Genomic DNA, 55,554 nt, shown 5'->3' on the forward strand with positions numbered 1-55,554 from the left:
CGAGGAAGCCGCGCTCCACGTCGAGGACGAGGTCGACGCCGAGGCTGACGAGGACGCCGACGAGGACGCCGAGGACGAGGGCGACATCGAGGCCGAGGACGACGCCGACGTCGAGACCGAGGACGAGGCCGCCGAGGAGGCCGCCCCGGCCGAGCCCGCCGAGCCCGTCGACCCCATCCAGGCCCTGCGCGACGAGCTGCGCCTGCTGCCCGGCGAGTGGTACGTGATCCACACCTACGCGGGCTACGAGAAGCGCGTGAAGGCCAACCTGGAGCAGCGCGCCGTCTCGCTGAACGTCGAGGAGTTCATCTACCAGGCCGAGGTGCCCGAGGAAGAGATCGTCCAGATCAAGAACGGCGAGCGCAAGAACGTCCGGCAGAACAAGCTGCCCGGTTACGTTCTCGTCCGCATGGATCTGACGAACGAGTCCTGGGGCGTCGTCCGCAACACCCCGGGCGTCACCGGCTTCGTCGGCAACGCGTACGACCCGTACCCGCTGACCCTCGACGAGATCGTCAAGATGCTCGCCCCCGAGGCGCAGGAGAAGGCCGCCAAGCAGGCCGCGGAAGAGGCCGGCCTGCCCGCGCCCGCCGTCAAGCGCACCATCGAGGTCCTGGACTTCGAGGTCGGCGACTCGGTCACCGTCACCGACGGCCCGTTCGCCACGCTCCAGGCGACGATCAACGAGATCAACCCGGACTCGAAGAAGGTCAAGGGCCTCGTCGAGATCTTCGGCCGCGAGACCCCGGTCGAGCTGAGCTTCGACCAGATCCAGAAGAACTGATCTTCGGATTCAAAGCTTCCGAAACAGGTCAGACCAGCCCGTAAAGGGCGGTCTGACCTGCTCGGTTTTTAGCCCCGCACCCATACCCGTTATCGTGGTGCGGTATGCCTCCATCCGGATGACCGGACGGACGGCTGAAAACTCTCACTAGGACCCGGAGAGAAGAGCAATGCCTCCCAAGAAGAAGAAGGTCACGGGGCTTATCAAGCTCCAGATCAAGGCCGGTGCGGCCAACCCGGCTCCGCCGGTCGGCCCCGCGCTCGGTCAGCACGGCGTCAACATCATGGAGTTCTGCAAGGCCTACAACGCCGCGACCGAGTCGCAGCGTGGCATGGTCGTGCCGGTGGAGATCACGGTCTACGAGGACCGCTCCTTCACCTTCATCACCAAGACGCCGCCGGCCGCGCGCCTCATCCTGAAGAGCGCCGGCATCGAGAAGGGCTCTGGCGAGCCGCACAAGACCAAGGTCGCGAAGCTCACGCGTGACCAGGTCCGCGAGATCGCCACGATCAAGATGCCCGACCTCAACGCGAACGACATCGACGCCGCCGAGAAGATCATCGCCGGCACCGCCCGTTCGATGGGTATCACGATCGAGGGCTGATCCAGCCCCCGCAGTTCCCCAGTGGTAGGGCCAAGCGCTGGTCCGTACCACGACTCCATGCCTGAAGCACTTACACAGGAGCAGAAGTGAAGCGCAGCAAGACTCTCCGCGCTGCGGACGCCAAGGTCGACCGGGAGAAGCTGTACGCCCCGCTCGAGGCCGTCCGTCTCGCCAAGGAGACCTCCACCACCAAGTTCGACGCCACCGTCGAGGTTGCCTTCCGCCTGGGTGTCGACCCGCGCAAGGCCGACCAGATGGTCCGCGGCACCGTGAACCTCCCGCACGGCACCGGTAAGACCGCCCGGGTCCTGGTCTTCGCGACCGGTGACCGTGCTGCGGCCGCGGAAGCCGCCGGCGCCGACATCGTCGGCGACGACGAGCTGATCAGCGAGATCGCCAAGGGCAACCGCCTCAACGAGTTCGACGCCGTCGTGGCGACCCCGGACCTCATGGGCAAGGTCGGCCGCCTCGGCCGCGTGCTCGGTCCGCGTGGTCTCATGCCGAACCCGAAGACCGGCACCGTCACCATGGACGTGGCCAAGGCTGTCACCGAGATCAAGGGTGGCAAGATCGAGTTCCGCGTCGACAAGCACTCGAACCTGCACTTCATCGTCGGCAAGGTCTCCTTCACCGACGAGCAGCTGGTCGAGAACTACGCGGCGGCCCTGGACGAGATCATCCGTCTGAAGCCGTCCGCCGCCAAGGGCCGCTACATCAAGAAGGCCGCCCTGAGCACCACGATGGGCCCCGGCATCCAGCTGGACTCCAACCGCACCCGGAACCTCCTCGTCGAGGAAGACCCGGCTGCTGTCTGAGCCCCACGGCTCGCCTGAGTGGCTGAACGGGCCCCTCGCTCCCTCGGGAGCGGGGGGCCCGTCCGCGTTCCCCGGTCCCCGTGCCCTCTCCCGGCCGGTAACCCGTACGACTTTTGCGTGTATCTGCCATATGGTCGGACGGTTCGACGATCACATCAGGGGTGGGGACTCCATGTTCACGTACCGCAAGAAGACCGCAGGCGCGGCGCTGGCCGCCGTACTGCTCGTGGGCGCGGCCACGACGGCCTGCGAGGACGGGAAGAAGGCCGACGGCGCCACGGCGGCGCCCACGGCGTCCGCGCCGGCCTCTCCGGCCGCCTCCAAGGCGGCCGGGGGCGCCGCGGACGCCACACCGGCCGCGTTCCTCCAGAAGACCAAGAAGGCGTCGGAGGAGATCACCTCCGTCCGCTACACCCTGACCGGGACGGCCTCGGGCCGGCAGGTCTCCTCCGACGCCTCCATGCGGCTCAAGCCGTCCGTGGCGATGTCGATGAAGGCCACCGCGCAGGGCGCCGAGTCCGGCACCGTCGAGATCCGCGTGATCGACGGGGTCATGTACCTGGGCTCCGAGGGGACGTGGCTCAAGTTCGACATGAAGGCCCTCGACCCGGCGACGGCCAAGAAGATGGAGAGCGCCCAGGGCGGCGCGAGCAGCTCCGGCGAGCACCCGGGGGACCGGGCCGACCAGCTGATGGGGGCCAAGGACCTCAGGACGGTCGGCGAGGAGGACGTCGACGGCGTGAAGACCACGCACGTCTCGGGGACCATCACGACCGAGGAGATGCGCGCGGGCATCGCGACGACCGCCACTCCGGAGGCCCGGGAGCGCCGGGAGAAGAGCCTCAAGCAGCTGGAGGGCGAGGGGATCAAGTCCCTCGGCGTCGACATGTGGATCGACGAGTCCGGCCGCACCAAGCAGGTCCGCACCCGCGGTGAGGGCACGAAGGGCCCGATGGACACGACGATCAAGTTCCTGGACTACAACAAGCCCGTCGAGATCACGGCCCCGCCGGCCGACCAGGTCGTCGACCTCGCCGAGATGATGAAGCGCTCTCGCGCGGGCTCCGGCACCGACCAGGGCTGACCGGGCCGGCCGGGGCTGACCAGGCAAGATGCGGGGAGCGGATCCGCCGTACGGGCGGATTTGCTCTGCAACGGATGGTTCGCGTACTCTTCCCGAGAAGCCAAAGACCGCTGGTCGTTGCCGTGCCTGGAAGGGTGCGGTGGCCGAAGGATCCGCTGAGTGCGGACGACCCGCGCAGGTGACTGTGGAAGGTTCCCGGAATTTCGTTCCGGTTGAGCCGTGCCCTGGCGCCTGCGCCGGGGCGTTTCGTTTTTCAGCCCCTTCTGAGCGGTCCTCATCACCCGGAAGGAGGCGAACGCACCATGCCGACGCCCAACAAGGCTGCATCGGTAGCCGAGCTCAAGGACGCGTTCCAGAGCTCGAACGCCGCCGTGCTGACCGAGTACCGGGGTCTCACCGTCGCGCAGCTCAAGACGCTGCGTCGCTCCCTTGGTGAGAACGCCCAGTACGCCGTGGTGAAGAACACGCTGACCAAGATTGCGGCCAACCAGGCCGGGATCACCGCGCTGGACGAGCACTTCGCTGGTCCGACCGCGGTCGCCTTCATCACCGGTGACCCGGTGGAGTCGGCGAAGAGCCTGCGTGACTTCGCCAAGGACAACCCCAACCTGATCATCAAGGCGGGTGTCCTTGATGGTAAGGCGCTCTCCGCCGATGACATCAAGAAGCTTGCGGACCTCGAGTCCCGCGAGGTTCTGCTCAGCAAGCTGGCCGGCGCGTTCAAGGGCAAGCAGTCCCAGGCTGCCTCGCTCTTCCAGGCGCTGCCGTCGAAGTTCGTCCGCACCGCGGAAGCGCTTCGCGTCAAGCTCGCCGAGCAGGGCGGTGCCGAGTAATTCGGCTCGCGCAGTGATCCACGCCGCCTAGTGCGTGGGTCGTAGCGGGCCGTTACGCCCGCCTCTATAGACACATCGGCACCTGCCGAATTAGTGGAAGGATCGCCCATCATGGCGAAGCTCTCTCAGGACGACCTCCTCGCCCAGTTCGAGGAGATGACCCTCATCGAGCTCTCCGAGTTCGTGAAGGCCTTCGAGGAGAAGTTCGACGTCACCGCCGCCGCGGCCGTCGCCGTTGCCGCCCCGGGTGCCCCCGGCGCCGTTGCCGAGGCCGAGGAGGAGAAGGACGAGTTCGACGTCATCCTCACCGGTGCCGGCGACAAGAAGATCCAGGTCATCAAGGTCGTGCGCGAGCTGACCTCCCTGGGTCTGAAGGAGGCCAAGGACCTCGTCGACGGCACCCCGAAGCCGGTCCTCGAGAAGGTCAACAAGGAGGCCGCTGACAAGGCCGCCGAGGCCCTCAAGGCCGCCGGTGCGGGCGTCGAGGTCAAGTAACACCTCTGAGGCCGCCTGACGGCCTCTGCGAAGGGCGATCACCCGTAAGGGTGGTCGCCCTTTGGCGTACCCGCAGTGCCTGACTTGCCCTCCTCTCGTTGGGGAGTAGGGTGATCTTCGTTGTCCCGAAGCAGGGTCCGGAGATGATCCGCTCGGAGCACGGGGCCTTGACGAACGGCCAGCGGCGCGCAATTCTCAGTCCCGTCGTGAGGTCGGCCGGTTCGATCCGGGATCCGAGGTATGGATCGAGGCATGGATCGACTACGAAGAGGGCAGTACTGATACGCGCTCTGTGTTCGAGAGCCGCAGCGTGTTGGTTGAACAACGGCAGGGAAGGGCCTGTTGCCGGTTTCCGGAAACCTGGTCTGGACATCAGTGAGCCAAGTGGCTACACTGACCCTTTGCGCTGCCTGTTAGCTGCCCCCTGCCCGTCGCCAGGGGCATGCCCACGCTCGAGCACATCTGACTGACCGCCTCTGACCTGGTCTTTTCGCCAGATCGGGAGCACCTTGTCTTCTGTGTCGGCTGGGACCGGTACGCGCGTAGTGAGTCCGAGCCCTCGGAAGGACCCCCTCTTGGCCGCCTCGCGCAACGCCTCGACCAATACGAACAACGGTGCCAGCACCGCCCCGCTGCGCATCTCCTTTGCAAAGATCAAGGAGCCCCTCGAGGTTCCGAACCTCCTGGCGCTGCAGACCGAGAGCTTTGACTGGCTGCTCGGCAACGCTGCCTGGAAGTCCCGCGTCGAGTCGGCGCTTGAGAGTGGACAGGACGTCCCCACCAAGTCCGGTCTGGAAGAGATCTTCGAGGAGATCTCGCCGATCGAGGACTTCTCCGGGTCGATGTCGCTGACGTTCCGCGACCACCGGTTCGAGCCGGCGAAGAACTCCGTCGACGAGTGCAAGGAGCGCGACTTCACGTACGCGGCGCCGCTCTTCGTCACGGCCGAGTTCACGAACAACGAGACCGGTGAGATCAAGTCTCAGACGGTCTTCATGGGCGACTTCCCGCTCATGACCAACAAGGGCACCTTCGTCATCAACGGCACCGAGCGCGTCGTCGTGTCGCAGCTCGTCCGTTCCCCGGGTGTCTACTTCGACTCCTCCATCGACAAGACGTCCGACAAGGACATCTTCTCCGCCAAGATCATCCCGTCCCGGGGTGCCTGGCTGGAGATGGAGGTCGACAAGCGCGACATGGTCGGCGTCCGCATCGACCGCAAGCGCAAGCAGTCCGTCACCGTCCTCCTCAAGGCCCTCGGCTGGACCACCGAGCAGATCCTCGAGGAGTTCGGCGAGTACGAGTCCATGCGCGCCACCCTGGAGAAGGACCACACCCAGGGCCAGGACGACGCGCTGCTCGACATCTACCGCAAGCTGCGCCCGGGCGAGCCGCCGACCCGCGAGGCCGCTCAGACGCTGCTCGAGAACCTCTACTTCAACCCGAAGCGCTACGACCTCGCCAAGGTCGGCCGCTACAAGGTGAACAAGAAGCTCGGCGCCGACGAGCCGCTCGACGCCGGTGTGCTCACCACCGACGACATCATCGCGACCATCAAGTACCTCGTGAAGCTCCACGCGGGCGAGACCGAGACCATCGGTGAGTCGGGCCGTTCGATCGTCGTCGAGACCGACGACATCGACCACTTCGGCAACCGTCGTCTGCGCAACGTCGGCGAGCTCATCCAGAACCAGGTCCGCACGGGTCTGGCTCGTATGGAGCGCGTCGTGCGCGAGCGCATGACCACCCAGGACGTCGAGGCGATCACGCCGCAGACCCTGATCAACATCCGGCCGGTCGTCGCCTCCATCAAGGAGTTCTTCGGCACCAGCCAGCTGTCGCAGTTCATGGACCAGAACAACCCGCTGTCGGGTCTGACGCACAAGCGTCGCCTCTCGGCGCTGGGTCCCGGCGGTCTCTCCCGTGAGCGGGCCGGCTTCGAGGTCCGCGACGTGCACCCGTCGCACTACGGCCGCATGTGTCCGATCGAGACCCCCGAAGGCCCGAACATCGGTCTGATCGGCTCGCTCGCGTCCTACGGCCGCGTCAACGCGTTCGGTTTCATCGAGACCCCGTACCGCAAGGTCGTCGACGGCGCCGTCACCGACGAGGTCGACTACGTCACCGCCGACGAGGAAGACCGCTTCGTCATCGCCCAGGCGAACGCCCGCCTGGACGACGAGCTGCGCTTCACCGAGAACCGCGTCCTGGTCCGCAAGCGCGGCGGCGAGGTCGACTACGTCGAGCCGTCGGACGTGGACTACATGGACGTCTCGCCGCGCCAGATGGTGTCCGTCGCCACCGCGATGATCCCCTTCCTCGAGCACGACGACGCCAACCGCGCCCTCATGGGCGCGAACATGATGCGCCAGGCCGTTCCGCTCATCAAGGCGGAGGCCCCGCTCGTCGGCACCGGCATGGAGTACCGCTGCGCGGTCGACGCCGGCGACTCGATCAAGGCGGAGAAGGACGGTGTCGTCCAGGAGGTCTCGGCCGACTACATCACCGTCGCCAACGACGACGGCACGTACACCACGTACCGCGTCGCCAAGTTCTCCCGCTCGAACCAGGGCACCTCGGTCAACCAGAAGGTGATCGTCAACGAGGGCGACCGCATCGTCGAGTCGCAGGTCCTCGCCGACGGCCCGGCGACCGAAGAGGGCGAGATGGCCCTCGGCAAGAACCTGCTCGTCGCGTTCATGCCGTGGGAAGGCCACAACTACGAGGACGCGATCATCCTGTCGCAGCGCCTCGTGCAGGACGACGTCCTCTCCTCGATCCACATCGAGGAGCACGAGGTCGACGCCCGTGACACCAAGCTGGGCCCCGAGGAGATCACCCGGGACATCCCGAACGTCTCCGAGGAGGTCCTCGCCGACCTCGACGAGCGCGGCATCATCCGCATCGGTGCGGACGTCGTCGCCGGCGACATCCTCGTCGGCAAGGTCACGCCCAAGGGTGAGACCGAGCTGACCCCCGAGGAGCGCCTGCTCCGCGCGATCTTCGGTGAGAAGGCCCGCGAGGTGCGTGACACCTCGCTCAAGGTTCCTCACGGTGAGATCGGCAAGGTCATCGGCGTCCGCGTCTTCGACCGCGAGGAGGGCGACGAGCTTCCCCCGGGCGTGAACCAGCTGGTCCGCGTCTACGTCGCCCAGAAGCGCAAGATCACCGACGGTGACAAGCTCGCCGGCCGTCACGGCAACAAGGGTGTTATCTCGAAGATCCTTCCGATCGAGGACATGCCGTTCCTCGAGGACGGAACTCCGGTCGACATCATCCTGAACCCGCTGGGTGTCCCGTCCCGAATGAACCCGGGACAGGTCCTGGAGATCCACCTCGGCTGGCTCGCCAGCCGCGGCTGGGACGTCTCCGGCCTCGCGGACGAGTGGGCGCAGCGCCTCCAGGCGATCGGCGCCGACCAGGTCGCCCCCGGCACCAACGTCGCCACCCCCGTCTTCGACGGTGCGCGTGAGGACGAGCTGGCCGGCCTGCTCCAGCACACGATCCCGAACCGCGACGGCGAGCGCATGGTGCTCCCGACCGGTAAGGCGCGTCTGTTCGACGGCCGCTCCGGCGAGCCGTTCCCGGACCCGATCTCGGTCGGGTACATGTACATCCTCAAGCTGCACCACCTGGTCGACGACAAGCTCCACGCCCGTTCGACCGGTCCGTACTCGATGATCACGCAGCAGCCGCTGGGTGGTAAGGCGCAGTTCGGTGGTCAGCGCTTCGGTGAGATGGAGGTGTGGGCGCTCGAGGCATACGGCGCCGCCTACGCGCTCCAGGAACTCCTGACGATCAAGTCCGACGACGTGACCGGCCGCGTGAAGGTCTACGAGGCCATCGTCAAGGGCGAGAACATCCCCGAGCCGGGCATTCCCGAGTCCTTCAAGGTGCTCATCAAGGAAATGCAGTCGCTCTGCCTCAACGTGGAGGTGCTGTCCTCGGACGGCATGTCCATCGAGATGCGCGACACCGACGAGGACGTCTTCCGCGCGGCGGAGGAGCTCGGTATCGACCTGTCCCGGCGCGAGCCGAGCAGCGTCGAAGAGGTCTGACGGGCCTGGCCGGGGGATCCCAGTGATCCCCCGGCCGTCCCCGGGACCGTTCAGACCATGATTGAGACTCGACCCCGAAAGAGGGATTGACGCACAGTGCTCGACGTCAACTTCTTCGACGAGCTGCGGATCGGCCTTGCCACCGCGGACGACATCCGAACCTGGTCGCACGGCGAGGTCAAGAAGCCGGAGACCATCAACTACCGCACCCTCAAGCCCGAGAAGGACGGACTCTTCTGCGAGAAGATCTTCGGTCCTACCCGGGACTGGGAGTGCTACTGCGGCAAGTACAAGCGTGTCCGCTTCAAGGGCATCATCTGTGAGCGCTGTGGCGTCGAGGTCACGCGCGCCAAGGTGCGCCGTGAGCGGATGGGCCACATCGAGCTCGCCGCTCCCGTCACCCACATCTGGTACTTCAAGGGCGTCCCGTCGCGCCTGGGCTACCTGCTGGACCTCGCGCCGAAGGACCTCGAGAAGGTCATCTACTTCGCCGCGTACATGATCACGTTCGTCGACGACGAGCGCCGTCAGCGCGACCTGCCGTCGCTGGAGGCCCACGTCTCCGTCGAGCGCCAGCAGATCGAGAACCGCCGTGACGCGGACCTCGAAGGCCGTGCCAAGAAGCTCGAGAGCGACCTGGCCGAGCTGGAGGCCGAGGGCGCCAAGGCCGACGTGCGCCGCAAGGTGCGCGAAGGCGCCGAGCGCGAGATGAAGCAGCTCCGCGACCGCGCCCAGCGCGAGATCGACCGCCTCGACGAGGTGTGGAACCGCTTCAAGAACCTCAAGGTCCAGGACCTGGAGGGCGACGAGCTCCTCTACCGCGAGCTGCGTGACCGCTTCGGCACGTACTTCGACGGCTCGATGGGTGCCGCGGCGCTGCAGAAGCGCCTGGAGTCCTTCGACCTGGAGGAGGAGGCCGAGCGCCTCCGCGAGATCATCCGTACCGGCAAGGGCCAGAAGAAGACCCGTGCGCTCAAGCGCCTCAAGGTCGTCTCCGCGTTCCTGCAGACCAGCAACAGCCCCAAGGGCATGGTCCTGGACTGCGTCCCGGTCATCCCGCCGGACCTGCGTCCGATGGTGCAGCTGGACGGTGGCCGCTTCGCGACCTCCGACCTGAACGACCTGTACCGCCGCGTGATCAACCGCAACAACCGCCTGAAGCGCCTTCTCGACCTCGGTGCCCCCGAGATCATCGTGAACAACGAGAAGCGCATGCTCCAGGAGGCCGTGGACGCGCTCTTCGACAACGGTCGTCGCGGCCGCCCGGTGACGGGCCCCGGCAACCGCCCGCTGAAGTCCCTCAGCGACATGCTGAAGGGCAAGCAGGGTCGATTCCGTCAGAACCTTCTCGGCAAGCGCGTGGACTACTCCGCGCGTTCCGTGATCGTCGTCGGTCCGCAGCTGAAGCTGCACCAGTGTGGTCTGCCCAAGGCCATGGCGCTGGAGCTCTTCAAGCCGTTCGTGATGAAGCGCCTGGTCGACCTGAACCACGCGCAGAACATCAAGAGCGCGAAGCGCATGGTCGAGCGCGGCCGCACGGTCGTGTACGACGTGCTCGAAGAGGTCATCGCCGAGCACCCGGTGCTGCTGAACCGTGCGCCCACGCTGCACCGCCTCGGCATCCAGGCCTTCGAGCCCCAGCTGGTCGAAGGCAAGGCCATCCAGATCCACCCGCTCGTCTGCACCGCGTTCAACGCGGACTTCGACGGTGACCAGATGGCCGTCCACCTGCCGCTCTCCGCGGAGGCGCAGGCCGAGGCCCGCATCCTGATGCTGTCCTCGAACAACATCCTCAAGCCGGCCGACGGCCGTCCGGTCACGATGCCGACGCAGGACATGGTCCTGGGTCTGTTCTTCCTGACCACCGACGGTGAGCTCCGTGACGTCAAGGGCGAGGGCCGCGCGTTCGGCTCGACCGCCGAGGCGATCATGGCGTTCGACGCCGGCGAGCTCGCGCTGCAGTCGTCCGTCGACATCCGCTTCCCGGTGGGCACCATCCCGCCGCGCGGCTGGGTGCCGCCGGTCGCCGAAGAGGGCGAGCAGGAGTTCCAGCCGGGCGACAGCTTCCGTCTGAAGACGACCCTGGGTCGCGCGCTCTTCAACGAGCTGCTGCCCGAGGACTACCCGTTCGTCGACTACTCGGTGGGCAAGAAGCAGCTCTCCGAGATCGTCAACGACCTGGCGGAGCGCTACCCCAAGGTCATCGTGGCGGCGACGCTCGACAACCTGAAGGCGGCCGGCTTCCACTGGGCGACCCGTTCGGGCGTCACCGTGGCCATCTCCGACGTCGTCGTGCCCGAGGCCAAGAAGGCCATCGTCGCGGGTTACGAGGCTCAGGACGAGAAGGTCCAGAAGCAGTACGAGCGCGGTCTGATCACCAAGGACGAGCGCACGCAGGAGCTCATCGCGATCTGGACCAAGGCGACCAACGAGGTTGCCGAGGCGATGAACGCGAACTTCCCCAAGACGAACCCCATCTTCATGATGGTTGACTCGGGTGCCCGAGGAAACATGATGCAGATGCGACAGATCGCCGGTATGCGTGGTCTGGTGTCGAACGCGAAGAACGAGACCATCCCGCGTCCGATCAAGGCGTCCTTCCGTGAGGGCCTCACCGTTCTGGAGTACTTCATCTCCACGCACGGTGCCCGTAAGGGTCTGGCGGACACCGCCCTGCGTACCGCCGACTCGGGTTACCTCACCCGTCGTCTGGTGGACGTCTCGCAGGACGTCATCATCCGCGAGGAGGACTGCGGCACCGAGCGCGGCCTCAAGCTCAAGATCGGTGTCAAGGACGAGACCGGTGTCCTGCGCAAGGCGGACGACGTCGAGACCTCCGTGTACGCCCGCATGCTGGCCGAGGACGTCGTCATCGACGGCAAGGTCATCGCGCCGGCGAACGTGGACCTCGGCGACGTGCTCATCGACGCCCTCATCGCGAACGGCGTCGAGGAGGTCAAGACCCGCTCGGTCCTGACCTGCGAGTCCGCGGTCGGCACCTGTGCCTTCTGCTACGGCCGCTCGCTGGCCACCGGCAAGCTCGTCGACATCGGCGAGGCGGTCGGCATCATCGCCGCCCAGTCCATCGGTGAGCCCGGTACCCAGCTGACGATGCGTACCTTCCACACCGGTGGTGTGGCCGGTGACGACATCACGCAGGGTCTGCCGCGTGTCGTCGAGCTCTTCGAGGCCCGTACCCCGAAGGGTGTCGCCCCGATCTCCGAGGCCGCCGGCCGCGTGCGGATCGAGGAGACCGAGAAGACGAAGAAGATCGTCATCACGCCCGACGACGGCAGCGAGGAGACGGCCTTCCCGATCTCCAAGCGCGCCAAGGTCATCGTGCACGAGGGCGACCACGTCGAGGTGGGCCAGAAGCTCACCATGGGTGCCACCAACCCGCACGACGTGCTGCGCATCCTCGGCCAGCGTGCCGTCCAGGTCCACCTGGTCGGCGAAGTCCAGAAGGTCTACAACTCGCAGGGCGTGTCGATCCACGACAAGCACATCGAGATCATCATCCGGCAGATGCTGCGCCGCGTGACGATCATCGAGTCCGGCGACGCGGAGCTCCTGCCGGGCGAGCTCGTCGAGCGCTCGAAGTTCGAGACCGAGAACCGTCGCGTGGTCACCGAGGGCGGTCACCCCGCCTCCGGCCGTCCGCAGCTGATGGGTATCACCAAGGCCTCGCTGGCGACGGAATCCTGGCTGTCGGCCGCCTCCTTCCAGGAGACGACCCGAGTCCTGACGGACGCGGCGATCAACGCCAAGTCCGACAGCCTCATCGGCCTCAAGGAGAACGTCATCATCGGTAAGCTCATCCCGGCCGGTACGGGCCTGTCCCGCTACCGCAACATCCGGGTCGAGCCGACCGAGGAGGCCAAGGCCGCGATGTACTCGGCCGTCGGCTACGACGACATCGACTACTCGCCCTTCGGCACCGGCTCCGGCCAGGCCGTCCCGCTGGAGGACTACGACTACGGCCCGTACAACGGCTGAGTCGGACACGAGCAGTAACCGCAGGGCGGTCACCCGAGAGGGTGGCCGCCCTGCGGCGTTCCTAGCCCTGGAGCTCCAGGTGGCGCTGGAGGTGGTGGAGGCGGGTGCGGTGGTCGGGATGGGTCGAGAGCAGCCGCGACAGGACGCCGCCGTCGTCGGAGGCGGGTGTCTCCTCGGCCAGGACGTCGTGCAGCATCCGGGAGAGCATCGGGGCGAAGCCCAGCGCGGCCGCGTGCCGGTCGGCTCGGAGTTCGGCGCGGCGTCCCACGGCGGCGGACAGGTAGGGCAGCGCGAGCAGGAGCAGCGGCAGGCCGTAGGTCAGGGTCAGGGTGGCGAAGGTGATCCACCCGAAGAGGACGATCAAGATGCCCGCGGCCACGTACGAGAATCCGCTCGCGATGCGTATCAGCTTCACCGTGCCCGCGGCCAGGCCGAGCCAGGCCAGCCGGCCGGGGAGCGCGTACCACCAGCTGAGGAGCCCTGTCCACGCGTGCCCGGCGGTGTGATGGCCCAGCTCGTGGGCGAGTACCGCGGCCAGCTGGGCTTCGGGCAGACGCTCCAGGGCGCGCCGGGTGACGGCGACGATGTGGCCGGCGGCGGCGAGGGCGTTCAGGTCGTCGCTGTCCTCGATCCACAGCTCGTAGCGGTTGCCGTCCACCCCGGCGCGGGCGGTGACCTCACGCCACACGGGGGCGAGCACCGCCAGCTCGGAGGGGAGCGGGTGCTGGAGCCGGAGCAGGTGGCGGGCGAGGAACCGCTCGCTGGGGCGGTGGAACGTGAGGGACCCGGAAACGAGCCACAGCGAGGTCGGAACCCAGGCGGGCAGCCCGAGCCAGGCCTCCAGCAGGGTGGTCGTTCCCAGGACGACGAGCAGGCTCGTCAGGAATCCGGGCAGGTGCAGAGCGAGCCGGCCGAGGGCGGTGGCGTCCGCGGTGCGCTGCCGGGCGCGGTAGTGGACGCGGGTGCCCGGTGGGTGGCGGTAGCCGAGGTCGTCGTGTTCGGGCCGGGGCTGGGAGGGGACGTACGCGGGCGCGGGGGCTTCCGGGTACCGCGGGTACTCGGGCGGGGGACCGGGCGACTCGGCGGGCTTGGTCACGGCGCCTGCTCCGGGTCGACGGGCGGGTGGGGGAGGCGTCCGTAGCCGGGCGGCAGCTCGGGGAGCTCCGGCGTGGGCAGCGTGGCCGGGAGGTGGGGGGCGAGGGCTTCGTTGATCTGCTCGATCATGAGCTGCCGGGTGCGGTCCAGCTCGTGGGCCTCACCGCCGTCCGGGCCCAGCAGTGTCTTGACCTGGTCGATCTGTGAGTGGAGGAGCGCGAGCTGGTGCTTCTCCATGCTGTCCAGCGCGAGCCGGGTGTCCTCGGGGTGGCGGGCCAGATGCAGGGCCCAGGCCTGAACGCCGCCCCGGGCGAAGTGCTGCTGGTAGAAGGCGATCTTCTGGGCCTCGTACCGCTGGAGCTCCAGCTCGTGGCGGGCCGCCTGGAGCCGCCGCTGGTGCTCGATGTTGTCGGCGTCGCGGCGCAGGCGCACCGTCCAGTCGACGCGTAGTCCCGCGCCTTCGCCCAGCGGCTTGCCCGCGCCCACCGTGGCGAGCAGCTCCTCTTCGGCAGCCGCGCTGTCGGCGATGGGGAAGCCGCGCGTCACCGGCCTGCAGGACTGTTCCAGCTCGCCGAGCAGGAGCCGGGGCACGTCACGGCAGCCGCTCTGGACGTACACGGCAGGGTGTGCGACCTGCCAGGTGAGCTCGACCGTCGCCGTGAACTCGTGGGCGTCGTTGTCGCTGGGCAGTGCGATCTCCGCTCGGACGGGATGCGCGCCCATGTCCACTTCGTACACGGCCGTGTAGAGGCGCGCGGTCCTGGGGCGCGGCCGGTTCGGCGGCAGGTACGGCACGTACGTGCCCTTCGGCGTCGCGTAGACCAGGGCGTGGTCGATGCGGGTCGTCCCCTTGCCGCCGAAGTCGAATCGCCCGATCTGGCGGACCGTGACGACGGGGTCGGTCAGCTTGCTGTGCCGCTGGGCGTGTTGGTCGTAGTCGTACATCGTGCGGGCCTTCCCTTCAGGCGGACGTGGGGCGGGTGAGCGCGACGCGCAGGCGGGTGGCGACCTCCGGATACGGGCCGCCGTCCACGCCCTGCGGGTTGCGCAGCAGGTAGTCCAGGCGGGAGGTCTCGCGGGGGGTCGCGGCCAGCCTGGTCAGCAGCGAGGCCAGTGCCCATTCCGTCTTCTCGTCCTGGTCGGCGGCCCGGATCCAGCCGCGCAGCACCTGCTCCGCGTCCTCCGTATAGGCGCGGTCGTCGAGGGCGTCGCGCAGGAGCCGCACGATCGCGGGCGCCGTCGGAGTGTCGTCCTGGTCGGCGCGTGCGTACCAGTCGAGGACCAGCGGGCGGCCGTGTCCGGCCTCCTCGTCCCGTCGGCCGCAGGCGGTGAGGAAGCCGCGCACGGCGAGCTCATGGGTCGAACGGTGGTCGGGGAGGGTCCGCAGCAGCTCGGCGAGGACGCTGTCCGCCCGGGGCGAGAGCAGGAGGAGGGCGACGGACTTCGGGAGTTCGTCGCGCACCTGCGGGTCCGGCTTCTTCTTGCCGTGCTGCCGGTGTGCCTGCGCACGCAGGGCGGCCAGGGCGGCCTCCGGGCGCTCGGTCCCGATCAGCCCCTGGGCCCGCACCGCGACCCAGCAGGGGCGGGGATCGTCGGCGTCCGCGCTCCAGGCGTCGACGATGCGGGGGATGTTCGGCGCGTCGATCTGGTGGGCGAGGGTGAGGGCGCTGACTGCCGTCGTCCGCCTCCGAGCCCTGTCCGAGCGGGCCCAGGGCTCGATGATCAGGGCCATCGCGGACGGCAGGTCCGTGCGCGCGAGTACGGCCGCGGTGGCCGCGGCACGGGTACGCACCAGGGGCCGGCCGTCGTCCGCCAGCTCGTTCAGCCACTTCACCAGGGCGGGCCGGGCGGCGGGATGGCCGGTCCACACCTCCGGCAGCAGGACGAGCGCGGTCCGGTCGTCGCGGAAGGCTGCTTTGAGCTGGGTGACCTCGCCCCACTCGGTGTCCTCGCGCTCCGGGTACGTTCCCGCCCGGGCGAGCTGGAGCCGTTTGCCGATGTGGGTGCTGAAGACGGGGATGGCCTCGTATCGCTTGGGGTCGCCGACCCGCTGGAGCTGGGAGTACAGCAGGTCGCTGAGCTCTGCCGTCAGGGCGTACGGGCCGCCGTCGAAGGCGGCCAAGGCGATGAGGAAGGCCTTCTCCCGCAAATGGACGATCTCCTCGGGCTCCGCGAACCACTCGCGCACCTGGTCCTTCAGCGCGCGCAGGGAGTAGTCGGCCAGCTCGCTCTCGTCGCGCAGGCCCACCGCGTACTGGCGCAACTCGGTCGCGTACCCGACGACCTCGCGGAGTTGGTGGTCGCGAGCGAGGAACTCGTCGACGGCCGGAAGGGCGAGCAAACGGGAGGCGGCCTCGGCTCCGACGTCCACGGTGAGCCGGGCGGCCAGGACCGCCTTCTGGCCCGGAGGTTTCCACTCCTCCGGACGGATGGCGTCCTCCAGGTACGACCCCACACCCGTGGTGATCACCAGGTGGGTCTCCCGTTCGTGCAGGAGGTCGCGGAGGCGATTGAACTGCGCTTCGCGCAGGGGGTCGTCCCGGCTGGTGTTCAGGTCGCACAGCAGGTAGCCGCCGGCTTTGCCGGGCGGGCTCAACAGGCCTGCGAGGTTCCCCGGGGTCGTGGTGCCGTCCAGGGCGTGCACCGGGGTGGCGCCCACCGAGCGGAGGAGCATCAAGGCGGCAGCCCGGCGTCCGGTGAAGGGCGTGCCCGTGAGGACGAGGACCTGCTCCTTCAGGAGCCGGTCGCGGAGCTGCGCGAAGCGGGTCCCCTCGTCGACGAAGACGTCGGACAGCCGGTCCAGGTACGCGGGCGGGATCTCCCCCGATGCCGGGGCGTCGCTGCCCAGGCCGCCGAAGCTGTAGTGGATCTCCGTGGTGACGTTGCCGAAGATCCGGTCGGCCACGACGCCGTGGTTGGTGCCGTCGAACGCCATCGACTTGGGTGCGTGCGCGTGCAGCTCACGACGGGTGGCCCAGGGCTGCTGGGCCTCTTCCTCCGTCTTCTTCTCCTGTTCGGGCGCTTCCCCGTCCTCCCCCGCTGCCTGCTCAGGCTCTCCGGCAGGGTCCGCGGGCTGGTCCGGCTGGTCGCTCACCGGCGGTCACCGAAGATGATGTCGCCGTGGACCACGCCGGCACGGACGGCGTTGCCCTCGATGTGACCGGCGAGGATCCCGTCGTTGACGCCCTGGAAGCGGATTCCGGCGACGTCCGGTCGGCCCTCTCCGACGGTTTCCACCCCCTCTCCCGCTCCTCCGGGTCCCCGAGGGGCCTCCGGAGCCGGGGCCGCCGCGGGCTCGGCGCCCGATCCCGCGGGCAGGGGCCCGTGCAGCCAGGCCCGGAGCGGGCCGTTCTTGCTGGGCACCGTGACCTCGTGGAACTCCTCCGCGGGGATCCCCGGATGGTTGTGACGCACGATCCCGGTGTGAACCGAGGGGGATACGCAGAGGGCGTAGTCATCCGTCCGCTCGCGCAGCGCCGCCCGCAGCGGTTCGCCGTCCAGCAGCCGACAGGCTTCGTTGAGGTCGGTACCCACCCAGCCGTCGTGTTCGTCGATCATGACCATGCCGCTCGCGAGCACCACCCGAAGCCGGAGCTGGGCCGAGCTGGCCGCCAGCCGGTTCATCGCGCGGAGCTGGGCGGGGACCTCCGTCAGCAGGGTGCGGAGCAGGACGTTCAGGGGGACGTGCGGGTCGATCAGCTCCATGACCGAGTCACCCCGGTCGGCGCGCAGCCGTAACGTCCCGTCGACCCCAGCGGCGAGCAGGGTCCGGTCCACGACGTCGTACAGCATCCGGCGAAGGTAGGTCTGCTGGACGTCGTCACGGTCACTGAACCGCTCCGTGTCGACGAGGAGGAAACTCCGGGGCAGCGGGTTGGTCATGATCGCCTCTCGTGGTGGATTCCCGTGGTGACGGCTCGTGAGAAGAGGTTGGCGCAGGCGGGCGCGCCGCCGAGAGGGCGGATGACACACCCGGAGTGTGACGGCCTGCACTGAAGGGGACGGGTCAGCTCTCGCCCTGCGCCCGCGCGATCCGGCGCAGTACGTCCGGGCGCGCGATCACCGTGGTGCGGCGGCCCGTGATGACGACCCCGCGGTCGCGCAGGTGCTTGAGCTCGCGCTGGACCATCTCGCGGGACGCCCCGATGGCCCCGCCTATCTCCTGCTTGCTGAGGGGGACGGTGATCTCGATCCCTCCCTCGGTGCGCCGGCCGTGGGTCCGTGCCAGGTCCTGCAGGAGCACGGCGAGCCGCTCGCGGACGCTCAGCGAGGCGAACTCCAGCCGCCTCCGATCGCCGGCACGTGCGCGGTCCGACGTGAGGGCCAGGAGTTCGAAGGCTGCAGCGGGGACGCGGGCGAGGAAGGAGCGGAAGCGCTCGGGGGCGACAGCCACGGCGCGCACGGGTTCGAGCGCGGTCACGGTGGCGGAGCGGGCGCGCCCCGTCAGGGCGGCGGATTCGCCGACGATGTCGCCCGGGCCGCGCAGGGCGAGCAGGGCCTCTTTGCCGTTGGCGGCGGAGGTGGTGACCTTCGTCCAGCCCTGCAGGATCAGCAGGACGTGGGCGGCGGGCTCGTTCTGGTGGATGAGGTGTGTGCGGGGCGCGAACGTCAGCTCGCGGCCCAGCGCCCGTAACGCTGCGCCGTCCTCGTCCTCCAGGCGGGCCAGGAAGGGGACTCGGTCGTCCAGCCCTCCGTCATCCGCCACGTGCTCCACTGCCATGCGCGCCCCCCGTCGTCAGGGCGGTCAATGTACTGGCCACCGGGAAGGCGCGGCGGGGGATCAGCGGATTTGGCGGCGGCGCCTCAGGTGACCGGCCGTCGTGACCGAGGTCAGGGTGAGGAGGGCCAGGGCGGCGGCTGCGAGGCCCGGGGGGAGGCCCTTGGGGGTGAAGGTGCAGGAGAGGGTGCGGGTGGTCGGGGTGACCGGGAGGGAGAGGAGGCCGTGGAAGTCGCGGATCGGGGCCGAGCACTGCCAGCCGGGGATGTTCGTCACCGCGAGGACGGCGGTGCCGGTGGTGTTCGGGGGGAGGGTGGCCTCCAGGGTGTGGCCGCCGGTGCGGACCGAGGTGGCGCCGGTCGAATTCAGGGTGCTGACGGCGGTCTCCAGGGCGGTGCGGTCCAGGCAGCCGATGGGGGTCGGGCCGGCGGTGGCGTTCTCCGTGCGGGTCTCCACCGTCGCGGTGACCTCGCCCGAGGCGGGGACCGGGCCCAGGGGGACGACGCCCGTCATGCGGTCCTCCAGGGGGCGGGTGGAGTCCGGCGTGCGGAGGGTGCCGTACAGGGCGGGGGAGTACCAGTAGGCCTGGGAGCCGGGGGTGCACCGGGCGGCGTACGTCTGGGTGGTGGGGGTGCCCGTGCGGGTGGTCCGCGGGACCTCGTACACCGTCGCGCCCAGGACGTTCTCCTGGTGGGCGTAGACCGAGTCCGAGGGGTTGGGCGAGGTGTAGGGGGTGGTGCGGAGGGTGACCAGGGGCGGGGCCGGCTGCTTCGTCGCCGTCCAGGTGTTCGGCTCCGTGCCCGGGCGGACGCGGGCGCCGATGGAGAAGATCGCGTCGAGCACCGGGTTGTCGGCGCCGAAGAAGGTCCGGCCGTCGTTCTTGAAGCCGTAGCCCAGCGGTTCCAGGGCCTTGTAGGTGGCTTCCGGGAGGTAGCTGCTGTAGTACTGCGGGCCCTCCGCCCGCAGGGCGAGGGCGTCGTTGTACGAGGTCTGCGGCGCGCCCGAGTCCGTCCGGTAGGCGGGCCAGCCGTCCACGCTGCGGACCGCTTCGTAGTGGTTCGTGATGGAGCGGTTCGAGGTCGGGACGGGGGCCGCCCAGCGCTCGCGGGAGCGGCGGGCGTCCGCGTTGGCCGCGGCGACGGTCGATTCGGCGAAGACCACGCCGGTCATGAGGAGGGCGGCCAGGGGGAGGAGGGCCCGGTGCCGGTCCGCCTGGGTGAGCAGGAGCAGGGCCAGCAGGGACGCGGCGCCGCCCGCGAGCACGGCCGGCCAGGTCCAGCCGCCGAAGTCGTTCGTGTGGCGCAGGAGGAAGGTGGCCAGCAGGAGCAGGCCGGCCGACAGGGCCAGGTGGAGGGGGCGCGGGCGGTTGGCCAGGGCGAGCCAGGCCAGGACGACGACCATCCCGCTGAACACGAACGCCTCGCGGTACGGGTTGCCGTTCGGCACCGCCAGGCCGTGCCACACGTACTGCGTCGGGGGGAACTGGAAGGAGACCAGGACGAGGAGGGTGGCCGCCGCCCACGTCAGGCGGGTGCGGGCCGCGATGCGGGTGTTGAGCAGGAAGCCGCCCGCCAGGATCAGGCCCAGCGAGGCCACGTACAGGCGCGGGCGGCCGCCCCACAGGTGCGTGGCCGGGAGCATGCCGGACAGGAAGATCTCGATGCGGACCGGGTCGAAGGCTCCGGCCTTGGTGGGCTGGGCCGCCCCGCTGGACAGGAACGACGGCAGCAGGAGGGGGAGGGTCAGCAGGATGCCGGTGGCGGCGGCGGTCGCCGCGCGCCACAGGGCGCGCAGGCGCTGGGCGCCGGTCAGGTCCAGGGTGACCAGGCGGACGGCCAGCAGGACGCAGGCGGCCATCGTGGCCATCATGGCGGTGTAGAAGTTCCCGAACCAGGCGAGGGCGACCAGCAGCGCCACCCCTGGCCAGCGGCGCCCCTCCAGGCACCACTCGACGGCGATGCCGAGCAGCGGGAGGGCCACCAGGCCCCAGAGCCACATCGGGATGTACGAGGCGTCGCTGAGGGCCCAGCCGCACAGGCCGTAGCAGGCGCCGAGGACCCCGCGCTGCCACCACGGGCCGGGGTGCAGCTTGCCCAGGTAGACCGTCATCACCGCGGCCGCGGTGCCCATGGTGACCGGGGTGATCACGAAGACGGCCAGGTCGACGTGGTCGCGGGGCACGAGGACGGCCAGCCAGGAGAAGGGGTTGCCCAGGTAGGTGTAGTAGTCGGACAGGAACTGTTGTCCGAAGCCTCCCCGCCAGGTGAACAGCACGTCGCCGGCGGCCTGGCCGTGGACCAGGTCCCACAGGGCGCGGTGGAACGGGACGTACTGGTTGGCCTGGTCGTTGATGGCCCGGCCCTTGTTCCCGAAGGGGAAGGTGCCCCGGGCCGCCCAGGCCGCGCAGAAGGCGCCCGAGGTGACGAGGAAGGCGAGCAGGGGCCCGTACAGCCGGGAGAGGGCGGCGCGCCGCCGTGACGTGGGGGTTCGGCCGCCGTCGGGGGGCGGGTTCTCCGCCGTCGTCGGCTGCGGTGTGACCGTCCCCAATGTCCTGCTCCTGGCGCTCGTACGTTTTGGACTGACTCGCTGGGATTCGCTGGGCAGTGTAGTTCGCCCTCCCTACCACGCCGGTGCGCGGTCCGCGCGCCCGGCCCTTCCCGGGCCGTCCCGCCCGTGCGGCGCCTGAGCTGTGCGGTCGTCGCGGCGGTGGCGGGGCGGCTTATGTTTTGACCGGAGTGGATGCGGTGGGTACGCTCAGACCTTGTGCCTGGGGTGTGCCTGGGCTCCCGTGCGTGTCCATCAACCGCACGCGAGCGTCAACGGCCACCGCGATCCACGCGTCTTTCCGCATGTGCGGGGAGGTCCGCCGGATCCGACACACCCGACCGCGTGGGTCGGCAAAGTTCCAGGTTAGCTTCACTACACGGCACACAGAAACCGGAGAAGTAGTGCCTACGATCCAGCAGCTGGTCCGCAAGGGCCGGCAGGACAAGGTCGAGAAGACAAAGACCCCCGCGCTCGAGGCCTCGCCCCAGCGTCGCGGCGTCTGCACGCGTGTGTTCACGACCACCCCGAAGAAGCCGAACTCGGCGCTCCGTAAGGTCGCGCGTGTGCGTCTGACCTCCGGCATCGAGGTCACCGCTTACATTCCGGGTGAGGGACACAACCTGCAGGAGCACTCGATCGTGCTCGTGCGTGGTGGCCGTGTGAAGGACCTGCCGGGTGTTCGTTACAAGATCATCCGCGGTGCGCTTGACACCCAGGCTGTCAAGAACCGCAAGCAGGCCCGCAGCCGCTACGGCGCCAAGAAGGAGAAGTAAGAATGCCTCGTAAGGGCCCCGCCCCGAAGCGCCCGGTCATCATCGACCCGGTCTACGCATCTCCTCTGGTGACCTCGCTCATCAACAAGATCCTGCTGAACGGCAAGCGCTCCACCGCCGAGCGCATCGTCTACGGCGCCATGGAAGGCCTCCGCGAGAAGACCGGCAACGACCCGGTCATCACGCTGAAGCGCGCGCTGGAGAACGTGAAGCCGTCCCTCGAGGTCAAGTCCCGCCGTGTCGGTGGCGCGACCTACCAGGTCCCCGTCGAGGTCAAGCCGGGTCGCCAGTCGACCCTGGCCCTCCGCTGGCTCGTGGGTTACTCCCGCGCCCGTCGTGAGAAGACCATGACCGAGCGCCTCATGAACGAGCTGCTCGACGCCTCCAACGGTCTTGGCGCTGCCGTCAAGAAGCGCGAGGACACGCACAAGATGGCCGAGTCCAACAAGGCCTTCGCGCACTACCGCTGGTAGTCCCACCCCACATCGAGACCGAGAGAAGACCGAAGCCTTATGGCTACCACTTCGCTTGACCTGGCCAAGGTGCGCAACATCGGCATCATGGCCCACATCGACGCGGGCAAGACGACCACCACCGAGCGCATCCTGTTCTACACCGGTGTGTCTTACAAGATCGGTGAGGTCCACGACGGCGCTGCCACGATGGACTGGATGGAGCAGGAGCAGGAGCGCGGCATCACGATCACGTCGGCCGCGACGACCTGTCACTGGCCGCTCGAGGACGTCGACCACACCATCAACATCATCGACACCCCGGGTCACGTTGACTTCACGGTCGAGGTGGAGCGTTCGCTCCGCGTCCTCGACGGTGCCGTCACCGTGTTCGACGGTGTCGCCGGTGTGGAGCCGCAGTCCGAGACCGTTTGGCGTCAGGCGGACCGCTACGGCGTCCCGCGCATCTGCTTCGTCAACAAGCTCGACCGTACCGGCGCCGAGTTCATGCGCTGCGTCGACATGATCAAGGACCGCCTCGGTGCGGTTCCGATCGTCATGCAGCTCCCGATCGGTGCCGAGGCCGACTTCCAGGGCGTCGTCGACCTGGTCCGCATGAAGGCCCTCGTGTGGTCCGCCGAGGCCACCAAGGGCGAGATGTACGACGTCGTCGACATCCCGGCCACGCACACCGAGCTGGCCGAGGAATGGCGCGGCAAGCTCGTCGAGACCGTCGCCGAGAACGACGACGAGATGATGGAGCTGTACCTCGGTGGCGAAGAGCCGACCGAAGAGCAGCTGCACGCGGCCGTGCGCCGCATCATCCTCGGCTCCGGCAAGGGCAAGGGCGAAGCCACGATCACCGCGGTGTTCTGCGGTACGGCGTTCAAGAACAAGGGCGTCCAGCCCCTGCTCGACGCCGTCGTGCGCTACCTCCCGTCGCCGCTCGACATCGAGGCCATCGAGGGCCACGACGTCAAGGACGCCGAGGTCGTCGTCAAGCGCAAGCCGTCGGACGAGGAGCCCCTCGCCGCGCTCGCGTTCAAGATCATGAGCGACCCGCACCTCGGCAAGCTCACCTTCGTCCGGGTTTACTCGGGCCGCCTGGAGGCCGGCACCGCGGTGCTGAACTCCGTCAAGGGCAAGAAGGAGCGCATCGGCAAGATCTACCGCATGCACGCGAACAAGCGTGAGGAGATCGACGCGGTGGGCGCCGGCGACATCGTCGCCGTCATGGGCCTGAAGCAGACCACCACCGGTGAGACGCTTTGCGACGACAAGGCCCCCGTGATCCTGGAGTCCATGGACTTCCCGGCTCCGGTCATCCAGGTCGCCATCGAGCCCGCCTCGAAGGGTGACCAGGAGAAGCTGGGTGTCGCCATCCAGCGCCTCGCGGAAGAGGACCCGTCGTTCCACGTCCACTCGGACGAGGAGACCGGCCAGACCATCCTCGGCGGTATGGGCGAGCTGCACCTCGAGGTGCTGGTCGACCGTATGAAGCGCGAGTTCAAGGTCGTCGCCAACGTCGGCAAGCCGCAGGTCGCGTACCGCGAGACGATCCGCAAGGCCGTCGAGCGTCACGACTACACCCACAAGAAGCAGACCGGTGGTACCGGTCAGTTCGCCAAGGTGCAGATCGCGATCGAGCCGATCACGGACGCCGATGGTCCGGCGTACGAGTTCGTCAACAAGGTCACCGGTGGCCGCGTGCCGAAGGAGTACATCCCTTCGGTCGACGCCGGTGCGCAGGAAGCCATGCAGTTCGGCATCCTGGCCGGCTACGAGATGACTGGCGTCCGCGTCACGCTTCTCGACGGTGGCTACCACGAGGTCGACTCCTCCGAGCTCGCCTTCAAGATCGCCGGTTCGCAGGCCTTCAAGGAGGCCGCGCGCAAGGCTTCTCCCGTGCTCCTCGAGCCGATGATGGCCGTCGAGGTCACCACGCCGGAGGAGTCCATGGGTGACGTCATCGGCGACATCAACTCCCGCCGTGGCCAGATCCAGGCCATGGAGGACCGTCACGGAGCCAAGATCGTCAAGGGCCTCGTGCCCCTGTCGGAGATGTTCGGCTACGTCGGCGACCTCCGCAGCAAGACCTCGGGTCGCGCCAGCTACTCGATGCAGTTCGACTCCTACGCCGAGGTTCCCCGGAACGTCGCCGAGGAGATCATCGCGAAGGCCAAGGGCGAGTAACTCTTCCGAGTACACGCTTTAGGCTTGTCACCGGAGCCTCTGGGGCAACAGGAGCAACCCTCCCGTTGCCCCGGGGAACCCGGCTTTCCAGCAAAGATCACCTGGCGCCGATCTGTAAGGCGTACAGAACCACTCTCCAGGAGGACCCCCGTGGCGAAGGCGAAGTTCGAGCGGACTAAGCCGCACGTCAACATCGGCACCATCGGTCACATTGACCACGGTAAGACGACCCTCACGGCCGCCATTACCAAGGTGCTGCACGACGCGTACCCGGACCTGAACGAGGCCTCGGCCTTCGACCAGATCGACAAGGCTCCTGAGGAGCGCCAGCGCGGTATCACCATCTCCATCGCGCACGTCGAGTACCAGACCGAGGCGCGTCACTACGCCCACGTCGACTGCCCGGGTCACGCGGACTACATCAAGAACATGATCACCGGTGCCGCGCAGATGGACGGCGCCATCCTCGTGGTCGCCGCCACCGACGGCCCGATGCCGCAGACCAAGGAGCACGTGCTCCTGGCCCGCCAGGTCGGCGTTCCGTACATCGTCGTCGCCCTGAACAAGGCCGACATGGTGGACGACGAGGAGATCCTGGAGCTCGTCGAGCTCGAGGTCCGTGAGCTGCTCTCCGAGTACGACTTCCCGGGCGACGACCTCCCGGTCGTCCAGGTCTCCGCGCTCAAGGCGCTCGAGGGCGACAAGGAGTGGGGCGAGAAGCTCCTCGGCCTCATGAAGGCCGTCGACGAGTCGATCCCGACCCCGCCGCGTGACACCGACAAGCCGTTCCTCATGCCCGTCGAGGACGTCTTCACGATCACCGGTCGTGGCACCGTCGTCACCGGTCGTATCGAGCGTGGTGTCCTCAAGGTCAACGAGACCGTCGACATCATCGGCATCAAGACCGAGAAGACCACCACCACGGTCACCGGCATCGAGATGTTCCGCAAGCTGCTCGACGAGGGCCAGGCCGGCGAGAACGTCGGTCTGCTCCTCCGTGGCATCAAGCGCGAGGACGTCGAGCGCGGCCAGGTCATCATCAAGCCCGGTTCGGTCACGCCGCACACCGAGTTCGAGGCCGCCGCGTACATCCTGTCGAAGGACGAGGGTGGCCGTCACACCCCGTTCTTCAACAACTACCGCCCGCAGTTCTACTTCCGTACCACGGACGTGACCGGCGTCGTGACCCTCCCCGAGGGCACCGAGATGGTCATGCCGGGCGACAACACCGACATGTCCGTCCAGCTGATCCAGCCGGTCGCCATGGAGGAGGGCCTGAAGTTCGCCATCCGTGAGGGTGGTCGCACCGTCGGCGCCGGCCAGGTCACCAAGATCACGAAGTAATTCGTGTTCTGACCTGGTAGCTCGCACCAGCGGGCACCATGTTTGAGGCGAGGGCCCCTTTCCCACCGCTCCGGCGGTGGGGGAGGGGCCTTTGTCGTACTCCCCGGTAACGACGGGGCGACGGGGCCGTGAGAGGCTCCGGCGCGGATCGACGTACGGACGTTCGGGGTGGGGACATGGGGCGGCAGGACGCCGGGGGATCGGGGATCTCCGAAGAGGAGTGGCAGCGGTTCGGCGAGGAGATCGCGCGGGAGAGCGCGCAGGCGCCGAAGGAGCCGTCGGCGCGGGCGCGGATGGTCACCGAGCGGCTGCGGCGCGAGGAGCAGGAGCGGGCCCGCGCGGCCGGGCGGCGCGGGGCCCTCGGGCGCCGGGGGCGCCGGACGCCGGGCGACCCGCCGGGCTGGCGCACGGGGCCGTCCTGGCAGGAGGCGGAGGACCGCCGACGGCGCCGGCGCGGCCTCAGGGCCACCGCCGCGATCGTGGGCATCGCGGCCCTGGCGCTGGTCGTCGTACGGCCGGAGCTGCTCATCGACCGGCTGACCGGCAAGACGGAAGCCCGCGAGGCGGGCGCTGGGGCCCCGCCGCTGCCCGGGGAGTCCGTACGCCCGACCGCGGCCCCGGACGCCGCCCACCCGGACCGTCCGACCCCGGAGGAGCCCTTCCGCGGTTCGCCGGCCGCCCGGTGGGCCGACGGCGCCGCCGGCATCGAGGTCCCGGAGGCGGCCGCCACCGGCGGCTGGTCCCGCGAGGCGGTGGCGGACGCCCTGTCGAAGGCCAAGCGGTTCCTGGTCGCGGCCAACCTGGACCCGCGGACCGTGCGGGGGGAGCGTCCGGAGGCCGCGATGGCGCTCCTCGATCCCCGGCAGCCCGAGGTTCCCGAGCGCCTGGAGCGCTCGCTGACGCAGCCCGGCGGCGGCGAGAACAGCCCCGCCATCCTGTTCACCCGCTTCGACCCGGCCGAGGTCCAGCCGGTGGGGCACGTGGTCAAGGTGCGCGGCAGCATGCGCGCGGAGGCGGGTGACCCCGGTGAGCTGCTGGTGGTGACCGACTACACCTTCGTGCACCCGATGGCGAGGGCGGACCGGAGCGTGCAGCGGACGATCGTGCGCCGGCAGATCACCTTCTCGGTGCTGGACCCGGCGCGCTGGCGGGCCACGGCGGGGCGGCTGCAGCTGCACACGTACAAGGCGGAGTGGTCGAACGTGCGGTGCGAGCCGACCGGCGGGTTCCTGCACCCGGACTTCCCGCAGGACCGACCCGGCGGAACCCAGCCCTCCGGGCCGGCCACGGATCCGTACGACCGCAGCGGGGACATTCAGGGCGATGGGTGCGGGACCGTGACGAGGTCCTGACCAGGGATCCCCGTCGCGTGGCGCGGTTTGACGTGTCCGCGCGGCGGGGTATTCTCTTCGGCCCGATTGGCCAGGTACGTGTCTCGTATGGCAGACTACTCAAGTTGCTCGGTTGAGTGCCGATGCTGTGCGCCTCCCGCCGGGAGGACCGGAAGCGAGTCCCACAGTACTCGTCGTCCTTAATCTGCCTTTCGGGGCAGCAATGAGGGCGGACGTACGGGAATCTTCTGGGAAGTGTCAGCACGGTGCCCACCAGGCACCCGGTGGGTGTTTCTCCCCCGATACGCGGTCAGGACCGCATCCCCTTGGACGAGGGAATTTCCGTATGGGAATTTTCTGTAGAGGGTGTGCGACACGCCCGACCGCGTGGGTCGGAGAGAAGCCGCGGAACCCGTTCCGCAGCCTCCCGGGAGCCAGAGCGTTCCACACACAGACAGGACTACGGAGTAGCCATGGCGGGACAGAAGATCCGCATCCGGCTCAAGGCCTACGACCACGAGGTCATCGACTCCTCGGCGAAGAAGATCGTCGAGACGGTGACGCGCACTGGTGCGTCGGTCGCGGGCCCGGTGCCGCTGCCCACTGAGAAGAACGTGTACTGCGTCATCAAGTCGCCGCACAAGTACAAGGACTCGCGCGAGCACTTCGAGATGCGCACGCACAAGCGCCTGATCGACATCCTCGACCCGACGCCCAAGACCGTTGACTCGCTGATGCGCCTGGACCTTCCGGCCGGCGTTGACATCGAGATCAAGCTCTGAGAGGCGTCGAGAAGATGGCAAAGCAGATCAAGGGCGTCCTGGGCGAGAAGCTCGGCATGACCCAGGTCTGGGACGAGAACAACCGTGTCGTCCCGGTGACCGTCGTCAAGGCCGGACCCTGCGTCGTGACCCAGGTCCGTACCAACGACACCGACGGCTACGAGTCGGTCCAGATCGCCTTCGGCGAGATCGACCCGCGCAAGGTGAACAAGCCCCTCAAGGGCCACTTCGCCAAGGCCGACGTGACCCCCCGCCGCCACCTGGTGGAGCTCCGCACCTCCGACGCCAGCGAGTACACGCTCGGCCAGGAGATCACCGCTGAGATCTTCGAGTCCGGCGTCAAGGTTGACGTCACGGGCAACAGCAAGGGCAAGGGCTTCGCCGGTGTCATGAAGCGGCACAACTTCCGGGGCCTCGGCGCCGGTCACGGTGTGCAGCGCAAGCACCGCTCCCCCGGTTCGATCGGTGGCTGCGCCACCCCTGGGCGTGTCTTCAAGGGCATGCGCATGGCCGGTCGCATGGGTAACGAGCGCGTCACCACCCAGAACCTGACCATCCACGCGGTTGACGCGGAGAAGGGTCTGCTCCTCATCAAGGGCGCGGTCCCCGGTCCGAACGGCGGCCTCGTCCTGGTCCGTACCGCGGCCAAGGGGGCTTGAGGTAATGAGCACCATTGACATCCTTTCGCCGGCAGGCGACAAGGCCGGTACCGTCGAGCTCCCCGCGGAGATCTTCGACGCGAAGACCAGCGTTCCGCTGATCCACCAGGTCGTCGTCGCCCAGCTGGCAGCTGCCCGTCAGGGCACGCACAAGACCAAGACCCGTGGCGAAGTCCGTGGTGGTGGCAAGAAGCCTTACCGCCAGAAGGGCACCGGCCGCGCCCGTCAGGGTTCGACCCGCGCTCCGCAGTTCGCCGGCGGTGGCGTCGTCCACGGCCCGCAGCCGCGTGACTACTCGCAGCGGACCCCCAAGAAGATGAAGGCCGCCGCCCTCCGCGGTGCCCTCTCGGACCGTGCGCGTCACTCCCGCATCCACGTCGTCACCGGCGTGGTCGAGGGTGCCGCCTCCACGAAGGCCGCCAAGACGCTGTTCGGCAAGATCTCGGAGCGCAAGAACCTGCTCCTGGTCGCCGAGCGCTCTGACGAGCTGGCGTGGCTGTCCGCCCGCAACCTGCCCCAGGTTCACATCCTGGAGCCGGGCCAGCTGAACACGTACGACGTGATCGTCTCTGACGACGTGGTCTTCACCCAGGCCGCGCTCGAGTCCTTCGTGTCTGGCCCCAAGGCCGATGAGACCGAAGGGAACGAGGCCTGATGTCTGAGGCGACCGTTACCAGCAAGACCTTCACCGACCCGCGCGACCTGCTGATCAAGCCGGTCGTCTCGGAGAAGAGCTACGCGCTGCTGGACGAGAACAAGTACACGTTCATCGTCGCGCCCGGCGCCAACAAGACCCAGATCAAGCAGGCCGTCGAGGCGGTCTTCTCGGTCAAGGTCACCGGGGTCAACACGATCAACCGTCAGGGTAAGCGCAAGCGCACCAAGACCGGTTTCGGCAAGCGCGCCAACACCAAGCGCGCCATCGTGACCCTTGCCGAGGGCAACCGTATCGACATCTTCGGCGGCCAGGCCTCCTAACGGAGGTCTAGTCGTCCGGAATCGGACGAGGACTGAGAAATGGGTATCCGCAAGTACAAGCCGACGACCCCGGGCCGTCGTGGCTCCAGCGTCGCCGACTTTGTCGAGATCACGCGGTCCACGCCGGAGAAGTCGCTGGTTCGCCCTCTGCACAGCAAGGGCGGCCGTAACAACACCGGCCGGATCACCGTTCGCCACCAGGGTGGCGGACACAAGCGCGCCTACCGAGTGATCGACTTCCGTCGTCACGACAAGGACGGCGTGCCGGCCAAGGTCGCGCACATCGAGTACGACCCCAACCGCACCGCGCGCATCGCGCTGCTGCACTACGCCGACGGCGAGAAGCGCTACATCATCGCGCCGCGCGGTCTGCAGCAGGGTGACCGGATCGAGAACGGCCCCACGGCCGACATCAAGCCGGGCAACAACCTCGCGCTCCGCAACATCCCGGTCGGTACCACGATCCACGCGATCGAGCTCCGTCCCGGTGGCGGCGCGAAGTTCGCCCGCTCCGCTGGTGCCTCCGTGCAGCTGCTCGCGAAGGAGGGCGTGATGGCCCACCTCCGCATGCCGTCCGGTGAGATCCGTCTCGTCGACGCGCGCTGCCGCGCCACCGTCGGCGAGGTCGGCAACGCCGAGCAGTCGAACATCAACTGGGGCAAGGCCGGCCGCATGCGCTGGAAGGGCGTTCGCCCGACCGTCCGCGGTGTCGCGATGAACCCGGTTGACCACCCGCACGGTGGTGGTGAGGGCAAGACCAGCGGTGGTCGCCACCCGGTCTCCCCGTGGGGTCAGAAGGAGGGTCGTACTCGCTCGCCGAAGAAGGCTTCGAGCAAGTACATCGTCCGCCGCCGCAAGACGAACAAGAAGCGCTAGGAGCGGGTTTAGATGCCGCGCAGTCTCAAGAAGGGGCCCTTCGTCGACGACCACCTCGTAAAGAAGGTGGACGCCCAGAACGAAGCCGGCACCAAGAACGTCATCAAGACCTGGTCCCGTCGCTCGATGATCATCCCCAGCATGCTGGGTCACACGATCGCGGTGCACAACGGCAAGACCCACGTCCCGGTGTTCGTCACCGAGTCGATGGTCGGCCACAAGCTCGGCGAGTTCTCGCCGACTCGCACCTTCCGCGGCCACGTCAAGGACGACCGGAAGTCGAAGCGCCGCTAATCGCGGGGTGGTTACGACTATGACTAACACCGAAGGGACAACCATGGAAGCCAGGGCCCAGGCGCGGTACATCCGCGTCACGCCCATGAAGGCCCGCCGAGTGGTGGACCTCATCCGTGGCATGGATGCCACGGAGGCTCAGGCGGTCCTGCGTTTCGCCCCGCAGGCCGCGAGCGTGCCGGTCGGCAAGGTGCTGGACAGCGCCATTGCCAACGCCGCGCACAACTACAACCACCCGGACGCCTCCACGCTGGTCATCAGCGAGGCGTACGTGGACGAGGGCCCGACCCTGAAGCGGTTCCGTCCGCGTGCCCAGGGCCGTGCCTACCGGATCCGCAAGCGGACCAGCCACATCACCGTGGTCGTCAGCAGCAAGGAAGGTTCCCGGTAATGGGCCAGAAGGTAAACCCGCACGGGTTCCGACTCGGCATCACCACGGACTTCAAGTCCCGCTGGTACGCCGACAAGCTGTACAAGGACTACGTCAAGGAAGACGTCGCCATCCGTCGGATGATGACGTCCGGCATGGAGCGCGCCGGCATCTCGAAGGTTGAGATCGAGCGCACCCGTGACCGCGTGCGTGTGGACATCCACACCGCCCGTCCCGGCATCGTCATCGGCCGCCGTGGCGCCGAGGCCGACCGCATCCGCGGTGACCTCGAGAAGCTCACGGGCAAGCAGGTCCAGCTGAACATCCTCGAGGTCAAGAACCCCGAGCTCGACGCTCAGCTCGTTGCCCAGGCCGTTGCCGAGCAGCTCTCCTCCCGCGTCTCCTTCCGTCGTGCCATGCGCAAGAGCATGCAGGGCACCATGAAGGCCGGCGCCAAGGGCATCAAGATCCAGTGCGGTGGCCGTCTCGGCGGCGCCGAGATGTCCCGCTCCGAGTTCTACCGCGAGGGTCGTGTGCCGCTGCACACGCTGCGCGCGAACGTGGACTACGGCTTCTTCGAGGCCAAGACCACCTTCGGCCGTATCGGCGTGAAGGTCTGGATCTACAAGGGCGACGTCAAGAACATCGCCGAGGTTCGCGCCGAGAACGCCGCGGCCCGTGCGGGTAACCGCCCGGCCCGTGGTGCCGGCGCTGGCGACCGTCCCGCCGGCCGTGGTGGCCGTGGTGGCGAGCGCGGCGGCCGTGGTGGCCGCAAGCCGCAGCAGGCTGCTGGTGCCGAGGCCCCCAAGGCCGACGCCCCCGCCGCCGCTCCGGCTGAGAGCACCGGAACGGAGGCCTGACCGACATGCTGATCCCTCGTAGGGTCAAGCACCGCAAGCAGCACCACCCGAAGCGCAGCGGTATGGCCAAGGGCGGTACTGAGGTCTCGTTCGGCGAGTACGGCATCCAGGCGCTCACCCCCGCCTACGTGACGAACCGCCAGATCGAGGCGGCTCGTATCGCGATGACCCGCCACATCAAGCGTGGCGGCAAGGTCTGGATCAACATCTACCCGGACCGCCCGCTGACGAAGAAGCCTGCCGAGACCCGCATGGGTTCCGGTAAGGGTTCCCCGGAGTGGTGGATCGCGAACGTGCACCCGGGCCGGGTCATGTTCGAGCTGTCCTACCCGAACGAAAAGATTGCGCGTGAGGCTCTCACTCGTGCGGCCCACAAGCTGCCGATGAAGTGCCGCATCGTCAAGCGCGAGGCAGGTGAGTCGTGATGGCGACGGGAACCAAGGCGTCCGAGCTCCGCGAGCTCGGCAACGAGGAGCTCGTTGCCAAGCTGCGCGAGGCCAAGGAGGAGCTGTTCAAGCTCCGTTTCCAGGCGGCCACCGGCCAGCTGGAGAACAACGGCCGGCTCAAGTCCGTCCGTAAGGACATCGCTCGCATCTACACCCTGATGCACGAGCGTGAGCTCGGTATCGAGACGGTGGAGAACGCCTGATGAGCGAGAACAACGTGACTGAGAAGACCGAGCGCGGTTTCCGCAAGACCCGTGAGGGTCTGGTCGTCAGCGACAAGATGGACAAGACCGTCGTCGTCGCCGTCGAGGACCGTGTGAAGCACGCGCTGTACGGCAAGGTCATCCGCCGTACGAACAAGCTCAAGGCGCACGACGAGCAGAACGCTGCCGGCGTCGGCGACCGCGTCCTCATCATGGAGACGCGTCCGCTGTCGGCGACCAAGCGCTGGCGCATCGTCGAGATCCTCGAGAAGGCCAAGTAATCACTTGAAGGGGTAACCCTTCAGGTTCGTTCCGCCAGGCTCGGCCGGGGCTTCTGTGAAGCCCCGGCCGGGAACCGGCAGACAAACAGGAGATAGACGTGATCCAGCAGGAGTCGCGACTGCGTGTCGCCGACAACACTGGTGCCAAGGAGATCCTTTGCATCCGTGTTCTCGGTGGCTCCGGTCGCCGCTACGCGGGCATCGGTGACGTCATCGTCGCCACCGTCAAGGATGCGATCCCCGGTGGCAACGTGAAGAAGGGTGACGTCGTCAAGGCGGTCATCGTTCGCACCGTCAAGGAGCGCCGCCGCCAGGACGGCTCGTACATCCGCTTCGACGAGAACGCCGCCGTCATTCTGAAGAACGACGGCGACCCTCGCGGCACCCGTATCTTCGGCCCCGTGGGCCGTGAGCTGCGCGAGAAGAAGTTCATGAAGATCATCTCGCTCGCGCCGGAGGTGCTGTAAGCATGAAGATCAAGAAGGGCGACCTGGTCCAGGTCATCACCGGTAAGGACAAGGGCAAGCAGGGCAAGGTCATCGCGGCCTTCCCGACCGAGTCCCGCGTCCTCGTCGAGGGTGTCAACCGGGTCAAGAAGCACACCAAGGCTGGCCAGAACCAGGCCGGTGGCATCGTGATCACCGAGGCCCCGGTCCACGTCAGCAACGTTCAGCTGGTTGTGGAGAAGGACGGCAAGAAGGTCGTCACCCGCGTCGGTTTCCGCTTCGACGACGAGGGCAACAAGATCCGCGTTGCCAAGCGCACGGGTGAGGACATCTGATGGCTACCACTCCGCGTCTGAAGACGAAGTACCGCGAGGACATCGCGGGCAAGCTGCGTGAGGAGTTCTCCTACGAGAACGTCATGCAGATCCCCGGCCTCGTCAAGATCGTCGTGAACATGGGTGTCGGCGACGCCGCCCGTGACTCGAAGCTGATCGACGGTGCCATCCGCGACCTGACGACGATCACCGGCCAGAAGCCGGCCGTCACGAAGGCCCGCAAGTCCATCGCGCAGTTCAAGCTGCGCGAGGGTCAGCCGATCGGCTGCCACGTCACCCTCCGTGGTGACCGCATGTGGGAGTTCCTGGACCGTACGCTGTCGCTCGCGCTGCCGCGTATCCGTGACTTCCGCGGTCTGTCGCCGAAGCAGTTCGACGGCCGTGGCAACTACACCTTCGGTCTCACGGAGCAGGTCATGTTCCACGAGATCGACCAGGACAAGATCGACCGTACCCGGGGTATGGACATCACCGTGGTCACCACGGCGACCAACGACGACGAGGGCCGCGCGCTCCTTCGTCACCTCGGCTTCCCCTTCAAGGAGGCGTAAGCGAGATGGCGAAGAAGGCTCTCATCGCGAAGGCTGCCCGCAAGCCCAAGTTCGGTGTGCGTGCGTACACCCGCTGCCAGCGCTGCGGTCGCCCCCACTCCGTGTACCGCAAGTTCGGCCTGTGCCGCGTGTGCCTTCGTGAGATGGCTCACCGTGGCGAGCTGCCGGGCGTGACCAAGAGCTCCTGGTAACTCCTCCCGGTCCGTAAGGACTTGGGGAAGTTCCAGAGACTCTCGGTAAGCATCTGGTCGGCGGATGCCCGGCCGCGCATGCCTTAGGCTTGTGTGGTTGGGCGTCCGCCGCCCATAACGACTTACTACGCCGTAGGTCCCCGCACCGCACCCGTCCCGCCTCTGAGCGGGGAGAGGGATGGCGCATACAGGAAACCCCGGCGAGAGAGGCCGAAGGCCACTTCATGACCATGACTGACCCGATCGCAGACATGCTCACGCGTCTGCGTAACGCTAACTCGGCGTACCACGACACCGTCGTGATGCCGCACAGCAAGATCAAGTCGCACATCGCGGAGATCCTCAAGCAGGAGGGTTTCATCACCGGCTGGAAGGTCGAGGACGCCGAGGTCGGCAAGAACCTCGTCCTCGAGCTGAAGTTCGGGCCGAACCGTGAGCGCTCCATCGCGGGCATCAAGCGGATCTCGAAGCCCGGTCTGCGCGTGTACGCGAAGTCCACCAACCTGCCGAAGGTCCTCGGTGGCCTGGGCGTGGCGATCATCTCCACGTCGCACGGTCTCCTGACCGGCCAGCAGGCAGGCAAGAAGGGCGTAGGTGGGGAAGTCCTCGCCTACGTCTGGTAGTCGGGAACGGAGGAAAAGCAATGTCGCGAATCGGCAAGCTCCCCATCCAGGTTCCCGCCGGTGTGGACGTCACCATCGATGGCCGCACGGTTGCGGTGAAGGGCCCCAAGGGTCTGCTCACCCACACCGTCGCCGCGCCGATCGAGATCGTCAAGGGTGAGGACGGCGTTCTGAACGTCACCCGCCCGAACGACGAGCGTCAGAACAAGGCCCTGCACGGCCTGTCCCGCACGCTGGTGGCGAACATGATCACCGGCGTGACCCAGGGATACGCCAAGGCCCTCGAGATCAGCGGTGTCGGTTACCGCGTGGCCGCGAAGGGCTCCGACCTGGAGTTCCAGCTCGGCTACAGCCACCCGATCCTGGTCACGGCGCCCGACGGCATCTCGTTCAAGGTCGAGTCCCCGACCAAGTTCTCGGTCGAGGGCATCGACAAGCAGAAGGTCGGCGAGGTCGCCGCCAACATCCGCAAGCTGCGGAAGCCCGACCCGTACAAGGCCAAGGGTGTCAAGTACGCCGGCGAGGTCATCCGCCGCAAGGTCGGAAAGGCTGGTAAGTAGCCATGGCATACGGTGTGAAGATCGCCAAGGGCGACGCGTACAAGCGCGCTGCCAAGGCTCGCCGCCACATCCGCATCCGCAAGAACGTCTCGGGTACGGCGGAGCGTCCGCGCCTCGTCGTGACGCGTTCGAACCGCAACATCGTTGCTCAGGTCATCGACGACCTCAAGGGTCACACCCTTGCGTCGGCGTCGACCCTGGACGCTTCGATCCGCGGTGGCGAGGGCGACAAGAGCTCCCAGGCCCAGGCCGTCGGCGCGCTCGTCGCCGAGCGTGCCAAGGCCGCGGGTGTCGAGACCGTCGTCTTTGACCGCGGTGGCAACCGATACGCCGGGCGCATTGCCGCTCTGGCTGACGCCGCCCGCGAAGCCGGGCTGAAGTTCTAAGCCCCGGTTCCGGGACTCACGGACGTAACAGAGAGAGGTAATCCAATGGCTGGACCCCAGCGCCGCGGCAGCGGTGCCGGTGGCGGCGAGCGGCGGGACCGGAAGGGTCGCGACGGTGGCGCTGCCGCCGAGAAGACCGCTTACGTTGAGCGCGTTGTCGCGATCAACCGTGTCGCCAAGGTTGTCAAGGGTGGTCGTCGCTTCAGCTTCACCGCGCTCGTCGTGGTGGGTGACGGTGACGGCACCGTAGGTGTCGGTTACGGCAAGGCCAAGGAAGTTCCCGCGGCCATCGCCAAGGGCGTCGAGGAAGCCAAGAAGAACTTCTTCAAGGTTCCCCGCATCCAGGGCACCATCCCGCACCCGATCCAGGGCGAGAAGGCGGCCGGCGTTGTCCTGCTGAAGCCTGCTTCCCCCGGTACCGGTGTTATCGCCGGTGGCCCGGTGCGCGCCGTTCTGGAGTGCGCCGGCGTTCACGACATCCTGTCGAAGTCGCTCGGCTCCGACAACGCGATCAACATCGTGCACGCGACCGTGGAGGCCCTGAAGGGCCTGCAGCGTCCCGAGGAGATCGCGGCTCGCCGTGGTCTGCCGCTCGAGGACGTCGCCCCCGCGGCCCTGCTTCGTGCGCGCGCTGGGGCGGGTGTCTGATGGCCCGCCTCAAGATCACGCAGACGAAGTCGTACATCGGCAGCAAGCAGAACCACCGCGACACCCTCCGTTCGCTCGGGCTCAAGCGCCTGAACGACGTGGTCGTCAAGGAGGACCGCCCCGAGTTCCGCGGCATGGTGCACACCGTCCGCCACCTCGTGACGGTTGAGGAGGTTGACTAATCATGGCTGAGAACAGCCCGCTGAAGGCTCACAACCTCCGTCCGGCCCCCGGTGCCAAGACCGCGAAGACCCGTGTGGGTCGCGGTGAGGCGTCGAAGGGTAAGACGGCTGGTCGTGGTACCAAGGGTACGAAGGCCCGCTACCAGGTTCCGCAGCGCTTCGAGGGTGGGCAGATGCCCCTCCACATGCGCCTGCCGAAGCTGAAGGGCTTCAAGAACCCGTTCCGCACCGAGTTCCAGGTCGTCAACCTGGACAAGCTCGGTGCCCTCTACCCCGAGGGTGGAGAGGTCACGGTGGCCGACCTGGTCGCCAAGGGCGCGGTTCGCAAGAACAGCCTCGTCAAGGTCCTGGGCCAGGGCGAGATCTCCGTGGCGCTGACGGTTGCGGTTGACGCCGTCTCCGCCTCCGCCAAGGAGAAGATTGCCGCCGCCGGCGGCACCGTCACCGAGCTCGTCTAAGACGAAACTCTTGTGACAAATAGCTAGAAACCCGACCGGGGATGCCTCACATATGGGGCATCCCCGGTTGGTCGTTCCACGGGGGGTGCACTCGCCGGTAAGGTGGCGTGCACCTTTGCTTGTACGTATTCGTCGATCCTTCAGACCGTCACCTCTGACGCAGTAGCGCGGGGGTCGCAGGAGGCACCGTGCTCACCGCGTTCGCCCGGGCGTTCAAGACGCCCGACCTGCGCAAGAAGCTGCTCTTCACACTCGGCATCATCGTGCTGTATCGGCTCGGGTCCCACATCCCGGTACCCGGCGTGAGCTACAAGAACGTCCAGATCTGCGTGGACCAGATGGGGAGCAGCAACAGCCTCTTCGGTCTGGTCAACATGTTCAGCGGCGGTGCGCTGCTGCAGATCACGATCTTCGCGCTCGGCATCATGCCCTACATCACGGCGAGCATCATCCTGCAGCTGCTGACCGTGGTCATCCCGAAGCTGGAGAACCTCAAGAAAGAGGGCCAGTCCGGCACGGCGAAGATCACTCAGTACACGCGCTATCTGACGGTCGCGCTCGCGATCCTCCAGGGCACCGGCCTGGTCGCCACCGCGCGTACCGGCGCCCTCTTCGGCACCTGCCCGGTCGCTCGCGAGATCGTCCCGAACCACTCGATCTTCACCACCATCACGATGGTGATCACCATGACCGCCGGTACCTGTGTCGTCATGTGGCTCGGTGAGCTGATCACCGACCGCGGCATCGGCAACGGCATGTCCATCCTGATGTTCATCTCGATCGCGGCCGGCTTCGTCGGCGCCCTGTGGACCATCAAGCTCCAGGGCAAGATCGCTGATGGCTGGGTGGAGTTCGCGGTCGTCATCCTCGTGGGTCTCGCGATGGTGGCCCTGGTGGTCTTCGTCGAACAGGCGCAGCGCCGGATCCCGGTCCAGTACGCGAAGCGCATGATCGGCCGCCGGGCCTACGGCGGTACGTCCACCTACATCCCGCTCAAGGTGAACCAGGCCGGTGTCATCCCGGTCATCTTCGCCTCGTCGCTGCTGTACATCCCCGCGCTGATCGTGCAGTTCAGCGGCTCGACGGCGGGCTGGGCGACCTGGATCCAGAAGCACTTCGTCAAGGGCGACCACCCGTACTACATCGCCGCCTACTTCCTCCTGATCGTTTTCTTCGCGTTCTTCTACGTGGCGATCTCGTTCAACCCCGAGGAAGTTGCGGACAACATGAAGAAGTATGGTGGGTTCATCCCGGGCATCCGCGCCGGCCGGCCTACCGCCGAGTACCTGAGCTACGTACTCAACCGGATCACTTGGCCGGGGTCGCTGTACCTGGGTCTGATCGCTCTCGTGCCGACAATGGCGTTGGCGGGCTTCGGAGCGAACCAGAACTTCCCGTTCGGCGGGACGAGCATCCTCATCATCGTGGGTGTGGGTCTGGAAACCGTGAAGCAGATCGAGAGCCAGCTCCAGCAGCGCAACTACGAAGGGTTCCTCCGCTGATGCGAATCGTCCTCGTCGGACCCCCCGGGGCGGGCAAGGGAACGCAGGCCGCGTTCCTCGCCAAGAACCTGTCGATCCCGCACATCTCCACGGGCGACCTCTTCCGCGCCAACATCAGCCAGGGCACCGAGCTGGGCCGCCGCGCGAAGGCGTACATGGACGCCGGCGAGCTCGTCCCGGACGAGATCACCATCGGCATGGCCAAGGACCGGATGCAGCAGCCGGACGCCAAGGGCGGCTTCCTGCTCGACGGCTTCCCGCGCAACGTCGCCCAGGCCGAGGCGCTCGACGCGATGCTCGTGGAAGCGGGCATGAAGCTCGACGCTGTCCTCGACCTGGAGGTCGAGGAGGACGAGGTCGTCAAGCGGATCGCCGGCCGGCGCATCTGCCGCAAGGACTCCTCGCACGTCTTCCACGTGATCTACGCGGCGCCGAAGGTCGAGGGCGTCTGCGACAAGTGCGGGGGCGAGCTGTACCAGCGCGACGACGACTCCGAGGCCACGGTCCGCAACCGGCTTGAGGTCTACCACACGCAGACCGAGCCGATCATCGACTACTACAAGGCCCAGGGTCTGCTGGTGACCATCTCCGCCCTCGGTGAGGTGCACGAGATCACCAAGCGGGCCATGGACGCCCTCAAGAAGTAGTCACTCCAGTTCGTGACCGACAGTACGGCCGCGGTGTCCCTCGGGCATCGCGGCCTTACTGTTGATGAAGACCCGTTTTCGAAGGTGGAAGGTCCCCGTTCATGGTTCAGCTGAAGACCCCCGAGCAGATCGCGAAGATGCGGGAGGCAGGGCTGGTCGTCGCCGCGATCCACGCGGCGACCCGTGAGGCGGCCGTGCCGGGCGCCACGACGCGGGACCTGGACATGGTGGCCCGGAAGGTGATCGCCGACGCCGGCGCGAAGTCGAACTTCCTCGGGTACGGCGGTTTCCCCGCGACCATCTGCACCTCGGTGAACGAGGTCGTCGTCCACGGCATCCCGGACGACAAGACGGTCCTGAAGGACGGCGACGTCATCTCCATCGACGCCGGCGCGATCGTGGACGGCTGGCACGGCGACGCGGCGTACACGGCCTTCGTGGGCACGGGTCACGCTCCGGAGCTGGTCGAGCTGTCCCGCGTCACCGAGGAGTCGATGTGGGCCGGCATCGCGGCCATGAAGGCCGGCAACCGCCTGGTGGACATCTCGAAGGCGATCGAGGGCTACATCAAGCGCCAGCCGCGGCCGTCGACCGGTGAGCACAGCCTGGGCAAGTTCGGGATCATCGAGGACTACGGCGGCCACGGCATCGGTTCCGAGATGCACATGGACCCGCACCTGCTGAACTACGTCTCGCGCAAGCGGGGCAAGGGCATCAAGCTGGTGCCGGGCCTGTGCCTGGCGATCGAGCCGATGGTCTCCCTGGGCACCGCCCAGACGGAGGTACTGGCGGACGACTGGACGGTCATCACCACGGACGGCACCTGGTCCTCGCACTGGGAGCACTCGGTCGCCCTGACCGAGGCCGGTCCGATCGTCCTGACCAGCCCGGACTGCGGCAAGGCGAAGCTGGCCGAGTACGGGGTCACGACGGCCCCGGACCCCCTCGGGTAGTCCCCGCTTAATGATCTAGACTCGTGGGCAAACTTTCCGGATTCGTCTTTCTGGGTGCCCTGACGTAGACTGACTCGTCGGCTCACGTGCATTTCCATGCCCTGCATGGGGTGCGGAGCCGATCAAGGTAGCCGATTCGAAAGGCGAAGCGTGGCCAAGAAGCAAGGTGCCATCGAGATCGAGGGCACCGTGATCGAGTCCCTCCCGAACGCCATGTTCAAGGTGGAACTCCAGAACGGTCACAAGGTCCTCGCGCACATCAGCGGCAAGATGCGTATGCACTACATCCGCATCCTTCCCGATGACCGGGTCGTTGTGGAGCTGTCTCCGTACGACCTGACGCGTGGCCGGATCGTCTACCGATACAAGTAGATCTTGTCCTCACTCCTGCCTGGGCATCCGTCCCGGTGCGGGTGGTGGCACTGACCCGGAGAACCTCACCAACATGAAGGTCAAGCCGAGCGTCAAGAAGATCTGCGACAAGTGCAAGGTGATCCGCCGTCACGGTCGGGTCATGGTCATCTGCGACAACCTGCGCCACAAGCAGCGCCAGGGCTGACGCACGCCGACCGACCTGCACTACGCAGTTCTTCGCGCGACGTAAGAAAACGTACATAAGCAGAACCCGCCCAGCCCTCAGGGGCCGGCGGCACCTCCGGCGGGGGCCGGGGACCCGGACGTACCACTGCCCACAAGGGTGGTCGGCGGTCGGGAGCGGTTCTGTTGCAGACCCCCGAACACACAGGAGCCATTGAATGGCACGCGTTTCCGGTGTTGACATCCCGCGCGAAAAGCGTGTGGAGATCGCACTCACCTACGTCTTCGGTATCGGGCGCACCCGGTCCAAGGAGATCCTCGCCTCCACCGGCGTGAACCCGAACACCCGCGTTCGTGACCTGGCCGAAGAGGACCTCGTCAAGATCCGCGAGTACGTGGACGCCAACCTCCGTACCGAGGGTGACCTCCGCCGCGAGATCCAGGGCGACATCCGCCGCAAGATCGAGATCCAGTGCTACCAGGGCATCCGCCACCGTCGTGGCCTGCCGGTGCACGGTCAGCGCACCAGCACGAACGCGCGTACCCGCAAGGGCCCGCGTCGCGCGATCGCCGGTAAGAAGAAGCCGGGCAAGAAGTAGTCCTGTTCAGCGGTCTTGCGCTGTAGGACCGACCACCTCCCGTAGGAGTAAGAGATGCCCCCCAAGGGTCGTCAGGGCGCTGCCAAGAAGGTGCGCCGCAAGGAAAAGAAGAACGTCGCTCACGGGCACGCCCACATCAAGAGCACGTTCAACAACACCATCGTCTCGATCACGGACCCGTCCGGCAACGTGATCTCCTGGGCCTCCGCCGGCCACGTCGGCTTCAAGGGCTCGCGCAAGTCCACCCCCTTCGCCGCGCAGATGGCCGCCGAGTCGGCCGCCCGCCGCGCGCAGGAGCACGGCATGCGCAAGGTCGACGTCTTCGTCAAGGGTCCCGGCTCCGGCCGTGAGACCGCGATCCGCTCCCTCCAGGCCACCGGCCTCGAGGTCGGCTCGATCCAGGACGTCACCCCCACCCCGCACAACGGCTGCCGCCCGCCGAAGCGCCGCCGCGTCTGACGCAGCGACGCCCGTGCGTCTTTGAGTGTCCGGGCGGTACGTACCCCTTCGGGGGGCCGTACCGCCCGTACCCTTGCTGTACCTGGCTTTACCCGTCGGGCGTCAAATAGTGGGCGTCCACGACTGAAGGAAAAGACATGCTTATCGCTCAGCGTCCTTCGCTGACCGAAGAGGTCGTCGACGAGTACCGCTCGCGGTTCGTGATCGAGCCGCTGGAGCCGGGCTTCGGCTACACCCTCGGCAACTCCCTGCGCCGTACCCTCCTGTCCTCCATCCCGGGTGCCGCTGTCACCAGCATCCGCGTGGACGGCGTCCTGCACGAGTTCACCACCGTGCCGGGCGTCAAGGAAGACGTCACGGACATCATCCTCAACATCAAGCAGCTGGTCGTCTCCTCGGAGCACGACGAGCCGGTCGTGATGTACCTGCGCAAGCAGGGTCCCGGCCTGGTCACCGCTGCCGACATCGCGCCCCCGGCCGGTGTCGAGGTGCACAACCCGGACCTGGTCCTCGCCACGCTCAACGGCAAGGGCAAGCTGGAGATGGAGCTGACCGTCGAGCGCGGTCGCGGCTACGTCTCCGCCGTCCAGAACAAGCAGCTGGGCCAGGAGATCGGCCGCATCCCGGTCGACTCCATCTACAGCCCGGTCCTCAAGGTCACCTACAAGGTCGAGGCGACCCGAGTCGAGCAGCGCACCGACTTCGACAAGCTGATCGTCGACGTCGAGACCAAGCAGGCCATGCGCCCGCGCGACGCCATGGCGTCCGCCGGCAAGACCCTGGTCGAGCTGTTCGGTCTGGCCCGCGAGCTCAACATCGACGCCGAGGGCATCGACATGGGCCCGTCCCCGACGGACGCCGCCCTGGCCGCCGACCTGGCGCTGCCGATCGAGGAGCTGGAGCTCACCGTTCGGTCGTACAACTGCCTCAAGCGCGAGGGCATCCACTCCGTGGGTGAGCTCGTCGCCCGCTCCGAGGCCGACCTGCTCGACATCCGCAACTTCGGTGCGAAGTCGATCGACGAGGTCAAGGCGAAGCTGGCCGGCATGGGCCTGGCCCTCAAGGACAGCCCGCCCGGATTCGACCCGACCGCCGCCGCCGACGCCTTCGGCGCCGACGACGACGCGGACGCCGGTTTCGTCGAGACCGAGCAGTACTGATCAAGCTTGCGGGGGGCTCGCGCCCCCCGCACCCACCCCCTCGCGACCGCTGGGGGGAACTGACACCGGTACCTGACACGGCCGGTGCAGATGTGAAGGAGTAACAATGCCGCGTCCCGCAAAGGGTGCCCGCCTGGGCGGCTCCGCCGCGCACGAGAAGCACCTCCTCGCGAACCTCGCGAAGGCGCTCTTCGAGCACGGCCGCATCACCACCACCGAGGCCAAGGCCCGCCGCCTGCGTCCCTACGCCGAGCGTCTGGTCACCAAGGCCAAGAAGGGCGACATCCACAACCGTCGCCTGGTGCTGCAGACGATCACGGACAAGAGCATCGTGCACACGCTGTTCACCGAGATCGCCCCGCGCTACGAGAACCGCCCCGGTGGTTACACGCGCATCACCAAGATCGGCAACCGTCGCGGCGACAACGCCCCGATGGCCGTGATCGAGCTGGTCGAGGCCCTGACCGTGGCCCAGCAGGCCACCGGTGAGGCCGAGGCCGCCACCAAGCGCGCGGTCAAGGAGGCGGAGGCCAAGGCCGAGGCCACCGAGACCGAGGCCGTCGAGGAGACCAAGGAGGCCTGATCCCGTACCGGGATCGAGCTTGCTTGATCGGCTCTGAACGGGCCCGCCCCTTCCCGGGGCGGGCCCGTTCTGCATTGCTGTGCTTCTGAGAGGATCTGTCACGTGAGTGACGAGGTGGAGCCCGGGCACGTCCGGGTACGGCTGGACCTGAGCTACGACGGCAAGGACTTCTCCGGCTGGGCGAAGCAGCGCACGCTGCGGACCGTCCAGGGCGAGCTGGAGAGCGCCCTGCAGACCGTGATGCGGCTGCGGGAGCCCGTCGAGCTGACCGTGGCCGGCCGGACCGACGCCGGGGTGCACGCCCGCGGGCAGGTCGCGCAGTTCGACCTCGCCGAGGAGGTGTGGGCCGAGCACCACGACAAGCTGCTGCGCCGCCTCGCGGGCCGCCTCCCGCACGACATCCGGGTGTGGAAGGCCGCCGAGGCCCCCGAGGGCTTCAACGCCCGCTTCTCCGCCATCTGGCGCCGCTACGCCTACCGGGTCGGCGACCACCAGGCGGGCGTGGACCCGCTGCGCCGCGGGCACGTGCTGTGGCACCAGTGGCCGCTGGACGTGGACGCCATGAACCGGGCCGCGGCCGCGCTCGTCGGCGAGCACGACTTCGCCGCGTACTGCAAGAAGCGCGAGGGCGCCACCACCATCCGCACCCTCCAGCAGCTCAGCTGGGAGCGCGGGGAGGACGGCGTCATCACGGCGACGGTCCGCGCGGACGCGTTCTGCCACAACATGGTCCGCTCGCTGGTCGGAGCCCTGCTCCACGTCGGCGACGGGCACCGGCCCGTCGAGTGGCCCGGGCAGGTGCTGGCCGCCGCCGTACGGGACTCCTCGGTGCACGTGGTCAAGCCGCACGGGCTGACCCTGGAAGAGGTCGGCTACCCGGCCGACGAGCTGCTGGCCGCCCGCAGCAAGGAAGCGCGGAACATGCGGACGCTGCCGGGCGCGGGCGGCGGCTGCGGGGGCTGCTGAGCCCTCCGCCCCGCCGGGGGGACGCAAACCGGTTGGGCGGATCACCGCCCGACCGGGACAATGCCCCGCATGGGACATCTCGAAGCCAGCCACCTGGAGTACTACCTTCCCGACGGGCGGGTCCTGCTCCCCGACGTCTCCTTCCGCGTGGGGGAGGGGTCGGTGGTGGCCCTGGTGGGCGCGAACGGCGCCGGCAAGACCACCCTGCTCAAGCTGATCTCGGGCGAGCTCCAGCCGCACGGCGGCGGCGTCGCCATCAGCGGCGGCCTGGGGGTGATGTCCCAGTTCGTGGGCTCGGTCCGGGACGAGACGACCGTACGGGACCTGCTGGTCTCGGTGGCGCAGCCGCGGATCCGGGAAGCGGCGAAGGCCGTGGACCACGCCGAGCACCTGATCCTCACGGTCGACGACGAGGCCGCGCAGATGGCGTACGCGCAGGCGCTCAGCGACTGGGCCGACGTACAGGGCTACGAGGCGGAGACCCTGTGGGACGTGTGCACCACGGCCGCGCTGGACATCCCCTTCGACCGCGCCCAGTACCGCGAGGTGCGCACGCTGTCGGGCGGTGAGCAGAAGCGGCTGGTGCTGGAGGCGCTGCTGCGGGGGCCGGACGAGGTGCTGCTGCTGGACGAGCCGGACAACTACCTCGACGTCCCGGGCAAGCGGTGGCTGGAGGAGCAGCTGAAGGCGACCCGCAAGACGGTGCTCTTCGTGTCGCACGACCGGGAGCTGCTGTCCCGGGCCGCCGAGAAGATCATCAGCCTGGAGCCGAGCCCGACGGGTACGGACGTCTGGGTGCACGGCGCGGGCTTCGACACGTACCACCAGGCCCGCAAGGAGCGCTTCGCCCGCTTCGAGGAGCTCAAGCGGCGCTGGGACGAGGAGCACGCCCGTCTGAAGGCCCTGGTCCTGCGGCTGCGGAACCAGGCCGCGAGCAGCCCGGACATGGCCTCGCGGTACCGGGCGATGCAGACCCGCTTCCAGAAGTTCGAGGAGGCCGGGCCGCCGCCGGAGCCGCCGCGCGAGCAGGAGATCAGGATGCGGCTCAAGGGCGGCCGGACGGGCGTGCGCGCTTTGACCGTGGAGAACCTGGAGCTGACCGGCCTGATGAAGCCGTTCTCGCTGGAGGTCTTCTACGGCGAGCGGGTCGCGGTGCTCGGCTCGAACGGTTCCGGGAAGTCGCACTTCCTGCGGCTGCTGGCGGGCGAGGACGTCAAGCACACCGGTGACTGGAAGCTGGGCGCGCGGGTGCTGCCCGGCCATTTCGCGCAGACGCACGCGCACCCGGAGCTGTTCGGGCGCACGCTCGTCGACATCCTGTGGACGGAGGCGGCGAAGCCGCTGGGCGCGGCCATGGCGGTGCTGCGCCGGTACGAGCTGGAGCGCCAGGGCGAGCAGAAGTTCGAGAAGCTCTCGGGCGGCCAGCAGGCGCGTTTCCAGATCCTGCTGCTGGAGCTGGCCGGTACGACGGCGCTGCTGCTGGACGAGCCGACGGACAACCTCGACCTGGAGTCGGCGGAGGCCCTGCAGGACGGTCTGGAGTCGTACGAGGGGACCGTGCTCTGCGTGACGCACGACCGCTGGTTCGCCCGGAGCTTCGACCGCTACCTGGTCTTCGGTTCGGACGGTGTCGTGAGGGAGACTCAGGAACCCGTCTGGGACGAACGGCGGGTCGAGCGCAAGCGCTGAGGGGGAGTGCCGTGGGGCTGCGGCCGAGCATCTGGCTCATGCGGTGGCGGCAGCCGTCCACGGCGGTGCGGGTGACCGCGTGGCTGCTCGGGCCGGCGCCCCGGCCGTGGCGGGTGGTGTCGGCCGGGGTCCTGGTGTTCCTGGCGGTGTCCACGAGCCTGCGGGCGAACTGGGGCTCCGACAACGCCTTCGTGGTCAAGGCCGCGCGGACGCTGCTGGACGGCGGCTCGCCGTACGAGGACAAGCGGTTCCTGTACCTGCCCAGCGCGGTGCTGGTGGCGGTGCCCGAGGCGCTGCTGCCGCGGGAGGTGCTGCGCTGGCTGCTGCCGGCGGGGATGACGGGGCTGCTGGGCGCGGGCTGGCTGGCGGCGCTGAGGCTGTTCTCGGTGCCGCTGCGCTCGCGGCTGGCGGTGGGCGGGTTCGCGGTGCTGGCGCTGGCCTACAAGCCGTACGCGAACCTGGTGCTGATCGGGAACTGGACGGCGGTCTCGGCGGCCGCGCTGCCCTGGGCGCTGCTGCTCGCGCACCGGGGGAGGTGGGGGGCGGCCGGGCTGGTGGTGGGGCTGGCCATCGCCTGCAAGCCGATGCTGGTGCCGGTCGGGGTGCTGTTCCTGCTGGCCCAGCGGTGGCGGGGGCTGGCGGTGGCGGTGCTGGTGCCGCTGGGTGCGTCGCTGGCGGGGGCGCTGGTGATGCCGAGCCCGTCGCTGTTCTTCACCAAGACGCTGCCGTTCCTCTTCCAGGGGCAGGACGCCTACGCGCTGCCCTGGGACGCCTCGCCGATCGCGGTGCTGCCGCGGCTGGGGGTGCCGCAGCCGGTGGCGGTGGCGTTGGCCTTCGCGGGGGCCGGGGCCGGGCTGTGGGCGGCGCGGACCCGCTGGCGGCGGCCGGATCCCGAGGGTGACGGGGGTGAGCTGAGGCTCGTGGAGACGGCCTGCGGGGTGATGCTCGCCGCATTCCTGGTCTCGCGGCCCTCCTTCGACCACTACCTGCTGGTGGTGCTGCCGCTGCTGCTCGCGTCGGGGGTGCGGGCGGGCTCGGTGCCCCGCTCGCCCTGGTTCTGGCTGGCCCTCGCACCGCAGGCGGCGCTGGTCCCGTGGCCGGACGAGCTGGCCGGAAAGCGGCGTGCCTTCAAGGACATGGCGACCCTGTGCGGGCTGTCGGGTCTGCTGGTGCGTCGTGCACTGCTCTCCGGTCGGGTTATTCTGGAGCCCGTAACAACTGCGGGGTCCCCACCCAGGACCGAACCGGAGTGCGCCGCGACGCCAGCAGAATCGGCATCGCGGACCGCGTTTTGACCCGTACGGGTCTGCTTGGGTATCCTGCTGGTTTGTTATGCGTATTGGCTTTCTCATTCTCACGTGAAAGGGCCTTACGCCGGTCCACCGGACCGATGACCAGCGGTTTTCACTCGGGTGCGTCCCCGATGTGAACGAGGGCTGTCGTGATCGTCCGTGGTGACCCTGTCAGGACCCTTCCCGCGGGGCTTAGGCCCTATGGGATGACCCACCACTGAAGAAGCGAAGGCATACGCGTGCGTACGTTCAGCCCCAAGCCCGGCGACATCTCGCGCCAGTGGCTCGTCATTGACGCCCAGGACGTCGTCCTCGGCCGTCTGGCGACCCAGGCCGCTGCCCTCCTCAAGGGCAAGCACAAGCCGACTTACGCCCCCCACATGGACATGGGCGACTTCGTCATCATCATCAACGCCGACAAGGTTCACCTGTCCGGCAACAAGGCCTCCCAGAAGATGGCCTACCGCCACTCCGGCTTCCCGGGCGGTCTGCGCTCCGTGCGCTACGACGACCTGCTGGCGAACAACCCGGAGAAGGCCGTCGAGAAGGCCGTCAAGGGCATGCTCCCGAAGAACTCCCTGGGCCGTCAGATGCTCTCGAAGCTGAAGGTCTACTCGGGCGACCAGCACCCGCACGCTGCCCAGCAGCCGGTGCCGTTCGAGATCACCCAGGTCGCGCAGTAGTTCCGGCCACCCCCTAAGACGTAGAGAATTCTGAGGAGCATCGTGGCCGAGACCACCGCCGAGACCCCCGTCGACGAGTTCGAGGGCGTCGAGGAGTACACCACCGAGTCGGACGTCGTCGTCGAGGGCGACTACACCTCCGAGTCGCTTGCCGGTCGCTTCGGTGACCCCCAGCCGGCCGCCGGCCTGGGCCGTCGCAAGAACGCCATCGCCCGCGTCCGGATCGTTCCGGGCACCGGCAAGTGGAAGATCAACGGTCGCACCCTTGAGGACTACTTCCCCAACAAGGTGCACCAGCAGGAAGTCAACGAGCCCTTCAAGCTCCTCGAGCTTGACGGCCGCTACGACGTCATCGCCCGCATCTCGGGTGGCGGCGTCTCCGGTCAGGCCGGCGCCCTGCGCCTCGGCGTGGCCCGCGCGCTGAACGAGGCGGACGTGGACAACAACCGCCCGGCGCTGAAGAAGGCCGGCTTCCTCTCCCGCGACGACCGTGCGGTCGAGCGCAAGAAGGCCGGTCTCAAGAAGGCCCGTAAGGCTCCGCAGTACAGCAAGCGTTAATCTGCGCCTGCTGTTCAGCAACGAAACCGCCCCGGCAGCACTCTCTGTGCTGCCGGGGCGGTTCGTTTACCGCCAAAAGCGGCAAACAACTGTCACTAGCGGTCACCAAGCGAAGCTTGAACTCGGGAGGACAACAGTGGGACGACTCTTCGGGACGGACGGTGTACGAGGCGTCGCCAACGCGGATCTGACGGCTGAGCTCGCGCTCGGCCTCTCCGTGGCGGCCGCACATGTACTGGCCGAGGCGGGCACCTTCGAGGGCCACCGGCCCACGGCCGTCGTCGGCCGCGACCCCCGCGCGTCCGGCGAATTCCTGGAGGCCGCGGTCGTCGCCGGCCTCGCCAGCGCCGGCGTGGACGTCCTGCGCGTCGGTGTGCTGCCCACCCCGGCGGTGGCGTATCTCACCGGTGCGCTGGGTGCCGACCTCGGCGTCATGCTCTCCGCCAGCCACAACGCCATGCCCGACAACGGCATCAAGTTCTTCGCGCGCGGCGGCCACAAGCTCGCCGACGAGCTGGAGGACCGCATCGAGTCCGTGTACGAGGAGCACCGCACGGGCGCGCCCTGGCAGCGTCCCACCGGCGCCGGCGTCGGCCGCGTGTCCGACTACGACGAGGGCTTCGACAAGTACGTCGCCCACCTCATCGGCGTCCTCCCCAACCGCCTCGACGGCCTGAAGGTCGTCCTGGACGAGGCCCACGGCGCGGCCGCGTACGTCTCGCCGGAGGCCTTCACCCGGGCCGGCGCGGAGGTCGTCACGATCGGCGCCGAGCCCGACGGCCTGAACATCAACGACGGCTGCGGCTCCACCCACCTGGACCTGCTCAAGCGGGCCGTGGTCGAGCACGGCGCCGACTTCGGCGTCGCCCACGACGGCGACGCGGACCGCTGCCTGGCGGTGGACGGCAACGGCGCCGAGATCGACGGCGACCAGATCCTCGCCGTCCTGGCGCTGGCCATGCGCGAGGCCGGACAGCTGCGCGGGAACACCGTGGTCGGCACCGTCATGTCCAACCTGGGCTTCAAGCTCGCCATGGAGGCCGAGGGCATCCAGGTCGTGCAGACCGGCGTCGGCGACCGGTACGTCCTGGAGGCCATGAAGGAGCACGGCTACGCCCTGGGCGGCGAGCAGTCCGGCCACGTGATCATCCTCGACCACGCGACGACCGGCGACGGCACCCTGACCGGCCTGATGCTGGCGGCGCGCGTCGCGGCCACCGGCCGCACGCTGGCCGAGCTGGCCGGGGTCATGCAGCGGCTGCCGCAGATCCTGATCAACGTCCCGGACGTGGACAAGTCCCGCGTCGCCACCTCGGCCGAGCTGGCCGTGGCCGTCACCGACGCCGAGCGCGAGCTGGGCTCCACCGGCCGGGTGCTGCTGCGGTCCTCCGGTACCGAGCCCCTCGTCCGGGTGATGGTGGAGGCCGCCGACATCGAGCAGGCCCGCACGATCGCCGGGCGGCTCGCGGACGCCGTGAAGTCGGCGCTCGGCTAGCGGTCCCCGCTGCCCCGTGGCGCACCCGGCGGGCGGATCATCCGCGCGTGCCGGGTGCGCCACAGCGGTTTCCACCCGAGCGGTTTCCACCCGAGCAGGTTCGGCAGCGGCCGCTCCCGGTGCTACAGCTTGCGCAGGCTCAGCTTCTGCACCTTGTGGTCGGGTCCCTTGCGCACGACGAGGGTGGCGCGGCCGCGGGTGGGGGCCACGTTCTCCAGCAGGTTGGGCTTGTTGATGGTCCGCCACATGGTCTGCGCGTACTCCAGGGCCTCCTCCTCGGAGACCTGGGTGTACTTGCGGAAGTAGGAGAAAGGATTCTGGAACGCGGTCTCGCGCAGCTTCCGGAACCGGTTGAGGTACCAGCGCTCGATGTCCTCGGGGCGCGCGTCCACGTACACGCTGAAGTCGAAGTAGTCGGCGAGACCGACGCGGGTACGGCCGTCCTTGCCCGGCAGCGCGGGCTGCAGGACGTTCAGCCCCTCGACGATCAGGATGTCCGGGCGGCGTACGACGAGCTGCTCGCCCGGCACGATGTCGTAGATCAGGTGCGAGTAGACCGGGGCCGTCACCTCGTCCTTGCCCGCCTTGATGTCGGCGACGAAGCGGGTCAGCGCCCGGCGGTCGTAGGACTCCGGGAAGCCCTTGCGGGAGGTCAGGCCCCGCCGCTGGAGCTCCTTCATCGGGTACAGGAAGCCGTCCGTGGTGACCAGCTCGACGCGGGGGTGCTCGGGCCAGCGGGCCAGGAGGGCCTGGAGCAGACGGGCCACGGTGGACTTGCCGACGGCGACGGAGCCGGCGACCCCTATGACGAAGGGGGTGCCCTGCTGGGCGCCGTGGCCGTTGCCGGCGTCGCCGAGGAAGGTGTTCAGGGTGCCGCGGAGGTTGCTGGTGGCGCCGACGTACAGGTTCAGCAGGCGGGACAGCGGCAGGTACACGTCCCGCACCTCGTCGAGGTCGATGACGTCGCCCAGGCCCCGCAGCCGCTCCACCTCCTCCGCGGTCAGGGGCAGCGGGGTCCGCTCGCGCAGGGCGCTCCACTCGGCCCGGGTGAGGTCGACGTACGGAGACGGGTCCTGGGCCCGGCGGGGACCCGGGCGCTCCGTTGCGCGGTCCGGTGTACAACGCGTCGGCGAGGTGATCACACCGCCATTGTCGGGGCTCCGGGGCCCTCGTGGGTGGTGGGGTCGGTCACGTGGCGGGTGGCGGCGGGGAAAACAGGGGTTGGCGGGGGTCGGTCGGGGTCGCGGCGGGGTGGTGCACGCGTGCGTACCGATCGGAGGCCCGGCCGGTCTCGTGCGCATCACGATTCGGCGGGATCATCCGAAAACCCGTTCGCGTGATCGATCGGACGCCGTACATTGTTCGTCGCCGTGGCGCCGACCTGCGCCCTGACGGCGTTCGTTTCCTGGGGGAGATCCTTCGTGCGTACCGCGTTCGTCCGTCATGCCGTCCTGACCGCTACGGCCGTCTCCCTGAGCCTGCTGGCCACCGCCTGCGGCTCCGGCTCCGGTGACTCGGGCAAGAAGGACGACGCCAAGGCGGGCCCGCAGCAGTCCGCCCCCGCGGCCGCCGCGGCCAAGGGGAAGTCCGCCGCCGAGCTGGCGCCGCTGCTGGTCGCCCAGGCCGACCTGCCCGAGCACAAGGTCGAGGCGGACGCGGCGGCGAAGGCCGCCGCCGGGGCGAACGCCACCGCCGACAAGGCCGAGTGCAACCCGCTGGTCCAGCTCCAGACCCTGGTCCCGGTCGGCAAGCCGGCCGGCACCGCGACGATCGCCGCGACGGAGAAGCAGAAGAAGCCGTCCGAGGGCGCGAGCCTGGACGACAAGCTCGACGCGCTCAAGGGCGGCCTGGCCGTCACCCGCACCTCGGTGGGCCTCGCCTCGTACGACGGCAAGGGCGCCGAGGAGGCCTTCGGCGCGCTGAAGACCGCGAGCACGGCCTGCGCGGCCGGCTACACGGTCACCCAGGACGCCGAGAAGACCAGGATCGAGAAGGTCGCCCCCTCCGCCGCCGTCACGGGCGGTGACGAGGCCCTGGCCTACAACACCGTGATGGACCTGAAGGACGGCGCCAAGGCCACGATGCAGTTCGTGGTCGTGCGCAAGGGCAGCACCCTGGCCACCTTCTACGCGATGAACCTGACGGGTGCGGCCGCCCAGCCGAAGGCGGTCGTGGAGGCGCAGGTCAAGAAGCTCGGATGAGAGGCGTCCGCGCGCGGCGCGCGGCCGCACGGGGAGCGTGGGCGGTCTCCGGTCTGACGCTGGCCCTGCTGGCCACCGGCTGCGGGACCGCCCGGCCCGGCATGGTGGTGGAGATCGTCCCGGCGGAGCTGCCCGCCGACGCGGCCGACCACGCCTCGAAGGGGAGGGCGCAGGAGCCCCCGGCCCGGCTGATCGTGGCGCAGGGCGACCTGGTGGACCACAGGGTCAGCCCCGAGGGGGCGGACAGCCCCCTGGTGGGCGTGGACCGGCCGGAGTGCCGGGAGCTGGCCTTCGCGGCCGCCGGTTTCCTGCCGACGGGCCGGACCGGCTGGGCCAAGGCGTCGGTGGTCGCCGTACCGGCGCCGCTGCCGCACGACGCCACGGAACGGCAGAAGCGGGCGGCCGCCCAGGACGCGGCCAGCTCCACCGTGACGGTGGTGACCCTCGGTTCGTACGCGGGGAACGCGGCCGTCCGGCACTTCGCCGAGGTACGGGCCGCGGGCGAGGCCTGCACGGACGGCTACTCCGCGACGGTCGGCGGGGAGACCGTCAAGGTGACGCGGGTCGTCCCGCACGCCGCGCACGGCGGCGACGAGGCGGTCGGCTACACGGTGGAGACCGAGCAGGACGGCGAGCACCACGCCACCGAGCTCGTGGTGGTGCGCAAGGGCGGTACGCTCGCGAACCTCGTGGCGGGCCGGACCTCCGGCGAGGCGGAGCTCGCGGCTCCGGTGGTCGAGGCACAGCTGGTCAAGCTGGGCTGAGAGCCTTCGAACGATCGGCTCGAAAACATCGTCAACCCCGCTCCGGTGGATTCGCCGGGGCGGGGTTTTCGTCTTGTTCGGGTACGGGGCAGACGGGCGGCCACGGCGTACGCTGCCGCCTATGTGCGGAATTGTGGGTTACGTAGGGGCGCAGTCTGCGCTCGATGTGGTCATCGCCGGACTGAAGCGGCTGGAGTACCGCGGCTACGACTCGGCCGGGGTCGCCGTGCTCGCCGACGGGGCGCTCGCCAACGTCAAGAAGGCCGGGAAACTCGTCAACCTGGAGAAGGAACTGGTCAGTCGGCCCCTGCCGGCCGGCTCCACGGGCCTCGGGCACACCCGGTGGGCGACCCACGGCGGGCCCACCGACGTCAACGCCCACCCCCACCTGGACAACTCCGGCCGGGTGGCGGTCGTGCACAACGGCATCATCGAGAACTTCGCCGCGCTGCGCGCCGAACTCGCCGAACGCGGCCACCGGCTGGAGTCCGAGACGGACACCGAGGTGGTGGCGCACCTGCTGGCCGAGCGCTTCGAGGCGGCCGGCGGCGCCGGGGGAGCGGGCCTCGCGGAGGCGATGCGGCAGGTGTGCCGGCGGCTGGAGGGCGCCTTCACCCTGGTCGCGGTGCACGCCGACGAGCCGGAGGTGGTGGTCGGCGCGCGCCGGAACTCCCCCCTGGTGGTGGGCGTTGGAGAGGGTGAGAACTTCCTCGCCTCGGACGTGGCCGCGTTCATCGCCCACACCCGGTCCGCGATCGAGCTGGGGCAGGACCAGGTCGTCGAACTCCGCCGCGACGGGGTCACGGTGACCGGCTTCGACGGTGCGCCCGCGACCGTGCGGGCGTACCACGTGGACTGGGACGCCTCGGCGGCCGAGAAGGGGGGCTATGACTACTTCATGCTCAAGGAGATCGCCGAGCAGCCGAAGGCCGTCGCCGACACGCTGCTGGGCAGGATCGACGCGAGCGGCCTGCTGACGCTGGACGAGGTGCGCATCCCCGCCTCGGTGCTCCGGGAGGTCGACAAGGTCGTGATCGTGGCCTGCGGTACGGCCTACCACGCGGGCATGATCGCGAAGCTGGCCATCGAGCACTGGACCCGCATCCCGTGCGAGACGGAGCTGGCCAGCGAGTTCCGCTACCGCGACCCGATCCTCGACCAGCGGACGCTGGTGATCGCGATCTCGCAGTCCGGCGAGACCATGGACACCCTGATGGCGCTGCGGCACGCGCGCGAGCAGGGCGCCAGGGTGCTGGCCGTCTGCAACACGAACGGCTCGACCATCCCCCGCGAATCGGACGCCGTGCTGTACACGCACGCCGGTCCGGAGGTGGCCGTCGCCTCCACGAAGGCGTTCCTGACGCAACTGGTCGCCTGCTACCTCGTCGCGCTCTACCTCGGGCAGGTGCGGGGCACGAAGTGGGGCGACGAGATCCGGGCGGTGGTCCGGGAACTGTCGGACATCGCCGCCGCGGTGGACACGGTGCTGGAGACGATGGAGCCGGTACGGGCCCTGGCGCGCTCCCTCGCCGACAAGGACACCGTGCTCTTCCTCGGCCGCCACGTCGGCTACCCGGTGGCACTGGAGGGCGCGCTCAAGCTCAAGGAGCTGGCGTACATGCACGCCGAGGGCTTCGCGGCGGGCGAGCTCAAGCACGGGCCGATCGCGCTGATCGAGAAGGACCTGCCGGTGGTGGTCGTCGTACCTTCGCCGCGCGGGCGCTCGGTCCTGCACGACAAGATCGTCTCGAACATCCAGGAGATCCGGGCGCGCGGGGCACGGACCATCGTGATCGCGGAGGAGGGAGACGAGGCCGTGGTCCCGTACGCGGACCACCTGATCCGGATCCCGGCGACGCCGACGCTGCTCCAGCCGCTGGTGGCGACGGTGCCGCTCCAGGTGTTCGCGTGCGAACTGGCGACCGCGCGGGGCAACGAGGTGGACCAGCCGCGTAACCTCGCGAAGTCCGTGACGGTGGAGTAGTTGGGGTTGTCGTTGTGATTGTCGGTGTGGGGATCGACGTTGCCGAGATCGAGCGGTTCGGCGCGGCACTGGAGCGGACGCCGCAGATGGCTCGGCGTCTCTTCCTCGAATCCGAACTGACGCTGCCGAGCGGCGAGCGGCGCGGTACCGCCTCGCTCGCCGCCCGGTTCGCGGCCAAGGAAGCCCTGGCCAAGGCGCTGGGCGCGCCCGCCGGGCTGCTGTGGACCGACGC

General features: G+C 68.5%; 60 protein-coding genes (2 of these 60 only partly in view). 53 read left to right on the plus strand and 7 right to left on the minus strand.

Going from position 1 to position 55,554, the window contains the following annotated elements; genetic code table 11:
• The 8 genes from nusG to D1J60_RS20800 form a co-directional block, all read left to right on the plus strand.
• On the plus strand, window positions 1–784 hold the 3' portion of the coding sequence (gene nusG / locus D1J60_RS20760) for a transcription termination/antitermination protein NusG (protein ID WP_125822114.1). Its footprint begins 134 nt before the window's first position; the window shows 784 of its 918 coding nt (coding positions 135–918); its start codon lies beyond the left edge, outside the window; its stop codon occupies window positions 782–784.
• Window positions 785–953: 169 nt separating this feature from the next.
• Complete coding sequence (gene rplK / locus D1J60_RS20765) at window positions 954–1,388, plus strand: 50S ribosomal protein L11 (RefSeq protein ID WP_125597062.1); 435 nt, start codon at window positions 954–956, stop codon at window positions 1,386–1,388.
• Between the two features lie 86 nt (window positions 1,389–1,474).
• Window positions 1,475–2,203, plus strand: coding sequence for a 50S ribosomal protein L1 (gene rplA, locus D1J60_RS20770; protein WP_125822115.1), 729 nt, complete (start codon window positions 1,475–1,477; stop codon window positions 2,201–2,203).
• A 172-nt stretch (window positions 2,204–2,375) separates the two neighbouring features.
• Window positions 2,376–3,287, plus strand: coding sequence for an LppX_LprAFG lipoprotein (locus D1J60_RS20775; RefSeq protein WP_241253342.1), 912 nt, complete (start codon window positions 2,376–2,378; stop codon window positions 3,285–3,287).
• 302 nt (window positions 3,288–3,589) lie between these two features.
• Entirely contained in the window at window positions 3,590–4,120 is a 531-nt protein-coding gene (gene rplJ / locus D1J60_RS20780; protein WP_030653597.1) for a 50S ribosomal protein L10, read from the plus strand.
• Between the two features lie 111 nt (window positions 4,121–4,231).
• Entirely contained in the window at window positions 4,232–4,615 is a 384-nt protein-coding gene (gene rplL / locus D1J60_RS20785; protein ID WP_042801558.1) for a 50S ribosomal protein L7/L12, read from the plus strand.
• A 575-nt stretch (window positions 4,616–5,190) separates the two neighbouring features.
• Window positions 5,191–8,673, plus strand: coding sequence for a DNA-directed RNA polymerase subunit beta (rpoB, locus tag D1J60_RS20795; protein ID WP_125597059.1), 3,483 nt, complete (start codon window positions 5,191–5,193; stop codon window positions 8,671–8,673).
• A 96-nt stretch (window positions 8,674–8,769) separates the two neighbouring features.
• Window positions 8,770–12,669, plus strand: coding sequence for a DNA-directed RNA polymerase subunit beta' (locus tag D1J60_RS20800; protein WP_007265891.1), 3,900 nt, complete (start codon window positions 8,770–8,772; stop codon window positions 12,667–12,669).
• Window positions 12,670–12,730: 61 nt separating this feature from the next.
• Here D1J60_RS20800 and D1J60_RS20805 read toward each other — a convergent pair whose 3' ends face one another.
• From D1J60_RS20805 to D1J60_RS20830, 6 genes are all read right to left on the minus strand, one after another.
• Complete coding sequence (locus D1J60_RS20805) at window positions 12,731–13,765, minus strand: M48 family metalloprotease (RefSeq protein ID WP_125822116.1); 1,035 nt, start codon at window positions 13,763–13,765, stop codon at window positions 12,731–12,733.
• The gene (locus D1J60_RS20810; protein ID WP_125822117.1) at window positions 13,762–14,709 is read right to left on the minus strand and encodes a hypothetical protein; all 948 of its coding nucleotides are present in this window, start codon (window positions 14,707–14,709) and stop codon (window positions 13,762–13,764) included. The genes D1J60_RS20805 and D1J60_RS20810 overlap by 4 nt, the downstream gene beginning before the upstream one ends.
• 16 nt (window positions 14,710–14,725) lie before the next feature.
• On the minus strand, window positions 14,726–16,858 hold the full coding sequence (locus D1J60_RS20815) for a hypothetical protein (protein WP_125822118.1): 2,133 nt from the start codon (window positions 16,856–16,858) through the stop codon (window positions 14,726–14,728).
• The gene (locus D1J60_RS20820; RefSeq protein WP_206436550.1) at window positions 16,855–17,646 is read right to left on the minus strand and encodes a hypothetical protein; all 792 of its coding nucleotides are present in this window, start codon (window positions 17,644–17,646) and stop codon (window positions 16,855–16,857) included. The genes D1J60_RS20815 and D1J60_RS20820 overlap by 4 nt, the downstream gene beginning before the upstream one ends.
• Before the next feature lie 124 nt (window positions 17,647–17,770).
• A complete protein-coding gene (locus D1J60_RS20825; protein ID WP_125822119.1) occupies window positions 17,771–18,484 on the minus strand; it encodes a Crp/Fnr family transcriptional regulator in 714 nt (237 codons plus the stop codon).
• A 60-nt stretch (window positions 18,485–18,544) separates the two neighbouring features.
• Window positions 18,545–21,028: a YfhO family protein gene (locus D1J60_RS20830; RefSeq protein ID WP_241253343.1), complete on the minus strand. Its 2,484-nt coding sequence runs from the start codon at window positions 21,026–21,028 to the stop codon at window positions 18,545–18,547.
• 401 nt (window positions 21,029–21,429) lie between these two features.
• Between D1J60_RS20830 and rpsL the strand changes: the two genes are divergently transcribed.
• From rpsL to glmM, 41 genes are all read left to right on the plus strand, one after another.
• A complete protein-coding gene (gene rpsL, locus D1J60_RS20835; protein WP_007265893.1) occupies window positions 21,430–21,801 on the plus strand; it encodes a 30S ribosomal protein S12 in 372 nt (123 codons plus the stop codon).
• Window positions 21,802–21,803: 2 nt separating this feature from the next.
• Window positions 21,804–22,274, plus strand: a complete 471-nt coding sequence (gene rpsG, locus D1J60_RS20840; RefSeq protein WP_007265894.1) for a 30S ribosomal protein S7 — start codon at window positions 21,804–21,806, stop codon at window positions 22,272–22,274.
• Between the two features lie 39 nt (window positions 22,275–22,313).
• Window positions 22,314–24,446, plus strand: a complete 2,133-nt coding sequence (gene fusA / locus D1J60_RS20845) for an elongation factor G (protein WP_125603750.1) — start codon at window positions 22,314–22,316, stop codon at window positions 24,444–24,446.
• A 150-nt stretch (window positions 24,447–24,596) separates the two neighbouring features.
• A complete protein-coding gene (gene tuf, locus D1J60_RS20850; RefSeq protein ID WP_125603751.1) occupies window positions 24,597–25,790 on the plus strand; it encodes an elongation factor Tu in 1,194 nt (397 codons plus the stop codon).
• A gap of 176 nt (window positions 25,791–25,966) precedes the next feature.
• Window positions 25,967–27,142 (plus strand): hypothetical protein, encoded by a 1,176-nt coding sequence (locus tag D1J60_RS20855; protein WP_125822121.1) that lies wholly within the window; start codon window positions 25,967–25,969, stop codon window positions 27,140–27,142.
• 452 nt (window positions 27,143–27,594) lie between these two features.
• Window positions 27,595–27,903 carry a 30S ribosomal protein S10 gene (rpsJ, locus tag D1J60_RS20860; protein ID WP_003948644.1) on the plus strand — a complete coding sequence of 103 codons (309 nt, stop codon included), beginning with the start codon at window positions 27,595–27,597 and terminating at the stop codon, window positions 27,901–27,903.
• Window positions 27,904–27,917: 14 nt separating this feature from the next.
• Window positions 27,918–28,562 (plus strand): 50S ribosomal protein L3, encoded by a 645-nt coding sequence (gene rplC, locus D1J60_RS20865; protein WP_125594709.1) that lies wholly within the window; start codon window positions 27,918–27,920, stop codon window positions 28,560–28,562.
• A 4-nt stretch (window positions 28,563–28,566) separates the two neighbouring features.
• Entirely contained in the window at window positions 28,567–29,217 is a 651-nt protein-coding gene (gene rplD, locus D1J60_RS20870; protein ID WP_007265900.1) for a 50S ribosomal protein L4, read from the plus strand.
• Entirely contained in the window at window positions 29,217–29,540 is a 324-nt protein-coding gene (rplW, locus tag D1J60_RS20875) for a 50S ribosomal protein L23 (protein WP_007265901.1), read from the plus strand. The genes rplD and rplW overlap by 1 nt, the downstream gene beginning before the upstream one ends.
• Before the next feature lie 39 nt (window positions 29,541–29,579).
• Window positions 29,580–30,416 carry a 50S ribosomal protein L2 gene (rplB, locus tag D1J60_RS20880; RefSeq protein WP_125822122.1) on the plus strand — a complete coding sequence of 279 codons (837 nt, stop codon included), beginning with the start codon at window positions 29,580–29,582 and terminating at the stop codon, window positions 30,414–30,416.
• Between the two features lie 12 nt (window positions 30,417–30,428).
• A complete protein-coding gene (gene rpsS, locus D1J60_RS20885) occupies window positions 30,429–30,710 on the plus strand; it encodes a 30S ribosomal protein S19 (protein ID WP_007265903.1) in 282 nt (93 codons plus the stop codon).
• Window positions 30,711–30,753: 43 nt separating this feature from the next.
• Window positions 30,754–31,101, plus strand: coding sequence for a 50S ribosomal protein L22 (gene rplV, locus D1J60_RS20890; protein ID WP_007265904.1), 348 nt, complete (start codon window positions 30,754–30,756; stop codon window positions 31,099–31,101).
• Window positions 31,101–31,940, plus strand: coding sequence for a 30S ribosomal protein S3 (rpsC, locus tag D1J60_RS20895; protein ID WP_007265905.1), 840 nt, complete (start codon window positions 31,101–31,103; stop codon window positions 31,938–31,940). Before rplV ends, rpsC begins: the two co-directional genes overlap by 1 nt.
• A gap of 5 nt (window positions 31,941–31,945) precedes the next feature.
• The gene (rplP, locus tag D1J60_RS20900) at window positions 31,946–32,365 is read left to right on the plus strand and encodes a 50S ribosomal protein L16 (RefSeq protein WP_007265906.1); all 420 of its coding nucleotides are present in this window, start codon (window positions 31,946–31,948) and stop codon (window positions 32,363–32,365) included.
• On the plus strand, window positions 32,365–32,589 hold the full coding sequence (gene rpmC / locus D1J60_RS20905) for a 50S ribosomal protein L29 (RefSeq protein WP_007265907.1): 225 nt from the start codon (window positions 32,365–32,367) through the stop codon (window positions 32,587–32,589). The genes rplP and rpmC overlap by 1 nt, the downstream gene beginning before the upstream one ends.
• Window positions 32,589–32,870 (plus strand): 30S ribosomal protein S17, encoded by a 282-nt coding sequence (rpsQ, locus tag D1J60_RS20910; RefSeq protein ID WP_007265908.1) that lies wholly within the window; start codon window positions 32,589–32,591, stop codon window positions 32,868–32,870. Before rpmC ends, rpsQ begins: the two co-directional genes overlap by 1 nt.
• A 98-nt stretch (window positions 32,871–32,968) precedes the next feature.
• Complete coding sequence (gene rplN / locus D1J60_RS20915; RefSeq protein WP_003956455.1) at window positions 32,969–33,337, plus strand: 50S ribosomal protein L14; 369 nt, start codon at window positions 32,969–32,971, stop codon at window positions 33,335–33,337.
• A gap of 2 nt (window positions 33,338–33,339) precedes the next feature.
• The gene (gene rplX, locus D1J60_RS20920) at window positions 33,340–33,651 is read left to right on the plus strand and encodes a 50S ribosomal protein L24 (RefSeq protein ID WP_007265909.1); all 312 of its coding nucleotides are present in this window, start codon (window positions 33,340–33,342) and stop codon (window positions 33,649–33,651) included.
• Window positions 33,651–34,202, plus strand: coding sequence for a 50S ribosomal protein L5 (rplE, locus tag D1J60_RS20925; protein WP_030298216.1), 552 nt, complete (start codon window positions 33,651–33,653; stop codon window positions 34,200–34,202). Before rplX ends, rplE begins: the two co-directional genes overlap by 1 nt.
• Before the next feature lie 5 nt (window positions 34,203–34,207).
• Window positions 34,208–34,393, plus strand: a complete 186-nt coding sequence (locus D1J60_RS20930) for a type Z 30S ribosomal protein S14 (protein ID WP_003956452.1) — start codon at window positions 34,208–34,210, stop codon at window positions 34,391–34,393.
• 224 nt (window positions 34,394–34,617) lie between these two features.
• Window positions 34,618–35,016, plus strand: a complete 399-nt coding sequence (gene rpsH, locus D1J60_RS20940; protein ID WP_007265911.1) for a 30S ribosomal protein S8 — start codon at window positions 34,618–34,620, stop codon at window positions 35,014–35,016.
• Window positions 35,017–35,036: 20 nt separating this feature from the next.
• Entirely contained in the window at window positions 35,037–35,576 is a 540-nt protein-coding gene (gene rplF / locus D1J60_RS20945; protein WP_007265912.1) for a 50S ribosomal protein L6, read from the plus strand.
• Between the two features lie 2 nt (window positions 35,577–35,578).
• Window positions 35,579–35,962: a 50S ribosomal protein L18 gene (rplR, locus tag D1J60_RS20950; protein WP_007265913.1), complete on the plus strand. Its 384-nt coding sequence runs from the start codon at window positions 35,579–35,581 to the stop codon at window positions 35,960–35,962.
• Between the two features lie 45 nt (window positions 35,963–36,007).
• Window positions 36,008–36,610: a 30S ribosomal protein S5 gene (gene rpsE, locus D1J60_RS20955; RefSeq protein WP_007265914.1), complete on the plus strand. Its 603-nt coding sequence runs from the start codon at window positions 36,008–36,010 to the stop codon at window positions 36,608–36,610.
• Window positions 36,610–36,792: a 50S ribosomal protein L30 gene (gene rpmD / locus D1J60_RS20960; protein WP_005313525.1), complete on the plus strand. Its 183-nt coding sequence runs from the start codon at window positions 36,610–36,612 to the stop codon at window positions 36,790–36,792. Before rpsE ends, rpmD begins: the two co-directional genes overlap by 1 nt.
• A 2-nt stretch (window positions 36,793–36,794) precedes the next feature.
• Window positions 36,795–37,250, plus strand: a complete 456-nt coding sequence (gene rplO / locus D1J60_RS20965) for a 50S ribosomal protein L15 (RefSeq protein WP_079429304.1) — start codon at window positions 36,795–36,797, stop codon at window positions 37,248–37,250.
• Between the two features lie 188 nt (window positions 37,251–37,438).
• Window positions 37,439–38,752 carry a preprotein translocase subunit SecY gene (gene secY / locus D1J60_RS20970; RefSeq protein ID WP_125594707.1) on the plus strand — a complete coding sequence of 438 codons (1,314 nt, stop codon included), beginning with the start codon at window positions 37,439–37,441 and terminating at the stop codon, window positions 38,750–38,752.
• Window positions 38,752–39,399 (plus strand): adenylate kinase, encoded by a 648-nt coding sequence (locus D1J60_RS20975; RefSeq protein WP_125594706.1) that lies wholly within the window; start codon window positions 38,752–38,754, stop codon window positions 39,397–39,399. Before secY ends, D1J60_RS20975 begins: the two co-directional genes overlap by 1 nt.
• A gap of 101 nt (window positions 39,400–39,500) precedes the next feature.
• Window positions 39,501–40,352: a type I methionyl aminopeptidase gene (gene map / locus D1J60_RS20980; RefSeq protein WP_125594705.1), complete on the plus strand. Its 852-nt coding sequence runs from the start codon at window positions 39,501–39,503 to the stop codon at window positions 40,350–40,352.
• A gap of 150 nt (window positions 40,353–40,502) precedes the next feature.
• Window positions 40,503–40,724, plus strand: coding sequence for a translation initiation factor IF-1 (infA, locus tag D1J60_RS20985; protein ID WP_003956442.1), 222 nt, complete (start codon window positions 40,503–40,505; stop codon window positions 40,722–40,724).
• Window positions 40,725–40,797: 73 nt separating this feature from the next.
• A complete protein-coding gene (rpmJ, locus tag D1J60_RS20990) occupies window positions 40,798–40,911 on the plus strand; it encodes a 50S ribosomal protein L36 (protein WP_003956441.1) in 114 nt (37 codons plus the stop codon).
• A 196-nt stretch (window positions 40,912–41,107) separates the two neighbouring features.
• Window positions 41,108–41,488 carry a 30S ribosomal protein S13 gene (rpsM, locus tag D1J60_RS20995; protein WP_007265919.1) on the plus strand — a complete coding sequence of 127 codons (381 nt, stop codon included), beginning with the start codon at window positions 41,108–41,110 and terminating at the stop codon, window positions 41,486–41,488.
• A 54-nt stretch (window positions 41,489–41,542) separates the two neighbouring features.
• Window positions 41,543–41,947 (plus strand): 30S ribosomal protein S11, encoded by a 405-nt coding sequence (gene rpsK, locus D1J60_RS21000; protein ID WP_003956432.1) that lies wholly within the window; start codon window positions 41,543–41,545, stop codon window positions 41,945–41,947.
• A gap of 137 nt (window positions 41,948–42,084) precedes the next feature.
• Complete coding sequence (locus D1J60_RS21005) at window positions 42,085–43,107, plus strand: DNA-directed RNA polymerase subunit alpha (RefSeq protein WP_007265920.1); 1,023 nt, start codon at window positions 42,085–42,087, stop codon at window positions 43,105–43,107.
• 106 nt (window positions 43,108–43,213) lie between these two features.
• The gene (gene rplQ / locus D1J60_RS21010; protein ID WP_007265921.1) at window positions 43,214–43,690 is read left to right on the plus strand and encodes a 50S ribosomal protein L17; all 477 of its coding nucleotides are present in this window, start codon (window positions 43,214–43,216) and stop codon (window positions 43,688–43,690) included.
• A 102-nt stretch (window positions 43,691–43,792) separates the two neighbouring features.
• The gene (gene truA, locus D1J60_RS21015) at window positions 43,793–44,656 is read left to right on the plus strand and encodes a tRNA pseudouridine(38-40) synthase TruA (RefSeq protein WP_125594704.1); all 864 of its coding nucleotides are present in this window, start codon (window positions 43,793–43,795) and stop codon (window positions 44,654–44,656) included.
• A gap of 69 nt (window positions 44,657–44,725) precedes the next feature.
• Window positions 44,726–46,345 (plus strand): ATP-binding cassette domain-containing protein, encoded by a 1,620-nt coding sequence (locus tag D1J60_RS21020; RefSeq protein WP_125822123.1) that lies wholly within the window; start codon window positions 44,726–44,728, stop codon window positions 46,343–46,345.
• Window positions 46,346–46,383: 38 nt separating this feature from the next.
• The gene (locus D1J60_RS21025) at window positions 46,384–47,640 is read left to right on the plus strand and encodes a glycosyltransferase family 87 protein (RefSeq protein WP_241253344.1); all 1,257 of its coding nucleotides are present in this window, start codon (window positions 46,384–46,386) and stop codon (window positions 47,638–47,640) included.
• A gap of 236 nt (window positions 47,641–47,876) precedes the next feature.
• A complete protein-coding gene (gene rplM / locus D1J60_RS21030) occupies window positions 47,877–48,320 on the plus strand; it encodes a 50S ribosomal protein L13 (RefSeq protein ID WP_125594701.1) in 444 nt (147 codons plus the stop codon).
• A gap of 42 nt (window positions 48,321–48,362) precedes the next feature.
• A complete protein-coding gene (gene rpsI / locus D1J60_RS21035; RefSeq protein WP_045945298.1) occupies window positions 48,363–48,878 on the plus strand; it encodes a 30S ribosomal protein S9 in 516 nt (171 codons plus the stop codon).
• A gap of 136 nt (window positions 48,879–49,014) precedes the next feature.
• The gene (gene glmM, locus D1J60_RS21040) at window positions 49,015–50,373 is read left to right on the plus strand and encodes a phosphoglucosamine mutase (RefSeq protein WP_125594700.1); all 1,359 of its coding nucleotides are present in this window, start codon (window positions 49,015–49,017) and stop codon (window positions 50,371–50,373) included.
• Between the two features lie 122 nt (window positions 50,374–50,495).
• Here the strand turns inward: glmM and coaA are convergent, their stop codons facing one another.
• Window positions 50,496–51,515 (minus strand): type I pantothenate kinase, encoded by a 1,020-nt coding sequence (gene coaA / locus D1J60_RS21045; protein ID WP_125822125.1) that lies wholly within the window; start codon window positions 51,513–51,515, stop codon window positions 50,496–50,498.
• A 279-nt stretch (window positions 51,516–51,794) separates the two neighbouring features.
• On the opposite strand from coaA, the gene D1J60_RS21050 reads away from it, so the two are divergent.
• From D1J60_RS21050 to D1J60_RS21065, 4 genes are all read left to right on the plus strand, one after another.
• Window positions 51,795–52,574, plus strand: coding sequence for a hypothetical protein (locus tag D1J60_RS21050; protein ID WP_125822126.1), 780 nt, complete (start codon window positions 51,795–51,797; stop codon window positions 52,572–52,574).
• Complete coding sequence (locus D1J60_RS21055) at window positions 52,571–53,338, plus strand: hypothetical protein (protein ID WP_125822127.1); 768 nt, start codon at window positions 52,571–52,573, stop codon at window positions 53,336–53,338. The genes D1J60_RS21050 and D1J60_RS21055 overlap by 4 nt, the downstream gene beginning before the upstream one ends.
• Window positions 53,339–53,459: 121 nt before the next feature.
• The gene (gene glmS, locus D1J60_RS21060; RefSeq protein ID WP_125604281.1) at window positions 53,460–55,322 is read left to right on the plus strand and encodes a glutamine--fructose-6-phosphate transaminase (isomerizing); all 1,863 of its coding nucleotides are present in this window, start codon (window positions 53,460–53,462) and stop codon (window positions 55,320–55,322) included.
• A 14-nt stretch (window positions 55,323–55,336) separates the two neighbouring features.
• Window positions 55,337–55,554, plus strand: partial view of a holo-ACP synthase gene (locus D1J60_RS21065; protein WP_125604279.1) — the 5' portion only. It continues 151 nt past the right edge of the window; 218 of the gene's 369 nt are visible here — the first part of the coding sequence; its start codon is at window positions 55,337–55,339; its stop codon lies beyond the right edge, outside the window.

The organism is Streptomyces sp. W1SF4, assembly GCF_003950035.1.
Taxonomy (GTDB): Bacteria; Actinomycetota; Actinomycetes; order Streptomycetales; family Streptomycetaceae; genus Streptomyces; species Streptomyces racemochromogenes.

Excerpts from the sequence above, each read along its gene's own strand:
- rplK (WP_125597062.1), top strand. The coding sequence starts at position 954 with ATGCCTCCCAAGAAGAAGAAGGTCACGGGGCTTATCAAGCTCCAGATC.
- D1J60_RS20775 (WP_241253342.1), top strand. The coding sequence starts at position 2,376 with ATGTTCACGTACCGCAAGAAGACCGCAGGCGCGGCGCTGGCCGCCGTA.
- rplJ (WP_030653597.1), top strand. The coding sequence starts at position 3,590 with ATGCCGACGCCCAACAAGGCTGCATCGGTAGCCGAGCTCAAGGACGCG.
- rplL (WP_042801558.1), top strand. The coding sequence starts at position 4,232 with ATGGCGAAGCTCTCTCAGGACGACCTCCTCGCCCAGTTCGAGGAGATG.
- D1J60_RS20810 (WP_125822117.1), bottom strand. The coding sequence starts at position 14,709 with ATGTACGACTACGACCAACACGCCCAGCGGCACAGCAAGCTGACCGAC.
- D1J60_RS20820 (WP_206436550.1), bottom strand. The coding sequence starts at position 17,646 with ATGACCAACCCGCTGCCCCGGAGTTTCCTCCTCGTCGACACGGAGCGG.
- D1J60_RS20825 (WP_125822119.1), bottom strand. The coding sequence starts at position 18,484 with ATGGCAGTGGAGCACGTGGCGGATGACGGAGGGCTGGACGACCGAGTC.
- rpsG (WP_007265894.1), top strand. The coding sequence starts at position 21,804 with ATGCCTCGTAAGGGCCCCGCCCCGAAGCGCCCGGTCATCATCGACCCG.
- fusA (WP_125603750.1), top strand. The coding sequence starts at position 22,314 with ATGGCTACCACTTCGCTTGACCTGGCCAAGGTGCGCAACATCGGCATC.
- D1J60_RS20855 (WP_125822121.1), top strand. The coding sequence starts at position 25,967 with ATGGGGCGGCAGGACGCCGGGGGATCGGGGATCTCCGAAGAGGAGTGG.
- rpsJ (WP_003948644.1), top strand. The coding sequence starts at position 27,595 with ATGGCGGGACAGAAGATCCGCATCCGGCTCAAGGCCTACGACCACGAG.
- rplC (WP_125594709.1), top strand. The coding sequence starts at position 27,918 with ATGGCAAAGCAGATCAAGGGCGTCCTGGGCGAGAAGCTCGGCATGACC.
- rplD (WP_007265900.1), top strand. The coding sequence starts at position 28,567 with ATGAGCACCATTGACATCCTTTCGCCGGCAGGCGACAAGGCCGGTACC.
- rplW (WP_007265901.1), top strand. The coding sequence starts at position 29,217 with ATGTCTGAGGCGACCGTTACCAGCAAGACCTTCACCGACCCGCGCGAC.
- rplB (WP_125822122.1), top strand. The coding sequence starts at position 29,580 with ATGGGTATCCGCAAGTACAAGCCGACGACCCCGGGCCGTCGTGGCTCC.
- rpsS (WP_007265903.1), top strand. The coding sequence starts at position 30,429 with ATGCCGCGCAGTCTCAAGAAGGGGCCCTTCGTCGACGACCACCTCGTA.
- rplV (WP_007265904.1), top strand. The coding sequence starts at position 30,754 with ATGGAAGCCAGGGCCCAGGCGCGGTACATCCGCGTCACGCCCATGAAG.
- rpsC (WP_007265905.1), top strand. The coding sequence starts at position 31,101 with ATGGGCCAGAAGGTAAACCCGCACGGGTTCCGACTCGGCATCACCACG.
- rplP (WP_007265906.1), top strand. The coding sequence starts at position 31,946 with ATGCTGATCCCTCGTAGGGTCAAGCACCGCAAGCAGCACCACCCGAAG.
- rpmC (WP_007265907.1), top strand. The coding sequence starts at position 32,365 with ATGGCGACGGGAACCAAGGCGTCCGAGCTCCGCGAGCTCGGCAACGAG.
- rpsQ (WP_007265908.1), top strand. The coding sequence starts at position 32,589 with ATGAGCGAGAACAACGTGACTGAGAAGACCGAGCGCGGTTTCCGCAAG.
- rplX (WP_007265909.1), top strand. The coding sequence starts at position 33,340 with ATGAAGATCAAGAAGGGCGACCTGGTCCAGGTCATCACCGGTAAGGAC.
- rplE (WP_030298216.1), top strand. The coding sequence starts at position 33,651 with ATGGCTACCACTCCGCGTCTGAAGACGAAGTACCGCGAGGACATCGCG.
- D1J60_RS20930 (WP_003956452.1), top strand. The coding sequence starts at position 34,208 with ATGGCGAAGAAGGCTCTCATCGCGAAGGCTGCCCGCAAGCCCAAGTTC.
- rpsH (WP_007265911.1), top strand. The coding sequence starts at position 34,618 with ATGACCATGACTGACCCGATCGCAGACATGCTCACGCGTCTGCGTAAC.
- rplF (WP_007265912.1), top strand. The coding sequence starts at position 35,037 with ATGTCGCGAATCGGCAAGCTCCCCATCCAGGTTCCCGCCGGTGTGGAC.
- rplR (WP_007265913.1), top strand. The coding sequence starts at position 35,579 with ATGGCATACGGTGTGAAGATCGCCAAGGGCGACGCGTACAAGCGCGCT.
- rpsE (WP_007265914.1), top strand. The coding sequence starts at position 36,008 with ATGGCTGGACCCCAGCGCCGCGGCAGCGGTGCCGGTGGCGGCGAGCGG.
- rpmD (WP_005313525.1), top strand. The coding sequence starts at position 36,610 with ATGGCCCGCCTCAAGATCACGCAGACGAAGTCGTACATCGGCAGCAAG.
- rplO (WP_079429304.1), top strand. The coding sequence starts at position 36,795 with ATGGCTGAGAACAGCCCGCTGAAGGCTCACAACCTCCGTCCGGCCCCC.
- D1J60_RS20975 (WP_125594706.1), top strand. The coding sequence starts at position 38,752 with ATGCGAATCGTCCTCGTCGGACCCCCCGGGGCGGGCAAGGGAACGCAG.
- map (WP_125594705.1), top strand. The coding sequence starts at position 39,501 with ATGGTTCAGCTGAAGACCCCCGAGCAGATCGCGAAGATGCGGGAGGCA.
- rpmJ (WP_003956441.1), top strand. The coding sequence starts at position 40,798 with ATGAAGGTCAAGCCGAGCGTCAAGAAGATCTGCGACAAGTGCAAGGTG.
- rpsM (WP_007265919.1), top strand. The coding sequence starts at position 41,108 with ATGGCACGCGTTTCCGGTGTTGACATCCCGCGCGAAAAGCGTGTGGAG.
- rpsK (WP_003956432.1), top strand. The coding sequence starts at position 41,543 with ATGCCCCCCAAGGGTCGTCAGGGCGCTGCCAAGAAGGTGCGCCGCAAG.
- D1J60_RS21005 (WP_007265920.1), top strand. The coding sequence starts at position 42,085 with ATGCTTATCGCTCAGCGTCCTTCGCTGACCGAAGAGGTCGTCGACGAG.
- rplQ (WP_007265921.1), top strand. The coding sequence starts at position 43,214 with ATGCCGCGTCCCGCAAAGGGTGCCCGCCTGGGCGGCTCCGCCGCGCAC.
- D1J60_RS21020 (WP_125822123.1), top strand. The coding sequence starts at position 44,726 with ATGGGACATCTCGAAGCCAGCCACCTGGAGTACTACCTTCCCGACGGG.
- D1J60_RS21025 (WP_241253344.1), top strand. The coding sequence starts at position 46,384 with ATGCGGTGGCGGCAGCCGTCCACGGCGGTGCGGGTGACCGCGTGGCTG.
- D1J60_RS21055 (WP_125822127.1), top strand. The coding sequence starts at position 52,571 with ATGAGAGGCGTCCGCGCGCGGCGCGCGGCCGCACGGGGAGCGTGGGCG.
- glmS (WP_125604281.1), top strand. The coding sequence starts at position 53,460 with ATGTGCGGAATTGTGGGTTACGTAGGGGCGCAGTCTGCGCTCGATGTG.